Below are 57,671 nucleotides of genomic sequence, written 5' to 3'. Positions count from 1 at the left end.
GCACTTGCATGCCATGCTGCCGGGAAGGCAGGCTGGGCCATTGGAAGGGTACGTTCCGCTTCTTCACCGAGAAGCCTAACCCGTATAGAAAGGCCGCTCCCTGAGCCACGATGGTGGCGTAGGCGGCACCTGCCATGCCCAGATCGAATCCGGCAATGAACAAAGGATCGAGTACGGCATTGAGCAGGACCGCCATGACGACAAAACGAACGGGGGTCTTGCTGTCTCCCATTGCTCGCAGCACCGTGCTGACGTAGTTATAGCCCATCAAAAATAAAATACCTGCAAAATGAATCTGCAAATAAATGCGTGCATCGGCGATGAGATCGGGAGGAGTTCCGAGCCAGTCCAGCAAGGTAGGAGTCAGGATGAATCCCGCAAGTCCAAGGAAGATCGCCAGCAGACTAAGGATAAACGAAAAGGCATTTAGCGCTTTCTGCATCCCGGCTTCATCTTTTCTTCCCTTATACTGGGACAGCACGGTCAGCGTGGCACCGTTGATCCCAATCATGAAGGAGAGGACCGAGAAAATGATAGGCGCCGAGATGGCGACCGCCCCGATGGCGTTTTTCCCTAGCAAATTCCCTATCCACAAACTGTCGATAAATTGATAGGAGGCTTGAAGAAGATTCGCAATGAAGGTAGGCCATGCGAACCACAGCATCTTCTGAAGTAACGGTCCTTGTGTAAAATCCATGCGCTCATCCTGGGTCATGGGACGAAAAACCTCCTGTTGATTCGTATACTGTATTCTACCATAAACAAGATTCAGCATCGGCAGCAGTCACAGGGCAAGCCCCTGCGTGTTGTGACCTGTATTTGTTTTGTAAGGAAGAGCCAGCGGGATCAATCTCGAGAAAATCAATGAGAAAAATGATTGGAAGCCTTTACATGCCTGCTATTTGAAGAAAATAGCACACAAGGGCGCTTATTTGTACTTCGCATGTTGCAACTTTTTGCTTTACAATTCGTTAATATATAGTGACAGTTGTAAAAAATAGGTTCTCTCAGGAAAACTAGGAGGAATTTCACATATGAAATGGATAAAAAAATGGGCGATCAGCAATGGGTCCAGATTGTGGCTGTTTTATGCGGCAATCGGGATGATCTGGTTTAAAACCTATATGGTTCAGCGGTTTCAGCTTGATCTGCCAGTTGAATCGATGTTCCAGGAGTTTATTCTACTCATAACCCCGATCAGTTCATCGCTGCTGCTGCTTGGTTTTGCTCTGTTGTTTATGAGGAAACGAAGCAACCTGGCCGTCATTTTGGTCTCTGTCTTTACGTCGGTTATTTTGATTGCAGACTTGATCTACTATCGTTTCTACACGGATTTTATTACGTTGCCAGTCCTGTTCCAGACGAAGAACATGAGCGACCTCGGAGGAAGCATCTGGGAGCTGTTTCATTTTACAGACCTGTGGATTTTCCTAGACACCATCGTGTTGCTGGTATTGGCGTATGGGAAGAAGGTTCCACAGATTCGCATTCATCGTCCGGAGCTGGTGTCCGTATTCGCCATGGCTATTCTGGTCTTCTTCGTGAACTGGACGATGGCGGAAATGGTTCGTCCACAGTTGCTCACCCGTACATTCGACCGCAATATTGTCGTAAAGAGTATTGGCAGTTACAACTATCATCTCTATGATGTCGTCTTGAATTCGAGAATGAAATCGAAAAAGGTATTTGCAGACAGCGAGGATCTGGTTGATGCGGAGAGTTATTTGAAATCAAGCCCGCAAAACTTGCCTTCGGAACTGCAAGGCATTGCGAAAGGGAAAAATGTATTCCTGATTTCCCTGGAGTCTCTGCAATCCTTTGTCATAGATCGAAAGATGTTTAATCAGGAAATCACCCCGTTCTTAAATGATTTAATAGAAGACAGTTTCTATTTTGAGAACTTCTATCATCAGACGGGTCAAGGAAAAACGTCTGATGCCGAATTCATCATCGACAATTCCCTGTATGGTCTGCCGAGCGGAGCGGTTTACTTCACGCATGCGCAGAATTCGTACACCGGTACGCCTGAGATGCTCAAGGAAGAGGGCTATACCTCAGCGGTCTTCCATGCCAATGACGCTTCCTTCTGGAATCGCGAGCTTATGTATGACAGTATGGGTTATGATGAATACTTTGCGAAGCCGTATTATACGATCAATGAAGAGAATTCGGTCGGCTGGGGGCTGAAGGATATTGAGTTCTTCGAACAGTCCATGCCGCTAGTCAAGTCATTGGAGAAGCCTTTCTACGCGAAGTTTTTGACGCTGACCAATCACCATCCATATGTGATTGAACCAGAGGATGCCATGATTCCGAACTTCACATCAGGGGACGGTTCCTTTGACCGCTATTTTGCGACTGTCCGTTATCTGGATGAGTCCATGAAGCGATTTTTTGAGGAAGTCAAGGCAAACGGCCTGTATGAGGACTCGATCTTCGTGTTGTATGGTGACCATTATGGCATTTCAGAGAATCATAACCGGGCGATGGGAGAATTCTTGAACAAGGAAATTACGCCTTATGATTCCGTGCAATTGCAGCGTGTTCCGCTGATCATTCATATTCCCGGCACAGATGGGGAGCGAATCGATACCGTTAGCGGACAGATTGACATTAAGCCGACGATTCTGAATCTGTTGGGTGTAGAAACACCGCACGGGATGATGTTCGGGCACGATCTGTTTTCCGCCAATCATCCGAATGCAGCGGTATTGCGTAATGGAAGTTTTATCGCTGAAGATGTACTGTATGCACAGAATACGTGTTATGACCGGGAGACAGGCGTAGAAGTGGAAGATGAAGCCTGTGATCCATATCGGGAAAAAGCGGAAAATGATCTTCGCTATTCAGATGAGATTATTTACGGCGACTTGTTGCGCTTCATGCTGCCGGATTCGGACATGACAGAATCAGAGGCTGATGTAGAGGTTACGCCTACTCCATAGTTCATATTCAGAGACAGGCTGCTAAGGCGGCCTGTCTTTTTGCTTGTGTCAAAAAAAGGGGATAACGAGCGTCTGTCGAATTATCTGATACGGTGCCAACTTGCCTGAGGCATGATATACTGGCACTGGAGAACCTGATGAATGGGATCCATAGGGGGAATTCGCAGTGAAAAAATGTCATCAATGTGGAGAATCTATCGAAAATGAGCATCGGTTTTGTGCAGCATGTGGCGCAGATTTGAATCTGCCAAACATAGATCAAGAGACAGACACCACCTATCCTCGCTTTGTCAGCCATACGGAGGAAACAGCGAAGGTTGGCGGAAGCCGCTTCATATTTAAACGTCGTTTCAAACCTATGATCTGGATACCTCTTGCCGTCTTATTCTTATTGGCCATCGTGGCCGTTAGCGGCTGGTTTGTCGGCAGCCACTATACATCTGCCTCATATGCCATTGATCAATTGGAGCAATCGATTGAACAGAAGGATGCCGAGGGCGTTTTGAAATGGCTGGACAATGAAAACAGCGACTTCAAAATTGACGAATCCCAGGTAGATAGTTTTATAGCGGTTATGAATGAACATCGTTCGTTCATGAGCAAGGTATTTGACCAGCTTCGCGCGCAGGAAGCAGCCGACAGCAATACGGACTCCGATCAGAAGCTGAATGTATTCGGCTCCGAAGCGGAAGCGATAAGCGGTGATCAGGCATTCTCGTTTCTGTCCTTGAGACAGGAAGGGAAGAAATGGTTTTTCTTCGACCGCTATGTATTTGACGTACAGCCCTTTTATCTCGAAGTTCAGACGAACTTCAAGGGAACCAAGCTGTATATTAACGATGAGAAGGTAGCAACGGCTGATCGGGTGGATTATCAGCGCCGCTTTGGACCGTATTTGCCGGGAGAATATAAAGTCAAGGCCGTATATGAGGGTGAATACGGCAAGCTTCAAGAGGAATCTGAGGTTGATCTGTTTGAACAAGAGCAAGCGAGCATGGATCTTAGCCTCAATGGGGCGTATGTGATGGTCTTCGCCAGTGATCCAGATGCACAGCTTGTAAGCAACGGCACCGCAGGGGAGACCATTCCAGCCAGTGGGCTGCAGATCGGCCCTGTACCACTGGACGGCTCCATTCAGTTGAAGGCCGTAAAAACGTACCCGTGGGGAGAGGTGGAGAGTCCTGCCTGGTCCATCGAGGATGATCAGGATATCTATCTGGACCTGAATCCGGTTACAGCCCAGTTGCAGGATGAAGTCCAGCAAACAGTGAACGAATTCGCCGTGTCGTGGATTGAGGCGTATACGCAGCTTGATCCTCAGCTTCTGCTGCATGTCGATGAAGAGCGAAGAGCCTTTCACCAGGATGATATGGATGATCTGCTGAAGCAAGGTTTACTCATTACCGGAACACCGAAATCAGCCGAATATGATGTAGAGAGTTTGACGTTCAATCAGTATGAAGACAACATTGAAACTACGATTGATGTTCGGGTTCTCTATGATATGAGTGTGTACTATCAGAATGAAGAACCGGAACTGACGGAGTATGAATATATGTGGAGAGTTTATCTGGATTATGAGGCGGACAGTGGCAAGTGGGTCATCTCGGGTATTGAGAATATGTATGTATTCAATCCAAGCCAGAGCAAGCTTGTCGATCTCTCGAGTACGATTTAATGGGTGGCCAGTACAGGCAGGCATCTATTATGCCAGCATAGATAAAGGCTAAGAAAAAAACGTCTGGCACCATGGGGTCCAGACGTTTTTTTGAGGTTTAAGTCAAAATGCCGAAATAGAGGACGAACAGGACGACAAAGGCACCCAGCGAGACGTAGAGAGGATCATATTTCTCATTTTTCTCGTTGTGAAACGAAAAGATGCATAGCGCGAGTGCCAGCGCCAGACTGAGCAGGGCGAGAAGCAGGACATAGAAACTTAATTCTACACTGACCAGGCTGGCCAGCGCGAGCAGTGTAAACATGGCTGCAGGAACGACCAGATAGGATGCATAACGAACGGTTACTTCCCAAATATCCAGGTTCGTTTTCATCAGTCTGCTAGCCATGTAGGCAAGTCCTGCTCCAGCTGCAATCATAATGGCCATCCCGATGAGCGGCTTGAGGAAGAATTCCACAAACTCATTCCGGTTTTCCGTAAATGAAAAACCGCTATTGACACTAAACAAAGCCTCAAGAAACGGATTCTGCGTAGACATGAGGTAGTAGGCCAGCGAGAAAAGGAACACAAATACGCCCAAATGGATCAGGCCGTTGGTCTTGTCCGTGGCGGCCGTCACCCTTCTGCTGCGCTTGGTGGGTTGCTTGAGATGGGTCAGCAGAAACTGCCCATAGTCCTTTAATGCTGCCACAACGGGATTGGGCGCATCCGGGGCTTTGACGATGGCCGTTTCACTGACCTCGGTGGAAGGCAGGGAAGCAGCGTGTGCCGTTGCCGCTGTTCCCATCGTCGCTGTTTCAGCAGGTGCTGTTCCTGCAGTCGTGCTGAAATGTTGGGCGGTCTCCACGGTTATTTCAGGCTTGTCTTCGACAGGCTCAGGCGTCTTAAAAGCAGGAAATGCTTCCCGGCTCATGGCTGACACAGGTTCGGTTGCAGCACCTGCTTCATACGTCGAGGCCTCAGCTTCATGGAATGATTGAGAAGCGTCCAACTGCTCTTTCATTTCTGCTTGCTCTGTGGTAATCTTTTGTCCGCAAGATGTGCAAAATCTAGCATTCTCAGCTAACGGCTGTCCGCATGCTGTACAAAACATGGATACATCCTCTCCTTTATGTGACGATGGAATATAACTAACAAAGCACTATTCGACAAGAGGTAAAAAAATCCTGCTCGTATTTTGCGGATATCACCATATTTAACCACTTATTATTCGAATGGCAGGGTTGGATATCATATAAACCGTTGTGAAAGAGGTGAAGCATCAACATGAAGAAAAATTTTCCTTCGCACTGGATGATGATTGAACATGATTTCCATGTCGAAGATGATTTGCTCATTCCGTTCGCCCTGGAAGAAGTTATCACGCGGGAGGTTGGGCAAACCGGCATACCTGCCGTACATATGTGGACCCATCCACGCGGATTCGTGATGGGTCTTCGGGATCGCAGACTGCCGGGAGCTGTGCAGGCGATGAGCGGGCTAGAGCAAGAGGGACGCAAAGTCATTGTGCGTCATTCGGGTGGTGCCGCGGTGCCGCTGCATGATGGGGTACTGAATGTGTCGTTTATACATCCCAAGCCGACGGGCTCGATTGATTTCCATCATGACTTTAAGGTCATGGTGGAGTTTTTGGCGGAAGCTTGTCAGAGGCTCGGGGTTCGATTTGAGGTAGGAGAGATTCAAGGCTCGTATTGCCCGGGTGATTATGATCTTGCGATTGGCGGGAGGAAATTTTGCGGGATAGCCCAGCGCCGCCAGACGAAAGCCTATCTGGTTCATGCCTTTATCGTCGTTTCAGGCAGCGGTGCGGAGCTGGCAGAGCGGGTGCGGCAGTTTTACGCGGAGGCATCAGAAGGAGATGATTCGCTGTCATATCCACGCATTGTACCTGCTCAAACAGCCAGCCTGAATGAACTGACGGAAGGCCGGATCGATACGGTCGATACGTTGAAGGAGGCGATTCGTCAGACGGTTTCTGCCCATGCAGACAGACTGACGATGCATGCAAGCTACGCCTCCATCGAACAACCGATCCTGGAGCAAACGGAACAGATGATGGAACAGCTGCGGCAGCGTTACGAAAAACGATAGAGGCTACAGTGCCGTGTCATCCCGATAGAAGAAGGCCAGAGCCTCCGGAATTTCATTTTGCCAGAAGCCCCACAGATGCCGGCCGGGCTTCTCTGTGTAATGGAGACGGGCATTTCGTTCCTCCAGCAGTGTTTGGCACGTTCGATTGAGCGCCAGGAAATCAAAAGTGCCACGGTCCGTTTGAACGGCCTCTTCCTCTGTGCCAATCAGCATGTACATGTGCAAATGAGACAAATCAGACTCCAATTGGAGTCTTTTTTGTGTGGATGGGAGGAAAGCACCGGACAAGCTTATGACCTTTGTGAATAATTCAGGATGATCTAAGACAAGATGAAGAGAGACCGTTCCTCCCAGGGAATCTCCTGCCAGTATGCGTTCTGCCGCCGTGTTTCGAACAGCGTAGTTTTCTTCTACATAGGGAAGCATTTCATGGGCAAAAAAGTGCCGATAAGCTTCATAACGTTGACCGTCTGGCGCATATTCCTCGGTACGCTGGGGCAGGTTGACATCAACGCCCACGATGACAAACGGTTCCATTCCTTCGTCGAGAATCATTTTGGTTGCATGTGTCGCGATCCGGCCAAAGTTGAAGAATTCTTCTCCGTCCTGACAGTAAATGACGGGATAGGAGTTTAGCTCTTCGTATCCGGGGGGTAAGAAAATGCGTAGGGATCTTTCCTGATCCAGTGTGTGGGAGTAGATTTGTTCTTTGACAATGGTGCGTTTGTAATATTTGGCGTCGTCCATGTTCGTCTTCCTTTCCATACTGGTTTAAAAAAAACTTAAAAAATCAAAGAAAGAAGATAGAAATTTAGTGATCTGTATTATATAATTGTTTTAACTGTTATATATGATTTAATATTAAATCCTTAGAATTTACAAGAAAGCCGTCTTAACCTGTTCTAACACAGGAGTCCGAAAATGGTATAACAGAGTAACACACAGTCCAATATTTTGAACGAGGTGAATGGTTACATGAGCAAAATTTCGCATGAGGTTTTCACGGAAGAAGTGAAGCCTTTATCCATTCTTTCACCATCTGGTGAAGTTGTAAACCCGGATTTCATGCCAGAGCTTACCGATGATCAGTTGAAAGAGCTACTCAGAAGAATGGTCTATACCCGCGTATGGGACCAAAGAGCGGTCAGCTTGCAGCGTCAAGGTCGTCTGGGCTTCTACGCACCGGTATCCGGACAGGAAGCATCGATGGTGGGCAGTGAATTCGCTTTGGAAAAAGAAGATTTCGTATGTCCGGGCTATCGCGACATGCCGCAGATTGTATGGCACGGCTTGCCCATGTATCAGGCGTTCCTCTATTCCAGAGGTCATCAGCATGGCGGAGAGATCCCGGCTGACGTCAACGTATTGATGCCGCAAATTATTATCGGCGCCCAGATCGTTCAGAGCGCTGGTGTGGCGATGGGTCTGAAAAAACAAGGCAAGAAAAACGTCGTCATTACGTATACCGGTGACGGAGGAACCTCCCAGGGAGATTTCTATGAAGGCATGAACTTTGCAGGTGCTTTTGAATTGCCGGCCATCTTCATGGTTCAAAATAATGGTTATGCCATTTCCACGCCATTCGCCAAGCAGACTGCTGCGAAGTCCATCGCTCACAAAGCGGCTGCAGCAGGTATTCGCGGTGTACAGGTAGACGGAATGGACGCCCTCGCGGTCGTGAAGGCTGTACAGGATGCAAGAAAGCATGCGCTTGAAGGAACACCAACCCTGATTGAGGCCATTACGTATCGTTTCGGCCCTCACTCCATGTCCGGGGACGATCCTACGAAATACCGGACAAAAGAGGAAGAGCAGGAATGGTCCGAGAAAGATCCACTCGTTCGGATTCGCAAATATGCGGAGAGCAAGGGGCTATGGTCTGAGGAAGAGGAGAATCAGGTTATAGAGACCGCGAAGAAAGACGTAGCAGAGCAGATCAAAAAGGCAGAGACGGTAGACAAGATGACGATCCCTGGCTTAATTGACAGCATGTTCGAAACGACGCCTGCTCATTTGGAAGAGCAGAAAGCTCAATATTCTGCTAAGGGGGATAAGTAAGTCATGGCACAAATGACAATGATTCAAGCGATAAATGACGCAATGCGTGTAGAGTTGGAGCGCGATGAAAAAGTGCTTCTCTTCGGTGAGGACGTTGGAAATGTCGGCGGTGTATTCCGTGCAACGGAAGGATTGCAGAAGCAATTCGGTGAAGATCGCGTATTCGACACCCCGTTGGCCGAGTCGGGAATCGGTGGTTTGGCGATCGGTCTTGGCGTGACCGGATTCCGTCCGATCGCGGAAATTCAGTTCATCGGATTCATTTTTGAAGCCATGGACTCGATCTGTGCGCAAGCTTCCCGTATGCGTTACCGTTCCGGCGGACGTTATAACAGCCCGATTGTATTCCGGACCCCATTTGGCGGCGGTGTGCATGCACCAGAGCTGCATTCAGACAGTCTGGAAGGACTAATGATGCAAACACCGGGAATCAAAGTGGTAATCCCGTCCAATCCATATGATGCGAAAGGCCTTCTGATTTCGGCCATTCGCGATAATGATCCTGTCTTCTTCATGGAGCACCTGAAGCTGTATCGTTCCTTCCGTGGCGAAGTGCCTGAAGGGGAATATACCGTTCCAATCGGCAAAGCCAATGTTGTGAAGGAAGGTTCTGATGTGACCGTGATTGCGTACGGTGCGATGGTACACACGGCACAGAAGGCAGCAGAGGAAATCGAACAATCCCAAGGCGTAAAGGTAGAAGTTATCGACCTTAGAAGCCTTGTTCCACTTGATATTGAAACCATTGTAGCGTCCATTAAGAAAACCAACCGCGCGATTGTCGTTCAGGAAGCACAGAAGTCAGCGGGTGCGGCGGCGGAAATCATCGCCCAAATCAATGAGAAAGCCATTCTTCATCTGGAAGCGCCAGTTCTTCGCGTCACGCCGCCGGATACGGTGATCGGATTTGGAGAGGTTGAGAAACAGTGGTTGCCAGATCCTGCAAGAGTAATCAAGGGCATTCAGGAAGTCTTGGACTTTTAATTCGGGATAAGAGCGCAAAGGAGGACAAACAAGGTGGGAATTTTCCAATACAAGTTTCCAGAGCTGGGTGAAGGGTTGACGGAAGGCGAAATCGTCAAATGGAACATCAAGGCTGGAGACAAGATCGAAGAAGATGACATCATTATGGAGGTGCAAAACGACAAGGCTGTCGTGGAAGTGCCTGCTCCGGTTACAGGAACGGTAAAAGAAGTGAAGGTGGAAGAGGGAACGGTCTGCACGGTGGGAGATATCGTGGCACTGTTTGAAGTAGAAGGCGAAGTAGAAGGCGGCGGCGAAGCAGCTGCAGAACCTGAAGCAGCCTCTGCGGCCCCTGAGAAAGCCAAAGAAGAAGAGAAGAAAGAAGAGCCAGCCGCTGCTCCTGCAGCTGCGGGAAATGCAGCGGATATTGATCCGCGTGAAGTACTGGCAACACCGAGTGTCAGAAAGCTCGCTCGCGACAAAGGCGTGGATATCCGTCAAGTTCAGGGTACAGGCAAAAGCGGAAAAATCACCAGGGAAGACGTGCTCTCCTTCGCAAATGGTGATGCTCCTGCAGCAACAGAAGAGAAACAGGAAGCAGCCTCGGGCAAAGCGCCGTCTGCTCCGGCTGTTCCACAAGGAGATCGTCCGGAAGAACGCGTAGCGCTGAAAGGCATTCGCAAGGCGATTGCAGGCGCGATGACCAAATCCGTCTACACAGCTCCGCATGTTACCATCATGGACGAAGTAGACGTGACCAAACTGGTAGAGCTTCGCAAGAAAGCAAAGCCGGTTGCAGAGCAAAAGGGTGTCAAAATTACGTATCTGCCTTTCATCGTGAAGGCGCTAGTAGCGGCTGTGCGTGAATACCCGGCGCTCAATGCTTCCATCGATGATGAGAAGAGCGAGATCGTATACAAGAAATATTACAATATCGGAATTGCTACAGATACAGACAATGGTTTGATTGTGCCAGTTATTGAGCATGCAGACCGCAGAAATATCTGGAACATCGCAGATTCCATCCGTGATCTGGCGACGCGTGGCCGTGAAGGCAAGCTGGCTCCTAATGAAATGAGAGGCAGCACGATCAGCATTACCAATATTGGTTCTGCAGGCGGCATGTTCTTCACTCCGGTTATCAATCATCCGGAAGTTGCAATCCTGGGTACAGGCCGTATTTCGGAGAAACCAGTTGTCAAAGATGGCGAGATCGTTATCGGTCAAGTGATGAACCTGTCCTTGAGCTTTGACCATCGTCTGATTGATGGTGCGACCGCTCAATATGCCATGAACTATATCAAGAAGTTGCTTGAAGACCCAGAAATGCTTGTCATGGAGGTGTAAGGAATCATGGTAGTAGGAGATTTTTCAACAGAAGTAGATGTTGTCGTTGTTGGAGCCGGTCCAGGCGGATATGTCGCTGCGATTCGTGCAGCCCAGCTCGGTAAATCAGTCGTAATTATTGACAAGGGAACAGTAGGCGGCGTATGTCTGAACGTAGGCTGTATTCCTTCCAAGGCATTGATCTCTGCTGCACATCGTTACGAGAACATTGTCCATTCCGAAGAGATGGGCATGACTGTGGAAGGTGTGAAAGTTGATTTCGCCAAGGTTCAGGAATGGAAGCAGGGTGTCGTCAACAAGTTGACTGGCGGTGTCAGTTCCTTGCTGAAAGGGAACAAGGTTCAGGTCGTGCAAGGCGAAGCCTATTTTATAGATGAGAATACCGTTAGCGTCAGCAATGAGGATGACAGCCAGCGGTTCAAGTTCAATCACTGCATTATTGCGACCGGTTCACGCCCGATTGAGCTGAAAGCCTTCCCGTATGGTGAGAAGATCATTTCCTCAACAGGCGCGCTTGTGTTGCAGGAAATTCCAAAGAGCATGGTTGTCATCGGCGGCGGATATATCGGCATTGAGCTGGGTCAAACCTATGCCAAGTTTGGAACGAAGGTGACGATTTTGGAAGGTTCCGATGCGGTTCTCCCAGGCTTTGAGAAGGATATGACGCGTTATGTGTCCAAAAACCTGAAGAAGCTGGAAGTGGACGTGCATACCGAGGCGATGGCCCAGGGGTATACGGAAACAGACGAAGGTATGGAAGTCTCCTTCACGGTAAAAGGGGAAGAGAAGAAAGTGACGGCTGAATACGTACTCGTTACGGTAGGTCGTCGTCCAAATACAGACGAAATCGGGCTGGAAGGCATCGGCTTGAAGATGACCGATCGCGGATTGATCGAGATCGACAAGCAGTGCCGCACCAGTGTCAAGAACATCTATGCGATCGGGGACATCGTAGAGGGCTTTGCGCTTGCGCATAAAGCTTCTTATGAAGGCAAGATCGCGGCAGAAGTATTGGCCGGTCAAAATAGTGTGATCGATTACAAGGCGATTCCTGCTGTTGTATTCTCCGATCCGGAAATGTCCAGTGTCGGCATTACCCAATCTGAAGCCAAGGCTCAGGGAATTGAAGTCGAGATCGGCAAGTTCAATTTTGCTGCCAATGGTCGCGCATTAGCGATGAACTCGGCTGAAGGGTTTGTGAAGATCATTGCGGACAAGAAAACAGGCGTGGTCCTGGGTGGACAGGTCGTTGGACCGGAAGCGTCCAACCTGATTGCGGAGCTGGGTCTTGCCGTAGAAACCGCGATGACACTTGAGGATGTTTCCTTGACGATCCATGCGCATCCAACGCTCGGTGAGATCGTCATGGAATCTGCGGAAGGCGCGCTCGGACACGGCGTCCATCAAATGTAATCGAATGCTCATACCGAAAGCAGATCAAAAGCGGACCCTGTTTATGGTTCGCTTTTTCTGCTGAATGCTGCCCTGCAGAGGCATAATATGCACGGGGGCAGCGTACATATCCCGGGTAAGGGCAAGCGTTAACGTCCCCTCTCCGGGGCTTCTCCCAAACAGTTGAAACCAGATGGAGAATACAACGTATAAGTAAGGTAGTTTAATGACAGAAAGGGGATCAAACATGGATCAGGATCAATTCGGTTCCCAAAACCGAAATCAAAATTTTGAAATGCCGAAGCTGCCGAAAGGGCTGATCAAGAAAGTGATCATCGGCTTGATTATCGTGGTGCTGTTAGCGTTTGGAACGACCATGTTCTATACCGTAGAGGAGCATGAGAAAGCAGCCATCCTGACATTCGGACAATTTTCCGGCACCTCTGACGCCGGATTGCACTTCAAGCTTCCCTATCCGATTCAAGATGTTGTAATTGTACCGGCGAATCGGACACAGAAAACGTATATCGGATACCGTGACTACAATGGACAGATTGAAGTGGTGGAAGAGGAAGCGCTCATGATTACAGGGGATGAGAACATCGTTTCCGCGGATGCCGTCGTCGAGTGGAAAGTAAACAATCTGGAGCATTACCTGTACAATATTGAAGACCCGGAGCAGTTTCTTCGCAATTCCGCCAGCGCCTCCATCCGTTCCGTTATTGGGTCGTCCAAGCTCGATTTTGCGATCACAGATGGAAAGACCGTCATTCAGACGGAGGTAAAACAGAAGCTGGAAGATCTGCAAACCCGTTATGAAACCGGCATTCAGATTATCGACCTGAAATTCCAGGATATCGAGCCGCCAGAAGGTGAAGTTCAGCAGGCATTTAAGGAAGTAACCAATGCCCGTGAAGAGAAGAACACGAAGATAAACAATGCCCAAAATTACAAGAATGACAAGCTGCCAAAAGCACGCGGGGAAGCACAGGCACTCATCGAGAATGCGGAGGCAGAGAAAAAATCCCGTGTACTGAATGCACAAGGGGACGTAGCGAAGTTTAACGCCATTTATACCGAATATGCCAATAATCCTGGGGTTACGCAGCGTCGTCTCATTCTGGAGACGCTGGAGAAGATCATGCCGAATGCCCAGATTATTGTAACGGATCAGAGCGACAGCACGGTTAACTATTTGCCGCTCAACGATTTCCTGAAAGCACCGAAGAAAGGAAGTGACGCACAATGAAGAAAAGCTGGATTGGGGTCCTCATCGGAGCCGTTATCGTCTTGATCCTGTTCTTTTCCTCGGTCTTCATTGTGAAAGAAGGCGAGATCAAGGTCGTCTTGCAGTTCGGTGAAGTTCAGGATATTCGGGATACACCAGGCATTCAGTTTAAAATTCCGTTTATTCAGTCCGTCAGTGCTCTGCCGAAATATCAAAAAATATACGACAGCGAGCCGACTAGCATTTTGACCAAGGACAAGAAGCCGATTATCGTAGACAACTATACGATCTGGCGTATTCGCGACCCACAGAAATTTCTGCAAACGCTGCAGACGGTTGAAAGTGCGGAAGGCCGAATCGGAGATGCGGTGTATAATACCGTTCGCAGAAAGCTGTCGGAGATTGAATACGGCAACATCATCAGTGAAGATACGGCACGCGGAAATCTCAACGTTGAAGTGACAAAAGAAGTCGCCACCATTCTGGAGCGTGACGGATACGGTATCGAGATTACAGATGTTCGAATCAAACGTACCGATCTGCCAGAAACGAACAAACAGAGTGTATACAACCGGATGATCTCTGACCGGAAAGCGATTGCGGCTCGTTATCTCTCTGAAGGGGATGAGGAATCCCGTAAAATCACCTCCAATGCCGACCGTCAAGCCAAGGAAATTATTGCACAGGCCCAGGCCGATTCCAAGCAAATTATTTCCGAAGGTGAGCAGGAAGCGGCCAAAATCTACAACCAGTCCTATGGCAAGGACCCTGAGTTCTACAGTCTGTACCGGACACTGGAGAGCTATGGCACGACCCTCAACGGCGATCCAATTATCATGCTGCCGATCAACTCTCCATATGCGAGAATTTTGATGGGTGAGGAATAGCTTGGGATAACAAAAGAAGGTGGCAGGAGCCTAATCGCTCTGTCACCTTCTTTTCGTATTTATCCTAGATGCCATTTCATATTCTGATGATTGATCTTCTATTTCTCCGCATGCATGCTTGTATCAATCGAATAAGGGGCGTTCTTTCAATTGCTTACGATTCCGATTTAGCGTGTACGTTCTTCTCCTCCATCATAGCGGCAAATGCCGGATCATCGATCAACTTGAACAGCGCCTGTGTGCCGCTGTCTGCATCTCCTGATTCTGCCAATAGCTCATACAATGACTCGGCCAGGGCCAAGCCAGGGGTCTTAATCTTCAGCGCTTGGGCGGATTCCAGTGCAATCTTCATATCCTTGATAAAATGCTTCACATAAAAGCCAGGTGAGAAATCGCCTTGGATCATCCGAGGGCCTAATTGACTGAGTGACCAGCTGCCGGCAGCGCCGGATTCGATGCTCTTCAGAACGTTCATCGGATCAAGTCCCGCCCGCTTCGCATACGCCAAGGCTTCACAGACGCCCATCATATTGGAGGCGATGGCAATCTGGTTACTCATCTTCGTATGCTGACCGGCTCCAGCACCTCCTTGGTGCACGATGTTCGTGCCCATAGCTTGCAAGAGTGGTCGTACCGCATGGAAGGCATCCTCGTCCCCACCCACCATGATGGACAGCCGGGCTTCCCTCGCGCCAATATCTCCGCCGGATACCGGCGCATCCAGCGCGTGAATTCCCTTCTTCCTGGCTTCGGCATAGATTCTTTCCGCCAAAATCGGACTGGAGGTGGTCATATCCATGACGTAAGTTCCCTTCCGGGCATGCTGAAGAATTCCCTGCTCGCCCAGATACACTTCTTCTACATCCTTGGGATAGCCAATGATGGTAATGAGGACATCCACCTGCTTGGCAAGCTCAGCCGGGGAATGGCTCCACTCGGCTCCCATGTCCAGCAATTCCTGGGCCTTTGCACTCGTTCGGGTATACACCGTTAGCTTGTACCCGGCCTTGATCAGATTGGCTGCCATCCCCCGTCCCATCACGCCGGTTCCGATAAAACCAATTCGAACATCCGTATCGATTGTCATAGCGAACTCTCCTTCAAGGTAATGGTTAAGGTTCTTCTGCTGCCGTTCAGCTACGTGCTAGGGTCACCGTGGCGGTTCCGATAAGCGCTTATCCAAGCTTACCAACTGAACGCAGATACACAGGACTTCAATGGCTTTCTCCAACTCTTCCAGGGAAGGGTAGGTGGGCGCAATTCGGATATTGCGGTCCCGGGGATCTTGTCCGTACGGGAATGTAGCCCCTGCGTGCGTCAGTGTTACACCGGCTTGCTTAGCCATAGCCACTACTTCTCGGGCACAGCCGTCTAAGGTGTTGAGGCTGATGAAATACCCGCCGTTCGGCTTGCTCCACGTAGCAATGTTCATGTCGCCTAATGCTGCTTCCAATTTTTGCAGCACGACATCGAACTTGGGTTTAATAATAGCCGCATGCTTCTCCATATGCTGTTTCATTTGAGCTGCATTTTTCAAAAAACGGACATGCCGCAACTGATTCACCTTATCGGGGCCTATAGTTTGTATGGAAAGCTTTTTGCGAATGAATGTCAAATTGTCTTCGCTGGCCGCCATCACCCCGATCCCAGATCCGGGAAAAGTCACCTTAGAGGTAGAGGTATACATAAACACACGATCCGGATGTCCGGCTTCCTTACAAGTAGCCAAGATATTCTTGAGCTCATCCGGCTGATCCGTTAAATGATGAACCGTGTAGGCGTCATCCCAGAAAATTCGGAAGTCCTTGGCTTTCGTACGCATGGTCGCAAGCCGGTCTACCGTACGGTCGGAATAGGTGATACCTTCCGGGTTGCTGTATTTTGGGACGCACCAGATCCCTTTGATCTGATCATCTTCAGCTATCAAACGTTCCACTTGATCCATATCTGGTCCTTCCGGTGTGAGATCTACGATGATCATTTCAATCCCGAGCAGTTCACAAATGGCGAAATGCCTGTCGTATCCGGGACTAGGGCACAAAAACTTGACTTTGGGGAGTCGTCCCCACGGTAGCTCGCTGCCCGGCAGACCGAACAGCATCGCGTTCGTAATCGTATCGTGCATCATGTTCAGGCTCGCATTTCCGCCGATGATAACTTCCTGCGGACTCACGCTCAGCACTTCAGCGAATAATTCTTTCGCTTCAGGAAGGCCGTCAAGACCTCCATAATTGAGACAATCCGTGCCGTCTCTGGCTTGAATCGGTTCCTTGGCGTCCAGGATGGTCAGCAGTTCCTTGGAAAGCTCCAGCTGTTCAGGACACGGCTTCCCTCTGGACATGTCTAGCTTTAACTCTTGGTTCTGGTATTCCTGATAGCGGAACCGCAAGTTCGTATAGAGACCCTTTAATTCCTCTTCACTTCGTTGTAGATCGTCTATCCTATTATCCATATTTGCCTCCTTGGTTAACTGTCGTTATCATCCTTTGTATTCCACAATACCATTTTATAAGCGGTTACGGCCAGTTGAGAACGGAATGATCGCGGTCACTCTTTATTTTTTCTTCATGATATCCCAGATGTTTGATCAGGGAGTAAATTCAGAGCGAAGAAGAATCTTCGATGGTTGATCATCCCGACACAGAATATAAGAAGACCCCAGGTATGTGTCAGAGATCATAAATAGATAAGTCAATCCATTCGAACTCTTCTGAATGGCATGAGGGGTAATGTCGCTTGTACCCTCTACGCATGTATATCCAGTACATATCACTCATCTATCTGCACCGCGAGCTTTTTGAGTTTCATATCGTAGGCTTCCAGCAAGCGCGATCAGCAATAAAATGCATCAAATAAAAAAGTGAGTCGATAGATTTTCGACTCACTCTGTTTGGACTTGCTGCGATTTAATTGACTGTCGATACTTCAATCTTCTCATCCGTGAAGTTTCTCAAGATGGAGACTTCTACGCGGCGGTTTTGTTGTCTGCCCGCGTTGGTTGAGTTGTCCGCGATGGGATGATACTCTCCATAGCCGATCGGACTAAAGTTCTTCGGATCGAGACTGGTATTCCCGAGAATAATCTTCATAAAGTTCAGGGCTCGCTTGGAGCTTAGATCCCAGTTGGACGGAAATTCCTCGGTACTGATCGGCACGTTGTCCGTATGGCCTGCTACCAGCACTTTGTATTCCGGGTAGCCCTCCAGCATCTGGCCGATCGCCTTGGCGACCTTTTCTGCTTCTGATTTGACGGATGCGCTGCCGGACGGGAACACGGCATTGTCACGAATCGTAATCATCAGGGAGGACTGGTTGAGCTTTGTGCCAAGCTGGCTCGTGAGGCCGTTTTGGGCAATGTATTGATCCAATTGTTTTTTCAGCGTTTCCAGTTCCTGCTGCTCTTTCTCCATGAGCGCCTTGCGGGCTTCTTCTTCCTTTATACGTTCCTGCTCGGCTGAATCCGGTGCCTGAGCCGTATCCGGATTATTGTTGTTGTTTTGTCCGGCCTGGCCAGGCGGTTCTTCGTATTCGGCTTCTGAATCGCCGGGGTCGCTATCTACCCCTAGATCGCTGATCTGAACGGCACTGGTAGAATCGAAGAAGCTGGCGCCTCCATTGAATGCTGAATTCATGGATCGCTTAAGTTCATCGAATTTTTTCTGATCAATCTGACTGGAGGCAAATAATACAATAAAAAGGGCAAGTAGCAGGGTCAGCAAATCGGCATAGGGAATCAGCCACGTCTCATCGATATGCTCTTCATGATGCTCCTTGCGCTTCTTCATTTAGTCCCTCCCCTTTCGGGTCCTCATCTGCCTGTTTGCGTTCTTCAGGTGTCAGGAACACAGACAGTTTCTGGCTGATTGCAATGGTGGAAACACCGGACTGGATCGACAGCAAGCCTTCTACCATCATGAGCTTGATATCAACCTCCTGCTTCGACAGGCGCTTCAGCTTGTTCGACATCGGATGCCACAAGACATACCCGGAGAAAATACCGAACAGGGTCGCAACGAAGGCCGCAGCAATCGAATGACCGAGCTTGTCAATATCGGACAAGTTCCCCAGCGCTGCGATCAGACCGACAACGGCCCCTAGCACCCCGAGTGTAGGGGCGTATGTACCTGCTTGCTGAAAAATGGAAGACCCGATGCGATGCCGATCTTCCATGGCTGAAATATCTTCCATCAATACGTCACGAACAAAGTCGTGATCATTTCCATCAATAATCATCCGCATCCCGCTGCGGAGAAAATCATCATCAATTTCCTCGATTTTCCCTTCCAGCGCCAATAATCCTTCTCTTCTCGTAATGGATGCCCATTCGACAAAAATCTGAATCAGTTCTTTTTTGGAGAGCAGCTTTCGCTCTACAAAGATTAGCTTGAACAACTGGGGCATTTTCTTCATATCTGACATCGGAAAGGCGACAAACAACGAGGCGGCAGTCCCTCCGAAAATTATCAGCAGAGCGGCATAGTTTAAGAGAACGCCGACACCGGCTCCTTTCAACACCATCCCCAAACCAATTGATATGACGGCAAGACCAATACCGATAATGGACGACTTTTCCATACATACACTCCTTCAGTCTGCATAATCCGCATAGGTAGTGATTCGACAAGAGGGGTCAAAATCCTTCCTGCTGCGCTCCTTCTGTCGAACCAAATTGGGTAAATACAAAAGACCTATTTTCATTCATTTACAAATGCTTAAACTGTGGCTAACAATCTCTTAATACGCATGACGTAGGCTGGGATAGAGTATGAGAGTGATAGAATGGAGGAATAGGAGCAAATGATGAAAAAAATCCTTACGGGTATCATCGGTAGTCTGTTGCTGGCACAATCTGTACTTGTAGGTACGGCAGGTGCAGCGGAGCAGGGACTTGCACAGGCATCAGGATCACCAGGTCTGTCCATTCAGTACATTGCACAGTACAGCAGTGGTGCAGAGGTGGATGAGGGCGGAACGGAGATTGTGGCGTATGACGCGAAGACCGCTCAACTATTTTCCATTAACGGAGCAGAGAAGGCGTTGGAAATCCTGGATTTGTCCCAGCTTGAAGGTGGAGATGCCTTTACAAGCCTTTCGCTCACCAAACAAATCAAACTCGCAGATCTTGATGAACAGCTTGCACAAGTCAGTGATATGACCAGCGTAGCCGTCAGCCCGCAAGGCGATTATGTCGCCGTTTCTGTGCCCGCTGAACCGAAAACAGACGCAGGTTATGTCGTCTTCTTTCATATGGACGGCAAGTATGCTGGTCATGTGGAGGTCGGATCGCTGCCGGATATGGTGACGATTACTTCGGATGGCAAGCAGGTGGTCGTAGCCAATGAAGGTGAGCCCAGCGATGATTTGACGCTCAATCCGAAAGGGTCAGTCTCGATCATTTCCATAGATAACGGATTGGATACAGTTACACAGGAAGATGTGACCACCCTATATTTCCAAGGAAATATCAAGGGATTGGATCAGGTTCGAAAAGTGAATCCGGATGCCACGCTCGCGGAGGATGTGGAGCCGGAATATGTACGCATTGACGGCAACGATCAGAAAGCGTATGTCGGGTTGCAGGAAAATAATGCGATTGCGATCGTAAACCTGGAGACCTTGAAGATCGAGTCTGTACATAACCTCGGTTACAAGGACATGTCCATGGAAGCAAACGGCATGGATGCTTCAGACAAGGATGATCGCATCCACATTACACCTTATCCGGTACTAAGCATGTATCAGCCCGATACCCTGGCCCTGCTTGAGCAAGATGGGGAGACCTATTTGCTGACAGCCAACGAAGGGGATGCCATGGATTATCACGGTTTTTCAGAGGAAGCGCGCGTGGCAGATATCGCCGATCAGGTGATGCTGAATGAAGCGCGATTCGCTGGCTTTTCGCAGGAGGAACTGGATGCCTGGGTGGAAGCAGGCGGTTTGACGGACCCGGCACAGCTTGGACGCTTGAAGGTGACGACTTCCGCGCCGGTTAACGCAGAGGGAAAATATGAAGCCATTTATGGTTATGGAGCTAGATCTTTCTCGATCTGGAACACGAAGGACATGTCCCAGGTGTATGATAGCGGCAACGACTTTGAAAAACGGACCGCTGCGATCATCCCAGACTACTTCAATTCAGATAACGATGAGAATGAAGCAGACAAGCGCAGTGATGACAAAGGACCGGAGCCGGAGGCCATTGCAGTTGGAGAGCTGGATGGTTCATCGTATGCGTTTGTCGGACTGGAACGCACGGGCGGCATCATGGTGTATGATGTGACCGATGTGACGCAGCCAGCCTTCGAACAATATGTGACGACTCGACGTTACGAAGGGGAAGACATTGCGGGGGATGTAGCCCCTGAAGGGATGATCTTTGTTTCTTCTGAGCACAGTCCGACCGGGGAAGCCTTGCTGATCGCTGCGCATGAAGTGAGCGGAACGATTGCGATCTATGAAGTAAAGACGAAGCCGATGCATGCTTCCATTACCATTTTGCATACGAACGATTCGCACGCCAGAGTATTCGAAGGGAAATATGACGGCATGGGATTTGCAAAACTGGCTACACTCGTTGAGCAATACCGGGATATGAATGAGCATACGCTGCTTCTGGATGCCGGAGACACCCTGCACGGAACGAATTTTGCTACACTCGTTCGCGGTTCCAGCATTGTAGAGGTACTGAATGAAATCGGCTATGACGGTATGGCGCCAGGCAATCATGATTTTAATTATGGATATGAGCGGTTGAAGGAACTGGAGAAAGAAATGAACTTTCCGCTGTATAGTGCCAATGTTCGAGACAAGGCAACGGGTGAACGTGTATTTAATCCGTATGTCATTGAAGAGATAGATGGATTGAGACTGGGTATCTTCGGTCTCAGCACACCGGAAACCCATTACAAAACCCATCCGAAAAATGTAGAGCATCTCCTGTTTACGGACCCGGTCGTTGAGGCACAGGGAATGGTGCAAATCCTGGAACGTCAAAATGTGGATGCCATTATTGCGGTTACACACTTGGGGATTGACGAGTCCAGTACCGATACCAGCATCAAAGTGGCAGAAGGCGCACCGGGCATTGATCTGATCGTCGACGGTCACAGTCACACGACGCTGGTTGAAGGTCTGGAAGGGGCGAACGATACCCTGATCGTGAGCAGTGGAGAATATACGAAGAACCTCGGAGTGGTAGAACTGACCTTCGAAGCAGGTGAGTTGACAGATGCTGCATCCAGGCTCATCTCCAAGGAAGAAGCAACCGACGTAGCGGAACATCCGGAAGTGGTAGAGGTTCTGCAGCGGATTGAGAAGGAACAGGAAAAAGTTTTGTCGCAGGTAGTTGGAAGCACGAAGGTCATCCTGGATGGGGAGCGCGAGCAGGTGAGAACCGGAGAGACCAATCTGGGTAATCTGATTACCGATGCGATGCTGCATATGACCCGTGCCGATGTGGCCCTGACAAACGGAGGCGGTATCCGTGCTTCGATTGAAGCCGGTGAGATAACCAAGGGAGATGTGATCACCGTATTGCCTTTCGGAAACTATATCGTGACCAAGGAAGTGACCGGGGAGCAGATTATAGCAGCACTGGAGAACGGTGTTTCGGCCTATCCGGAGGCGAAGGGTGCCTTCCCGCATGTTGCCGGCATGACCTATCAGATTGATGCCAGCAAACCGGCAGGTGAGCGGGTGCATCACGTGAAGATCAAGGGGCAGCCGATCGACTTGAAGGCTAGCTATGTGCTGGCAACGAACGATTTCTTGGCCGCAGGTGGAGATGAGTACGAGATGTTTACCGCTTCGCCCATTCTAAATGAGTATCCGGCTTTGGATGAAGCCCTGATCACGTATATTCAGGAGCGCGGCGAAGTAAAGAGCAAGGTCGAAGGTCGGATTACAGCTGCAAAGGCCTCACAGGCAGACAGCAAGCCGGAGCTAGCCCTTCCGCAGCATCCAGATGACAAGCCGGCTCAACAGCCGAAGGTCTATGTAGTACGGGCCGGTGACACGCTATATCGCATTGCGATCCGACATGGTGTAACCTGGCAGGAAATTCAGGCACTCAATAAACTCAGCAACCCGCACCTGATTTATCCGGGGCAGAACATTCAAATTCCTGCTTCCTGATTATGATTTGACTGATCGACGGGAGTCACGAGCCAAACGAATCACAAACGACGATGAGCGAAGCATGGGACCATGGATGAGGATGGCCTATCACAAAGCGTATAATCAGACCTCAGACGAGAGCGTGCAGGCGAAAGTTCCTGCATGCTTTTTGTCATGACAATGGCCAGGAGATCGGTTTTATTGGGGCAATCAGAGCTGGATTGGCTTGCTCCGCCGCTTGCAGTGTGGTAAAAGTAAAGCATAGATCTGCAGCATGAAGGAGTGAACTTGAATTGGGCGTTAAATTTGGCAGGGAATATTCAGATATTCATCAGGAACTGGCTGATGCCATTCGTCAGGTGGAAGGATTTTATGCATTTTTTGAAATGGAGCGCACAGACTGGGAAGCACAGACCGAGCAAGAGCAGGCTGAACTGGCCGGCACACTGGCTGATGACTTGTTTTATGCGCTGGGAGAGGACCCCGTCATTGAAATTGGGGAAGGAAAACTGGTGTATGACCGCTCGAAGCACGTCATTTGTGTCGAGCAGCAGGATACGGTTCAGATCGTCAGACTCGTTTAAATCGGTGTTTCGCATGACCTCATAACAGGAAATGAACCTCGCTCCTGACAAGGGCGGGGTTTTGTTATGCATAAACGAATTTCGACTGGGAAAAAATTCAAAAGCAACTTTCAACCCGCAGACCGCGTATCCATATATAGTAGAAAGGCCACGGAAAGAGAAGGACTGGAAGGAGAGAGAGCATGAAGGTGAAAAAATGGCTAGTCCCGTTGGGGCTGTGCTTGATCCTGAGCCTGCTGCTGGCAGGATGCGGGAACGAAAATGAGGGCAATGAATCGGCCAATCTTCCTGGTGAGGATTCCACATTGAATGTGATTGGTGGAGATTCGAATACGAATGAAGAGGTGCCTGCTGATGATGCAGGGGAAGAACAACTGAGTACAGAGGAGCAAGTCATGCAGGCTGCGGGCGAAGTGTTACCTATTCTGGCGGATCAGCAGATCGATCAACTGGTAGAATGGGTTCATCCTGAAAAGGGCATACGCTTCAGTCCCTATGCTTATGTCAATGTAGAGGATCATCAACAGTTCAGTCCGGAAGAGCTCATGCAGGCGTGGGAAAGCAAGGAGAAGCGGGTGTGGGGCTCTTTTGACGGAAGCGGGGAGCCGATCGAACTGACGGTGGAAGCGTATATGAAAACCTTTGTCTACGACGCTCCGTTTCTGGAGGCCGATGATGTCGGCTACAATCACCGGATCGGTCAGGGAAATACCGTTAATAATGCCTTCGAAGCTTATCCGAATGCCAATCTTGTGGAATACCATATCGCAGGAATGGATGCGTCACTGGAAGGAATGGACTGGCGCAGTCTCAGACTGGCTTTTGAAAAACACGAGGGAAGCTGGTATCTCGTAGGGATTATTCATGACCAGTGGACCATTTAGCAGCATGCAAGTACGTATACACGTGTGCATATATCTGTGAACATACCGCTAAGGAGAAGAGCTGGGCAGCCTCTCCTTAGCGGTTTTCTTGTTCAGGATTCGATTTTGCTTTGCTGAGGATGCCCTTATATACTTCAATGGCTCGGGCGCGGGAGTTTTTCAAGTCCACGATCGCACGTGGCTGGGGCAGATGAATATCTCGGTCCGGTAGCGCAGCCAGATGAGGCAGCCATTTGCGGAGATATCGACCGTCGGGATCGAATTTCTGTGACTGGCTGACCGGATTCATCACTCGAAAATAGGGGGAGGCATCATAGCCGAGTGAAGAAGACCACAGCCATCCACCGCGGTTGAGGGTGTTGTCATAGTCCGCCAGCTTGTAACGGAAGTAGGTTTCCCCCAGTGGAAAGGGACAGAGCAGATTTTTGGTGAAAAACATGGCGGTGATCATGCGCAGTCGGTTGGGCATTTCTCCGGTTTCATTCAGTTGGGTCATGGCCGCATCTATAATCGGAATGCCGGTCTGTGCAGTGGCCCATGCCTGAAAATGATGATCGCTCAGCTGCTCCAAGTCATAGTGCTTCTCGTACTCGAAGTAAAAGGGGTCCAGCATGGCCTGGTACAGGTAAAAGTCCCGCCATGCCAGTTGTCTGCGCCAAACACTGTGCGCTGGATATTCCATCATTTGCTGATACACCTCGCGGATGGAAAGGGCCCCCACATTGAGGTGACGGCTGATTCCGCTTGTAGCCTCTTCATGCCCATACCGATCTCGTCTCTGTTCATAATGGAGCAGTGCTTCATCGAGAAAAGTGGTGAGTCGTTCTTCGGGTTGCAGCCGCACGGCTTCCGGTTCCATTTGCTTGAGCGTTTGTTCGAGGGCTTCAGGCATCTCATAGGCGTGGAGCCGAGCATCGTGCACATGGAATGAGGCGGGATGGAGGTGCCGGATATGGGTCGTGTAGGGAGCGGGTGTGTACGTATGCATGTACGCGCTCCATTTATTGAAAAAAGGCGTAAAGACCTTATAAGGTTCGGTGCGATGGGCATAAGACTGGAAATCAGCAGGGTCCATGAGCAGATGATCGAGGAGGAGCGTCCATCTGGCTCCCTTGCCCTCTACCACTTTCTTTAATTCACGATCGCGTTGCTTACCGTATGGGGTGACATCACGATGGGCGACGACCTCGCCTGCTGAAGTATGGTCCAGAACCTCTGCGATGATGTCTGCTGGTGAGCCGTACAGGATATAGAATGGATGCTTCCATTTCTCATAGGCCTGCTTGAGGGCTGTCAAATGCAGCAAAAAGTTGCGACCGCTGTGCTCATTTGCACGGTTTTTGCGAAGTAGAAAGGGGTCAAGAATAAACAGATGAATGCTCGGCTGGTTGGTACGAACGATATACTCGAAGGCAGCCAGATCCTGGACTCGCAAATCACGTCGATGAATAAAAATAATCAACTGGGCATCCCCCTGTTCGTTTCAGTGTCCTACGCTAAGGGTAATGGAAGAAGAGAGGAAATACAAATAAAAAAGCACAGTTCGGGAACTGTGCTTTTCGGCCTATGCCATACATGCATATAGGTCAGATATAAAGGGTGCTGGGTCAGCCAGCTTGTTTTGCGTCTTTTTCCTCTACATCTATGGCGATGCGCTCATAGTAATAGAGCCCGAGAATACGGCGGGATTTTACATATCGCTTGGCATAGTAATCTTCATTCATACTGCTGATCATCACACCGCTGTTGGAAGCATGTGCAAACTGATCATTTCCAAGGTAGATGCCCACATGGGAGATACCCTGTCCGCTCGTATTGAAGAATACCAGGTCTCCGGCCCGCATATTTTCCTTGGCTACCGGATTGCCTTTGTAGGACTGCCCTTTGGACCAGTGCGGCAGTTCAATGCCAAACTGGGCAAATACATATTTCGTAAAGCCGGAACAATCGAAGCCATCCGGGTCTTCGCCGCCCCATTTGTAATCAATGCCAATCAACTTGTTGATTTCTTCTTCCAGTGGAGAGGCTGCACTTGCCTGAACAGAAAAAGCAAACATAAATACAAATAAAAGCAGGATGATGCGACGAGACATTTTCAACACAAATACCCCTTCCATTGCCTGCGAGGTTAGCTGATGGGTTCGGTTGAAGGTTCCCTATGACGATACATGCTGCGTCGTCAATTCACCCGGAGTGGTTCCCCCGCTTCCCAATTAAGGGAATTCGGCATGCTTCAATTTTAGTGTGACATAAGGGTATTCGCTTTGAAAGCCTTTTCTCCTGCTTTCAACGACAATTTTTTTATTTTTTGCTTCGTTTTCATGCCTTGCGCTTCATTATTTTTCTATTTTTTGTATCCATAGGGAATAGTGGCTGCCAATTTCCCAGAACCGAAACAGTACACGCACGAGATGGAAGCATTGATAGAGGATCAGCGCCATGAATCCTGCCATTACCCAGGAAATGAAATGCGAGGCGCCCCAGATGAAGATCATGGCCGTAAGCAAGATTAGGCTGAGCGGGAGCAGACGATGAAGCAGTTGAATGAGCATGACACCGCCCTGCAGTAGACGGATACCGCTTAACAGCCGAAGCTGATTATACATGAAGAGGACGGACAAGCTGAGTACATAGAGGATGTAGAGCGATAGCGAAAGCCCGATCTCCTGGAAATAGCTGCTCCAGTCCGCCTGTCCCTCCAGCTTCTGCATCCAGTGTGGATACAGGAAATAGAGGGGAGCGATGGATAGAATGATGCGCAGCAGGTAGTACATACTGAAAATCTTGCCGTATCGATTCACCCCGGTCAGAAATACCCGCTTCTCTCTCGCCTGCACGTGGGCGCGCGAATGCATAACCTGCCCGGTCTGATAAAACGTGTAATAAACGCCAGCATGGATGAGAGGGGTTACTAGCATACGCAGCAGGAGCACGATACAGAAAGTCCATACATAGGGCATAATCAGATCTGTCTTGGTCAGCTGGAAATGGAACTCCAGCCAAAACAGGCGTGTATCCACATGAGAGAGCGATTCGCCCGGATATCGGACCAGCAGGGAAGCCACGATGGCATGCCAGTATTTATAGAGAAAAAACCCCCAAACAAATGAGTAAAGATAACCTAACAGGACAAGCCCAGGATGCTTGCATGCCAGACTCCAGCCTGTCTTCAGAATTCCTTTCAATGGTCTGCACCTCCAGTTCAATATCGCTTTACCAGGCAAGCAGTCCTAGCAGTGTTTCATACAGTTGTGAGGCTGATGTGGTCCATTTTGTTTTTGACGCGTTGTCGATTTCCGCATGCATGAAGTTGTTCACACGCTTGTTCTCAAGTGGCAACTGATAGAGTGGATCAATCGCGACCCATTTCAGCGGTGATTCTGAGGTGAGAGAAAACAGGCCTTCTTTCTCCTGTCCGTCCCAAATCTTCACCACGTCCTGTCCGTCCTCAAAATGAAACAGGATGGATACTCGTTTGACCGTTCCGCCTTTCCGTTCAATCTTCACCATGGATTCGTAGGCGGAAGTGTCCTCTGGATGAGGATGGGTCTGAATGCTGGCTACACGGAAGTCAGACATGTGAGAACCGTAGACATATTGCTCGAAAAACGGGTTCCAGTCCTGATCTGTGACGCGTTCGAGGATACGCTGAAAACTCTGGGTAGACGGGTGCTTGAATTTCCATTGTTGAAAATAGGTGCGAAGCACCTTCTTCATCTGTTCCGCCCCGATGTCTTTCTCGATTGCCAGTAAAATCAATTTGCCACGGGTATATACATTCTCTGCATAATGGCGGTGACTGTCATAGGCCCAGCTCTCCTGCTGCATAGGGGCCGGCTGCGTCATGTATAGGGCTTCAACCGGGGTTGGCGGTACCATATCGAAGTCTTGTTCCATGACCTTGTCCTCGGCATAGGAGGTAAAGGCTTCATCCAGCCAGGCTTCTTCGAATTCATTGCTGGCGACCATGCCATACCAATACTGATGGCCAATCTCATGTACGATGACCCGCTCCAGTTCATATCCGGGGTTGTCAGATTCTGCTCCCCACGCTGTAATGAGGGTGGGATACTCCATGCCTCCTGCTCCTTTTCCTTCTTCTGGCGGAACGACAATGGAGAGCGTCGAATACGGGTAGGTGCCATACCAGTTGCTGTATTGAGAGAGCGCACGTTTGGCCGCAAACAGGTAGCGATCCTTCAGGTGTTCGTGTGCAGGGTCCAGGTAGAGCTTGATTTTCACACCGGGGATGGCCTTTGCGGAGAATGGTTCTTCCACATAAACGAAGTCCGGGGATGCCGCCCACGCAAAATCATGCACGTCATCCGCATAGAAATGATACACTTTCCGTTTCGCTGTCAACTGGGTGCGGGAAGCGGGAAAACCTGTTGCTGCCACGATGTATTGGGAAGGTACATCAATTTTTACATTGTAAATACCAAAATCCGCATAAAACTCCGAGTTGCCATGATATTGATGCAGATTCCATCCTTCTGTTTCTCGTCCACGGGTGCCTTTTGTCTCATATGCGGCGATTTTGGGAAACCATTGTCCAGCCATGATGAAATCATCCGCGTAACCCATTCTTGCATATACCGCTGGAAGCTGTACGTGAAAGGACATCTTGAGCCGCAATTCTTCGCCAGGCTTTAACGGATCGGACAGTCGAACCTTGAGCAGGGTATGATCGTGCGGGTTGCCATCATCCGGCTGCACGTATTGAACGCGGTGGATAATCTCATCGCCGTTTTCCTTCAATGAAGTCAGCTGGATGCCACCGAATGAAGCGTCAGTGACCTCCTCATTGCGAAGTTTTCCGCCGGATTCCCGGTAGAAGGTCGTCTGCTCGGATTCGAAGGCATTGGCATACATATGCAGATAGACTTCTTTAACCGGTTCGACACCCGGATGTTTCCATGAAAGAGTCTGTTGTCCCTGCAACGCTTTCTCTTCTTCATCCAGCTTCACTTCAATATGATATTCAGAGACTCGCTTGCTCAGCGAGACAGGCTTCGGCTTCTCGGGCTTCACCTGGGCATCGGGAGTCAGTTGAGACTGAGCGGGTGATTTGCCTGCGTCGGGAGCCAGGACGCTCAGAGCTGGGCCTCCTTGCGAGGAAGGGGGCTGGAATAAATACGTGAGAAAGGCAAAGGTGAGAATGAGCGAAGCAGCAGGAACCATGAAGGCATACAGCCAGGAATTACGTGTTTTCATTGATTTCACCTCATTGACAAGCATCTGCCCTATATATATGCAGCTTGTCAATCGAATAGTCATGTCCGCCCGGAATTGAGCCCATCTCGCTCTGGAGATGGGATTCGGCATTTGGCCCGGGATTATGGTAAGATAAGTACGAATACAAGGATGGCGTCCCTGTATGCAGGGAAGTATCGCCGAAACACGGGATATCATGGAAGGGGCATTATACATGGACAAACAGGACAAACAGCCTGCAAAAAAGAAGCTGTCGCTGAATATTGTTTCAAATAAAAAAGAGCATAAAGGCTTTGGTGCGGGAAGCGTGGACCTAAGCCAGGTTTCCAGTATCATTATCGATGGTCCCGATGCGTATGTAGACCTTGGTGCCATGCATGCAAAAAGCAAAGTGGAGCGCGGAATCAAATTTTCAACAGACTTGTCCGAGGTACCGAACGGGAGAACATGCTGGATCGTATGGGTCGCAGTGGACCGGACTGAGGAAGGAACGTATTACGCCGGATTAACAGCGAGTGAGATGAAGATCGACACCGAGGCCAGAAGAGGATGGAAGGTTCTTGCCAATCATGTCAACTTGATGGATAAGGCCATGAAGAGAAAGTATGTGCTGAACGGCTTGAGTGAAGAGGAGAGAGCGGCGCTCAAGGCGGCGTTGATCAAGAACAATCAGGAAATGTGGGAGCGTTCGCCGGAGGAACTGAAGAGTCAGCTGGAAACGGAGACGCAGTAAGCCTTTATTTTCTATGGCGATTATGTGTCAGCCGTTGTATGATCCGGGAATATCTTATACAATACGGGTAGATGTTGCACATCTACACACTAGGACACAGAAAAGAGGCAGACGCGCTTGCGACTGCCTCTTTTCTAATTGTGGGCTCACGCCATACAGGCTATGGAAACCTTCGCTGTCAAGGAGTTAATCCAAAGAAGTCAAAGTCCAAAATTTCTCCCCGTGGGTTTCCAGAAAGCGCTCAAACCACTGCTCGAAATTCATGTGCAGCGGTCTGGCCTCAGCAAAATCGTCCAGCATGCCTTTGACAAGGATATAATGGGGTTCCCCTTGTGCATGCGCTTCTAGATCAATGACAAGATCGTCTTGGCAAAAGTAACCGATCTTCAGATATTGGTCCTCATTTTCATCTTCCTCATAAGTGTACAAGACGATCTGATCGATAGAGTGCAAATAATTTTCTCCCCCATATGACGGGTGATCGAAGAGACGACAGCCGTTGCAATACAAAAGGAAGCTACGGTAATCTTCCGGAAGTGAATATGCCAGATCGCGCTCAAATCGAAGCAACTTCTCATTGGATAGTGGCTCATGGAATCGGAAGGTAGCAGGATGCAAACTGCCGTCATCATATGGAACCGTCAACACACCATCATTTTCAGAGAGCCTGATTTGGAGATTGTTTAAAATCGTGTTCATTTTACTGTTTTTCATTTCCCCTCACCTCATTAAGCATTCCTCACCATCCTATTAAAGAGAAATTGAGCTGATGCCATCATTTAACAATGAAGCACAGATGGTTTAATAGAAAATCTGTTCATTATAGTAAATAATACCATCAAATTCATAGATAATGCTATCATGATCGCGATTTTGGACGATGCTTAATCATTCCACCACCGTTTCACATCTTCCCACCAGGAGCTGTGTGTCTCTTCTTCCACAGGCGGCGGAGCGTCTTCCTGTTCAGTTGCCTCCTGGACGTGGGCCAGGCAATATTCGGAAGGCTCAGTGCCCCGCACGAAGGCTTCCAGTCGGGTGTGAGGACAATCGGGTGTGGCGAGTAGTCCGGTTTCGGCATCGACATATACATGAACGACTTGCTTCGGTACCGGAAACAGTTTGGGTGGAATCGCCTCCAGCACTTTTTCCGTGAACTCCGCGAAGATGGGTGCAGCGAGCGTGGATTCGACGCTGCTGATGTTCCGGCCTTGATCATATCCGACCCAGACGGCTGTGGACAGTTCGGGCGTATAGCCTACCATCCAGGCATCACTGTCCGTCGTTCCGGTCTTGGCTGCGACTGGACGCTTCAGAAGATGGGCGACTCGACTGCCTGTCCCCCCGCTGTCAAATATCCCTTCCATTAAGTAAGTCAGGACATAAGTATAAGCGGCCTCCACCACTCGGACCGGTTCTGGCTGTGCTTCATACAACACCTGCCCGTTCGCATCTTCGATGCGCCATATCGCGAGGGGTTCAGCGCGCACGCCCTGATTGGCCATGACACCGAATGCAGAAGCCATTTCCAGCGGGCTCACAGGAGAGGTTCCGAGTGCGAGCGACGGAAGCGGCTGAAGGGGGCTGTGAATCCCCAGGTTGCGTGCTGTTTCGATGACTTGATTAGGGCCGGTTTCCATGATGGTATGAACGGCGTATATATTGTCAGAATGAGCAAGGGCATAGCGCAAATCGACCGCTGTGTTTGGGTATTTGTCAGCAAAGTTGCGAGGCCGATAAATTTGTCTTCCTTCATCATACGGAAAGGCGGTAGGCTCGCTCTTGAAGGTTGTGGCAGGGGAGAAGCCAGGCTGTTGCAGGGCCGTCAGGTAAACAAAGGGCTTGAAGGAAGAACCGGGTTGTCTGTTCTGACTAAGCACCCGATTGAACTGGTTCTCTTCATAGTTCTTGCCTCCCACCATCGCACGAATATGGCCGTTTCGAGGGTCGATGGCAACGAGTGCGCCCTGCAGATCTTCTCTCTCTCCCAAATAACGCTGGACAATCTCTTCGGCCGCATGCTGTGCCTGCAAATCGAGGGTGGTGTAGATAACCATGCCGCCTTCTTCGTATCTTTTCTCAGGAATGCCGATTTCCTGAATAGCGACCCTTTTCACATAATCACGAAAATAAGGAGCTTCCGACGGCTGGGAGGATGAAGCAAGTGGTTGAAAGGTCAGCGTGTCTTGCAAGGCAGACTGACGTTCTTCATCGGTGATGTAGCCATGCTGCACCATTTTGGACAGAATGGTGGCCTGACGCTGCAACGCATTTTCTTCATCCATATAAGGGGAATAATACTTGGGTCCTTTGGGCACACCGGCCAACAGGGCGCTCTCGGCCAGAGACAGCTCCTGGGCAGATTTGTGGAAATACATTTGCGCAGCTGCTTCAATCCCATAAGCGGCATGACCGTAGTACACCTGATTCAGATACATCTCCAGAATTTCTTCCTTACTATACTGCATCTCTAACTGAATGCTGTAGACGGCTTCCTTCATCTTGCGGCTCCATGTCTTCTCATGAGTTAAGAACAGATTGCGAGCCAGCTGCTGAGTAATGGTACTCGCTCCCTGTGTTTTTTCCCTGCTCTGCAAATTCGCAGCAACCGCGCGGGCCACCCCTTTCACATCGAAACCGACATGGTCAAAAAAACGATGATCCTCAATCGCGAGCGTGGCCTGGATCAGGTAGGGAGATATTTCATTCAGCTTCACCATCTTGCGATTTTGTCCCGAATAATATTGATCAATCAGCTTACCATTTACGTCTAAAATCTGGGAGGTCTGAGGGATATAGGCGACGGGGAGTGCCTGTGTTCTTAAATAAAGAAGAAAAACGCCGAATAAGACTACGAGAGCGATGAAAGTATACATAGTGAAAGAGAACCACCATCGGATTCGGTGAAGGGGTCGTTTCGGCGATTTTGATCGGGAAGGGGTGTGCGAATTCATTCTGCATTCACCTGCACTTTCTTGCCTTTGTTTTCCTCTCTGTATCAGTATGGAATAGCCCGGGGACAGCTATACCTGCAAGAATCAATCCATTCAAAAAAGTCAGGCGTGCAAGGGATGAAATGGAATGAAAAAAATAGGGTCTGTACGAGTGAAAATGATTGCTTTTTTGCACAATTGCACTATAATACAAGGGGATGTAAGATCATTGTCAAATCCATCCACTGATCTCTTGTGGACAGGCATGTCGCGATGAAAACAGACAGACTGAATTTAGATGAAAGAAGGAATGAACAAATGGAACTTTGGTTCACGGAGAAGCAAACCGAATCTTTTGGCATCACTGCGAAAATTAAAGAAACGCTCGTCACTGAGAAGACGGACTTTCAGGATTTAGCTATTATTGATACGGAAGAATTCGGGCGCATGCTGGTATTGGACGGAATGGTCATGACCACTGTAAAAGACGAATACGTCTATCACGAAATGGTGGCTCATCCTGCCCTATACACACACCCTGATCCTAAGCAGGTTTTGGTTGTAGGCGGCGGTGACGGAGGGGTCATTCGTGAAGTGCTGAAGCATCCAGGCGTAGAAAAAGCTGTATTGGTTGAGATTGATGGAAAAGTTATTGAATACTCCAAAAAGTATTTGCCTGAAATTGCAGGGGAGCTGGACAATCCACGTGTTGAAGTGATTGTTAACGACGGCTACATGCATATTCATGATCATAAAAATACGTACGATGTGATTATGGTAGACTCCACTGAACCGGTTGGTCCGGCGGTAGAGCTATTCTCCCGTGGTTTTTATCAAGGGATTTATGAATCGTTGAAGGAAGACGGGATCTTCGTTGCGCAGACGGATAATCCTTGGTTCAAGGCGGATCTCATTCGAAATGTAAACAAAGACGTTAAGGAAATATTCCCGATCGTACGGGTGTATGGAGCCAATATTCCAACTTATCCGAGTGGTCTGTGGACCTTTACAATGGGCAGCAAGAAGTATGATCCGCTCGAAGTAGATGAGAACAGCATCCCTGAGATCGAAACAAAATATTATTCTCCTCGTTTGCACAAGGCGGCCTTTGTTCTGCCTAAGTTCGTAGAGGATCTGTGCAAATCATGACAAATAGACAGTTTTCACCTGTCATCATCTCGAAAAAGGGAGCGATCCGATGCGTTTAGATCAAGCTTATTCAGGAAATGTGTTTATCGCCAGCAGCGAAGACTATGCCTCCTCTAAAGCGGTACTCTACGGCATGCCGATGGATTTTACCGTCAGCTTTCGTCCGGGCACGAGATTCGGGCCTGCCCGTATCCGGGAGGTATCGATTGGACTGGAGGAATACAGTCCGTATCTGGATCGCTGTCTAGAGGAAATCGGCTATTTTGATGCGGGTGATTTACTGCTGCCATTCGGAAATGCCGAGCGCAGCCTGGAGATGATCGGGGATTATGTGAAGAAGTTGCTGGAAGAGGGGAAAATGCCTTTCGGACTGGGCGGAGAGCACTTGGTCAGCTGGCCGATTATTCGGGAAATGGCAACCAAGTATCCGGATCTTGCGATTATTCATATCGATGCCCACGCAGATCTGCGTGAGCAATATGAAGGCGAGCCGCTCTCTCACTCCACACCGATTCGCAAAGCAGCTGAATTGATTGGTGGCAGCAACATTTATCAGTTCGGTATTCGCTCGGGTGCGAAGGAGGAGTTTGACTACGGTCGCAAACATGTGAACTTCTATCCGTTCGATGTACTGGAGCCACTACAGCAAGTGCTGCCATCCTTGGCTGGCCGACCTGTGTACGTGACTATCGATATCGATGTGCTGGACCCGTCCTGCGCACCAGGAACCGGAACAGCAGAGGCTGGCGGCATTACCTCCAGAGAGCTGCTGCATGCGATTCATGCCATCGCCAAGTCAGACGTGCGAGTGGTGGGCGCTGATCTGGTTGAGGTGGCTCCTGTCTATGATCCAACGGAGCAGACACAGATTGTGGCAGCCTTGCTAGTTCGGGAAATGCTGCTTGGATTTGTGAAGTAAGAAGATTACGGTTAAAGATTCGGGCGGAAAGAATGAAAGATGTATCTCCATTACAGCGAGATGCATCTTTTTTTTGTTGTGGCTTCGATTTACTTATTTCATCAATCCCTTTCTCCGATAAAATGGATGTAGCGATTATCATAAAATACAATCACTACCCACATAAATCATCTAACCAACACGTATATACAGAGGGATGTGAAATTATGGAGCCGTACATAGCGGACATGCTGCGCAAGGCGAAAAATGGAAGTGCTGACCATCGGCATACGATGATTGAGCATTATCGTCCGTTTATTATTCGGGTAACTTCTCATTTATGCAAGCGGCATATCGCCTGGCAGGACGATGAAGCGAGCATCGGTCTGATCGCATTTAATGAAGCGATTGACCGCTATCAGTTTCAAGGTGGCCGCAGCTTTGAAAGTTACTGTTACTTAACGATACAAAGTCGTTTGATCGATGAATTCCGCAAACAGAAGAAGTACAGGGAGCTTCATTCCCTGACGATGGAAAATGATAATGAATATGAGTTGTCTGAAGCAGAACTTCAGTCTTCCATGGATATATACATGCGAAGTCATACGGCGGAGCAACTGGCCTACGAACTTCAGCGGTATGATGAAGTTCTTCAGCAATACGGCATTGACTTGGAAGAGTTGGAGAGTTGTTCGCCTGATCATAAAGATACGAGAATGAAATTGATTCAAATGGCCAAAGCGTTTATGCAATATCCGGACTTACTGCAAAAGTTAACACTGAAAAAAAGATTACCAATCAAGGAAATGCTGGTCTATTCGGATGTAAGTCGGAAGACACTGGAACGGAATCGCAAATATTTGATCGCACTCATTGTGATGTATAGCTCTGATGAATTCAGTCACATTCGTCATGCAGTTTCGATCGGAGAACGGAAGGAGGGATCGATGTGAACGGAATCGTAATGAAAATAACCGACAAGCATATCGTCTTGCTAAGTGAAGACGGGAAGTTTCGAAATATTCCACACATTAATCCCATGCCTCAATTAGGTGACAGTATTCCTGTTCCAGAGATCGTGAAGCAACCACAAAAGAAAAAACAGCCAGTTAGACGATATCGAACATGGATAGCAGCAGCGGTCTTCATGTTCATTCTCTCTGGTTTAGCTATGTTTGCATGGCAGGATTCAACGGACAAGCCCACTGTCCTCATAGCGATAGATATCAACCCGAGCATGGCATTGTGGCTGGATGCAGATGAGCAAGTCATAGATGTTAATTTCCTTAATGAAGATGCGGCGAGATTGGTAGACAAGCAAGATTTGCTAGGTGAGGAGATCCAGCATGCTTTGGTTCATATCATCGATGAATCAGAGGAAGAGGGGTATTTGCATCCTTTACGGACAGACAGACGCATTTTGTTTTCTGTTGTAGCCATGACAGACGACCTGAAACCACCGGGAATCGAACTGTTTCAATCGGTGGCCATGGAGCACGAGATGGAGGTTTCGTACGTAGATGAAGAAATGTATACAGAAGCAGAACAACTGAGTTTGTCTCTGAATAAATATAGGGTTTATCAGACCGCCGCTGAAATGGGCGTGGAATTGAACGTAAATGATCTGCGAAAACACAGTATTCACGACGTTTTGCTTCAAAGCGGGATAGATCCAGACCAGTTCTTTTCAAAGCATACGGGATGGAACGCAGTTCCTTATCTGAATGAATCGGAAGCCCGAGATTCTGAGAAAGCCACTCCATCTCATATAAGAACCGGTACAGAAAATGATCTTCAGCAGGAAAGAAAGGACAAGCCTAGACCGGATTCCAGCAAGAAACAAGCAGCAAATCCTAACTTGAACAACAGCTATAGCCCTAATCAAAAAAATGAGGCGAATAAAGAAAAGGTTGAGATCGTACCACCGACAAAGCAGAAGCGTGATCCGCATAACCCAACAAAGGAAAACGTATTAAAAGAAAACAAAACCACCAAAGGGAATCGCGAACCTTCACAGGATAATCAGAAGGATGATGATTCATTCATTCATGAAAAAACAGAAGAGAATGCAAGCAAGAAAAAACCAGACAAACAGAATGAAGAACGGAAGCCAATAGAACCTGCAACCGGATCTCAGGATAAACAGGAGAAGGAAGAGAAGTCAACCGAGCAGGTTCCAGAAAAGGGTCAGCAAGAAGGAAAGCGTACCCAGAAGCCAGACAAAGAGAAAGCCAACGAGAAAGACATTCAGGATTCGGGACAAGACCCAGAAGAAGAGCAAGAGACCGAGGAAGAACAGGAGACAGAGAAAGAACAAGAGATAGAGGAAGAACAAGAGACAGAGGAAGAACAAGAGACAGAAGAAGAGCAAGATACGGAGGAAGAACAAGACATAGAAGAAGAACAAGACATAGAAGAAGAACAGGAAATAGAAGAAGAACAAGAAACAGAGAAAGTACAAGAGGCAAAAGAAGAACAACAGTCAGAGGAAGAACAAGACACAGAAGAAGAGCAAGATACAGAAGAAGAGCAAGAGATAGAGGAAGAACAAGAGATAGAGGAAGCTCATGAGAGTGAAGACAATCAAGAGATCGAAGAAGAGCAAGAAGGGGAAGACGACGAGAACGAAGACGATGATGATGAGGAAGACGAAGAAGACGATGACGATTGATGTGGATGGCGAAGCCAATAAAGTGAGGTAAGAGAAATACCCCCAGAAAAACAGGAGGGTGAACGTACAGCCCATTATCAAGAAAAATGTGGAACCAGTAATAAAGGTGGTGCATGAAAGGAGAGAGGTTATGTCACTAGGTAATTGTAAGGCTTGTGGGAAAGTGATCTTGTTGGAGCGGGATCGAAGAGAACGCTGTGCAGACTGTGAAAAAGCGCAACAGATCGAATTCAGGAAAATCAAAGACTATTTGCTGGAACATCCCCAGACTACATTGATGGAATTACAAAGCAATCCGGAAATGTCACTCCACATGATTCAGGCATTTATGAGGGAGCAGGAGCTCGAACACACCAGAACAGAAAGTAGATGAAATTATGGCCACCCATCCAACCATCCAAACTTACGTGCAAGACTTTTTGCAATTGCTGAACAAGGTCTCTGATGACAAATACGGCGTACAACCCGTCATGGATTTTTTAATTGAGTGCCGACATGACAAGCAGGTCTTGCCAATGGCAGAGTTTATCACCATATTGAAATACAAAAAACCGTTTCTATTCTATACGATTAAATCCGTCATCTCCTCGCAAAGTCCGCTGCATCTCATTATGCAGTTTGATATGGACTATGATGTGGCGATGAATCGACTCGGAATTGCAGAACTTCAATTGTATCAGCCTTCAAATTGAGGATGAGGAGAAAGGAGTTGCTCTTTAGATGAAAAGAGGTAAAAAAATCGGGCTATTATTCGTCATGACCCTTATGTTGTTCAGTATCGTGCTACCCCTAAATGCAGAAGAGCATGCAGCATCGCAAAGAACGGAAGAGGCACGAAACATGGTAGAGGATTTTACTTTTGATGATATGGAGGAGGCTGAATGGGCCTCGGAGTATATGATCAATATGAAAGCCAACGAAATTCTGTCTGGTTACCCCGACGGGAGCTTTCGACCGAATCAACCTGTCAAGCGTGTAGAGGCCATTGTGACGGCAGTCAGGCTCATGGGACTAGAAGAGGAAGCAAAAGAAAGAGCTTCAGCTTCAACCTCTCTTTTCTTTAAGGACGCCAAACTCATTGATCAAAAGTATGCATGGGCCAAAGGGTATATGCTAGTTGCGCTTGAACAAGGGCTGTTCCATGAATCCGAAGAAAAAATGGAGCCTGGCAAACCGGCAAGTCGACTCTGGGCGGCCAGTCTGCTTGTCAAAGCCTTGGGGCTGCAATCTGAAGCATTAAGTCAGATGACGACATCTCCGGAATTTACCGATGTTAATGCGGTTCCTGCAGGTGCGCTGGGTTACATCAATGTTGCAGTGGAATATGAGATTGTGAGTGGATATCCGGATGGCACCTTTAAACCTCATAAAAATGTGACCCGGGCTGAAATGGCCGTGTTGTTGTCTCGTGCGAGAGAAGGGTTTCTTGAACAGTCAGGGGCGAACACGATTCAAGGAGAGATTATGAAAGTGGAGTGGGTACAATCCTCCACTGTCACTGAAGAAGTATACCATTCATCACCAGAAGGAATGCACCTTGCTCTAACCGTACAGATTGATCAGGGTCCTTTATCTACCTATACGGTTCCTTCAGATCTTCTGGTGCAATTTAGAGGCCGGTACATGAATGCGGATCAATTGTTGGCAGGGGATCGGGTGGTTCTCGTTGTAGAAGGAGAGAGCATCATTGAAGCGGTTGTTTTAAACGAATCCGATGCTGGCGGTGAACATCAAGTTGACAGTCCACTTTCAAACGGGATTCTGTCCTTTAAATTAGAACTTGAATACGGTGCTGGGCAAGAGATCGAACTGGCTTACAAGGATAAGAAGGGAAAACTTTCGGCAAAGATTGAAATGGGTGAAAATAGAGAGCAGAAAGATGACGAAGCGTTGCAGCAGATGTTGGATTATTTGGCTGAAATGCAACTGTCTGCTGATATGAACCGAGATGATCTCCTGGAAGCGGTTCTTCGTTCTCTTGATATCGAATTGGAAGAAATCAGCGAATTGGAGTTGACGGTTCAATTTACAAATGGCAAGAAACTGAATATTGAACTCGAAGCGGAAGAAGATGAAGAAGACGAAGATGAGCATGATGAGGAAGACGAAGAAGAGGAAGAACATAGATCGATGAAAAGAAGCAAGAAAATATAGTTCAAAACGGGCAGGAAGGCTCCATAGTCTTCTCTTGGACTTTCCTTTTACCCTCAGATCGGATTAGCCACTTCTGTGAAATGGAGTGGCTATTTGTCATTTCCCGTGAACCTCACCCCGGACATATGTAGAAAAGGGACAGAAGCTGTGCTAAAATATGAGAATCTTGAAGTCAGGAGCGGATATTGTGAAAGCAGAGCCAGCGTCGATCCAATTGCATATTGAGAGCAGACAGGGTGAGGAGAGCGTGCGCCAGCAGCTTCAAGGTACCCGCTTCCAAAAAGCCAGCGCATTATATCTCCGTTATGAAGAGTCCGACCCTGCGATGGGGCAGACGATGACCACGATAAAGATCAATGAGACCCAGATCAAAGTGATTCGACATGGCGATATTGAATCGGAGCAAGTGTTCGAGGAGCAACAGAGTCACAGCGGGTATTATCAATTTGCACACGGGAAACTGCTGCTGAGAACGGAGAACGTGCAGATTCGAAACGAATTGAATGAGGGCAAGGGCTCTGTGGCCTGGTCCTATGATCTGTATTCGGAGGAACAGCATGTCGGACATGTAGACATACAAATACACATTCAGGAGGATTCACAAACATGAGTATACTCGGACAAGTCAAGCAAACCCTCATCCAGCAGATTCATCAGGCGGTGGATGCAGCAGCGATCGTCGATTCCACCGAGATTCCGGACATTCAGCTTGAGGTGCCAAAGGAAAAGGAACATGGAGACTTCTCAACGAATATCGCAATGCAGCTTACCCGCATGGCCAAGCGAAATCCCCGTCAGATTGCAGAAGCCATTGTGGCCAAATTCCAGACGGGTGAAGCGGGCGTCTCCAAGATAGAGATTGCAGGTCCCGGATTCATTAACTTTTACATGGATCGCTCGTATTTGCACCAGGTGCTGCCTGAGGTGCTGTCTCAGGGCGAACAGTTCGGACGGAGCCAATTTGGAGAAGGCATGAAGGTGCAGGTTGAATTCGTCAGTGCAAATCCAACGGGCAGTCTTCACCTTGGTCATGCGCGTGGCGCAGCCGTCGGTGACACGCTATGCAACATACTGGATTTTGCCGGATATAAAGTGAGTCGTGAATATTATATTAACGACGCAGGCAACCAGGTATTGAATCTGGCTGCCTCGATTGAAGCCCGGTACCTGCAGGCGCTTGGCCATGAGGCTGAAATGCCGGAGGACGGTTACCACGGTGAAGATATCAAGCAATTTGCGGAAGAGTTGAAAGCAGAAAAGGGTGAGGAGCTTTTGTCTCTACCAGCTGAGGAGCGCACCGCCTTTTTCCGTCGTTATGGATTGGAGAAAGAACTGGCGAAAATCAAGCGGGACCTGGAGCGCTTCCGTGTTCCATTTGATGAGTGGTACAGTGAAACTTCCTTGTATGAAAGCGGCAAGACAGACGCCATTCTTCAAGAACTCGATGAAAAAGGTCAAACCTACGAACAGGATGGAGCCAAATGGCTGCGCACGACGGATTATGGGGATGACAAGGATCGTGTTCTTATCAAAAATGACGGAAGCTTTACGTATCTGACCCCGGACATTGCTTATCACAAGGATAAATTCAACCGTGGCTTTGAACGATTGATCAATATATGGGGAGCGGACCATCATGGCTACATTCCAAGAATGAAAGCAGCGATGGAAGCGCTTGGCTATGCGCCAGAGCAATTGGTTGTGATTGTGTCGCAGATGGTGAGCTTGTATCAAAACGGGGAAAAGGTGAAGATGTCCAAGCGTACCGGTAAAGCGGTAACGATGGAGGATCTGATGGATGAGGTAGGTGTGGATGCCACCCGCTATTTCTTTGCTATGAGAAGTACGGACTCCCATCTTGATTTTGACATGGATCTTGCGGTTTCCCAGTCCAATGAAAATCCGGTCTTTTATGTTCAGTATGCCCATGCGCGTATCTGCAGCATATTCAGACTTGCGCAAGAACAAGGGATCGTCTTGCAGTCAGATTTGGAACCCGCTGTTCTGGCCCGACTCGACAAGGAACCGGAATATGCCTTGCTAGACAAGCTGGCACAGCTGAAGGAAGAGATCGAAGCGGCTGCGGAGCAGTTGGCTCCGCATCGCATGGTTCGATATGTGTATGAACTGGCCACCCAGTTTCACAGCTATTACAAGGCAGAGAAAGTCATCACGGAAGATGCACAGCTCACACAGGCCAGATTGGCATTGGTTAAATCGGTTCAGATCGGCTTGACCACGGTACTAAAGCTGATTGGTGTTTCCGCACCGGAGAAGATGTAACGAGTCTCATTTATTTGCGTTTCTGTTTTCGCTTTCTGCCATATCTCACCGCTCTCAGGGCTTGAATTTCGCCGGAGAGCGGTTTTTTGGTTTTCATATTCAGGGGAAGAGACGTACGCTTTAGCCGAACGCGCACCTGCCTCATAGTGAGAGAGGGCTTGATCGAGAGCAAAAGAGCAATGACACCGCTCACATGCGCGGTCGCCATCGACGTGCCGCTAAGTTGAAAATAGCCTTCGCGCAGCCAGGTTGATTGAATCTTGTCACCGGGCGCATAGATGTTGACTGCTTTGCTGCGGTTGCTGAATTTGGCGATTCGGCGATCCTTGTTGGTGGCGGATACCGAGATGGTTTCCGGAAACTTGGCGGGATAGTCGATGTCATTTTTGTTGCCGTCATTCCCGGAAGAAGCCACGATAATACAACCCGCATCGGCTGCTTTGCGAATCGCGTATTGCAGCGATTCACTGTGTTCCTTCATGCCAAAACTCATGTTGATAATGTCCATCTTCTGCGAGATGCACCATTCCAGTCCCATGATAATGTCCGAGATGTAAGCGGAGCCATGATAATCGAATGCTTTTACGGGATAGATGTGAGCATGGGGAGCGACGCCCGTCATGCCGTCCGAAGCGGAAGAGGCGGCGATGGTTCCGGCAATATGTGTACCGTGTCCGTTGTCATCGACAGGCAGCTGATAGCGGTGAAGGACATTGAAGCCTTTCTGCACCGCTTGTTTCAGGTCAGGATGATAATAGTTGATGCCGGTATCGATCACGGCGATTTTGACCCCTTCGCCTTTTGCTGTCTTCCATGCTGCCGGTGCTTTTATATGCTGGATGCCCCAGGGAATGTTTCGTTTTGACGGTCTGTTTTTGTCGGATCGGGGCAGATCATGTACCATGGCTTTCCTGTCTGATTCAGCCTTGATTTTCACGGGTAACTGATCGATAGGGATAGACGGATGCAGGGGAAACAGGAAGGAGTGGATGAGTCCCAGTGGGTGGATTTGCTCTAGGGTCTGATAAGAAGGCTGCATGCGCTGGAGCGTGTGTTGGAATCGCTGGAACTCAGATGGATTGGTGAAGCGAATGATTTGTCTCCTGGACTGCCCTTTCTTTTTTTTGAGAAGGGAATGAGTATGCTGTAGTAGACGCGTGTAGTCCATGATGTTCCCTCCCGAGCATAGAATCTGCAATATTGTATGAGCGGCGAGAGGGAAGAGATTGAGTCACAAGCCTCTTTTTGGAGAAATGGGCCTGTAACTGTATCATAACGTCCCGTGATTTCGTACTATGGAAGGGAAGATTAACGGGCTTTGTTCATATACGGTTGCGGCCGTTGTCAGCCCGGGGATACAGTCCTGCGGAGTCGATCGACTCCGCTCTTTTTGTCAGAATGGGGTACGGGCCTGGTATAGAAAAACGTCGAATGGTGCAGGTTGGATCATAGAGTTGCAATTTTGGATAAAATAAGGTTTACTTAAGGATGAATATTTACATACTTCCATGATGAGACGTCAAAATTTATGGAATCGAAAGGACGTGTAGAGCTTGAGCAGCAAATACACATTGAAGGTTACACCGGAACAAGCCCAAGAAATGCCGATGGTTGATCTGGCTTTCCTTATATTAAAAAGCGCCAATACGCCATTTTACTACAGAGATTTAATGGATGAGGTTTCGAAGATTAAAGGCATTTCTGAAGATCAGGTGATGGATGTCATCGCCCAGCTTTATACCGAGATTAACATTGATGGACGGTTTGCCTGTGTAGGCAATAACCTGTGGGGACTCAAAAGATGGTATCCGATTGACAAGGCCGAAGACGCGGTCAACACCAATCGCCCTCGTATCATCAACGATGAGGATGACGATGAGGAAGATACAGATGAAGAGCTGTACACAGAAGAAGACAATGACAAAGAATATGACCGCTCCAATAATGATGACGATGACGAAGAAGAGTCCTATGATATGGATGATGAAGAAGTGGACGATGATCTGGACGAAGAAGAGATCGAAGAACTGGATGAAGACATGATGGATGAAGAAGATGACGATGATGATGATGAAGAAGATGAAGAGGATTTGGGTGAAGAAGAGGATTTTGACGACAAGGACTAGACGCTTCATTCTCGTCCTTGACACCGATATCAACAGAGAGTAAACTATTGCATGGGCTAAACAAGATGAAAATCGTGAATAATCAAGCATAGATGCGAATTTTCTTTTTTGATTTGGATTAAAGTGCCTCGTTATGTTTAACGGGAGTGCTTTATTTTTTTTAGAGCTGGACTCATCCCCGAAATAGGTGGACAGAACAAGCGTTTACTAGGAGGTATTTAGAAGTGACAAAGTACATTTTTGTTACAGGCGGAGTCGTGTCTTCTCTAGGAAAGGGGATTACGGCAGCGTCTCTGGGCAGACTGCTCAAAAACAGAGGCTTTAAAGTAACCATTCAGAAGTTCGATCCTTACATCAATGTCGACCCGGGAACAATGAGTCCGTATCAGCATGGCGAGGTATTCGTAACCGACGACGGAGCAGAAACCGATCTTGATCTGGGCCACTACGAACGTTTCATTGACATTAACTTGTCAAAGGCAAACAATGTGACAACCGGTAAAGTGTACTCTTCTGTCATTACAAAGGAACGAAGAGGAGAATACCTCGGTGGAACGGTTCAGGTTATTCCGCACATTACGAACGAAATCAAGGATCGGGTTTATCGTGCAGGCCGTGAATCAGGCTCTGAGGTGGTCATTACAGAAATTGGGGGCACCGTAGGAGATATCGAGAGTTTGCCTTTCCTGGAGGCAATTCGGCAAATCAAGAGTGAGGTAGGCCGTGAGAATGTGATGTACATCCACGTTACCCTCATTCCGTATCTGAAAGCAGCGGGAGAAGTGAAAACGAAGCCTACCCAGCATAGTGTCAAAGAACTGCGCAGTATCGGTATTCAGCCACAAGTTATTGTATGCAGAACCGAGCATTCGCTCACCGATGAAATGAAGCGCAAGCTGGCACTCTTTTGCGATATTGATGCCAATGCGGTCGTGGAAGCACGGGACGCGGAAACGTTGTATGAGATTCCGTTGATGATGCGTGATCAGGGTCTGGATCAGATTGTGATGAACCACCTGAAAATGCCGAATCGCGAGCTGGATATGACCGAGTGGGAACAACTGGTCAACAAAGTAAAATCCCTGAAGAAATCGGTCGAAATTGCGATTGTCGGCAAATATGTGGCCTTGCATGATGCTTATCTCAGTATTGTAGAATCGCTGAGCCATGCCGGGTTCGACAGCAATGCGGAAGTGAAGATCCGCTGGGTGAATGCCGAAGAGGTGTTTGAAGATAATGTGCACGAACTGTTGGGCGGTATTGACGGTATTTTGGTGCCAGGCGGATTCGGAGACCGGGGGATTGAGGGTAAAGTAGCCGCGATCCGTTATGCGCGTGAGCAGCGTATTCCGTTCTTTGGCATCTGTCTGGGTATGCAGGTAGCGGTCATTGAGTATGCGCGTTCATTGGGTCTGCTGGAAGGCGCAAACAGCTCAGAGATCAATCCGTCCACCACCTACCCTGTCATTGATTTACTTCCGGAACAGAAGGATATTGAAGACCTGGGCGGTACGATGCGTTTGGGACTGTATCCATGCAAAATCGGGGAAGATTCCTTGGCTATGAAGTGTTATGAAGATGAACTGGTGTATGAGAGACACCGCCATCGTTATGAGTTCAATAATGAATATCGTGAATTGCTGGAAGAGAAAGGTCTTCGCTTCTCCGGTACTTCACCGGATGGCAGACTAGTGGAAATTGTGGAACTGGAAGACCATCCTTGGTTCCTGGCTGTACAGTTCCATCCAGAGTTTACGTCCAGACCGAACCGTCCGCAGCCTTTGTTCAAGCACTTTGTGGCCACTGCGCTGTCCTTGAAGGAAAGTAAGTGATCCTAAAGGTGAGTCAATCTGACATCTTTGAATGTAAGTGAAACTGACATCCCTAACAGAATATTTGTGCAGATCAGCAGGAACTTCCAATTTTATGGCGAAAACTAACAATACTGAATGATGTCAGGTGGAGTCATAGATAAGCAATTCCAAGGAATGCTAGGGGGAAGATGATGGGAAGCATGAAGGAGAAGAAGCTACTGATAGTGGATGATCAGAACGGGATTCGAATCTTGCTGTGTGAAGTGTTCAATAGTGAAGGGTACCAGACCTTTCAGGCATCGAACGGGAAGCTGGCACTTGAAATCGTGCATGAAGAAAAGCCCGACTTAATTTTGCTGGACATGAAAATCCCGGGTATGGATGGTTTGGAAATATTGAAGCATATTAAAGACATCGATCCGGAGACGAAAGTGATCATGATGACGGCCTACGGAGAACTGGATATGATCAAAGAGGCAACCGATCTGGGCGCCCTTCAGCATTTTACGAAGCCCTTTGATATCGATGAGCTTCGTGTGGCGGTTCGTGAGCAGCTCTGCAACGGACTCTCTGTGTGAAGCTCCAACAACTGCATGCATGGAATGGAAAGGCGTCTTCAGGGCGCTTTTTCCTTTATCCTGCCGCTTCTATCCGCGTTCCATCCGTGTTTCATTCGTATTCGTCATTTTGTGACAAGCTTCATACAAATCTCAAATGGATTGTGTTATAATAGCCGAGTATGACTTACGGAAAAATAAGGAGGAAGAAACCATGCCATTGGTGTCTATGAATGAGTTTTTACCTAAGGCGAAAGAAAAAAAATTCGCAGTAGGGCAGTTTAACATGAATAATCTGGAGTTTGCACAAGCGATTATGCAAGCTGCAATCGAGGAAAATTCTCCATTTATTTACGGTGTTTCTGAAGGCGCCCTTAAATATATGGGTATCGACTTTACGGTTGCAATGGCAAAAGCGGCAGCAGACAAATCTGGTCTTCCGATTGCCCTTCATCTTGACCACGGCAGCAGCTTCGAAGTTGCGATGGAATGTATCCGTGCCGGATTCTCTTCCGTTATGTTCGACGGTTCTCACCATTCGTTCGAAGATAACATCCGATTGACGAAAGAAGTTGTGAAAGCGGCTCATGCGATGGGCGTTTCCGTAGAAGGAGAGCTTGGCACAATCGGCGGAGTGGAGGACGACATCAGTGTGGACGAGGCAGATGCAGCACTGGCGAAGCCTTCCGAAGCAATCCAGTACTATGAGGAAACAGGCGTAGATTGCCTGGCTATCGCAGTGGGTACGGCGCACGGCATGTATGCAGGTGAGCCTAACATTCATTTCGATATTATCGAAGAAGTGACACGCGCTATTCCGGTTCCAGTTGTTCTGCATGGCGGTTCCGGCGTACCGGATGAGATGATCAAGCGATCCATTGCTGCGGGTGTAGGTAAAATCAACGTAAATACAGAGAATCAGGTTGCTTGTACACAAGCCATTCGTGATGCACTGGCTGCTAACAGCAAAGTATATGATCCTCGCAAATACTTAGGACCGGCTCGCAACGCAATGGTTGAAGTCGTTCGTTCCAAAATCCGCTTGTTTGGCAGCAACAACCAAGCTTAATTTCAACAGGTAGAACAAAGGGGAAATCATCTGGAAGCATCCGTGGTGAATTTCCCCTTTCTTTTTATTGCATTCCATTTTACAATTGCACTGGGGAGTAATCCACACACCCAGGGGAGGACATCAATTGATGCAAGAGAAATTAATGGTAGCTGGCGGAAGACCATTGGAAGGCTCTATCCGGATCAGCGGCGCAAAAAACAGCGCCATCGCGTTGATTCCTGCTGCAATGCTGGCAGAATCAGCGGTTATTTTAGACAATATGCCAGAGCTTAGTGACGTCTTGATCTATAAAGAATTGCTGGAGCAGCTTGGATGTACCGTATCCATGAAAGAGGATCAAATGTGGATTGATCCCTCACAGGCCTTATCGGTTCCACTGCCAAATGGCAAAGTAAAGAAATTACGTGCATCCTATTATTTGATGGGGGCTCTTCTGGGTCGTTTTGGCGAAGCCATCATCGGCTTGCCGGGAGGGTGCAATTTCGAACCCCGTCCAATTGATCAGCATATTAAAGGATTTGAAGCACTGGGTGCTGAAGTGAAGAATGAACAGGGCGCCATTCATATCCAGGCGAAAAAGCTTCGTGGGGCAAAAATATATCTGGATGTCGTCAGCGTTGGAGCTACGATTAACATCATGCTGGCTGCGTCACGCGCAGAAGGCACGACCACCATCGAAAATGCGGCCAAAGAGCCTGAAATTATAGATGTCGCGACATTATTGAATGCCATGGGCGCCAAGATTAAGGGTGCAGGCACGGAAACGATTCGAATCGAAGGCATGTCTTCTCTGAAAGGATGCCGGCATTCGATTATACCAGACCGTATCCAGGCAGGTACGTACATGATCGCTGCGGCAGCCACCAGAGGGCGAGTCATCATTGATCAGATTATTCCGAAGCATATGGAAGCGGTCACGGCCAAGCTGATTGAAATGGGCGTAGAGGTTCAAGAGATGGAAGAGTCCATCCGAATTATCGGAAAGCCGCTCTATCAGGGCATCGACGTCAAGGCATTGGTGTACCCTGGATTTGCAACGGATCTCCAGTCTCCGATGACCAGTTTGCTGCTGCAGGCAGAGGGAATCAGCGTACTGACCGATCACGTATACAGCAGCCGATTCAAGCATATTCCTGAACTTGCCCGTATGGGGGCCGATATTAAGCTGGAAGGGCGTTCTGCCATTATCAAGCGATCTTATTTGCATGCCGCAAAAGTCCAGGCTACGGATCTGAGGGCTGGTGCTGCGCTTGTGATTGCGGGGCTGACTGCTCAGGAAGGAATTACAGAAGTATTTGGACTGGAATACATTGATCGTGGATATGACCGACTTGTTGAGAATCTGACTTCGCTCGGTGCGGAAGTATGGCGAGAGGAAGTTATTGAATAAGGTATAACTTTCAGGGCTAAGATAAATACTAAACAAATTTAGCAATAATAAAGAGTGGTGGATGGTTGAATATGGAAACAGGACAAGTGTCCCTGGCGGATTTGGAAGCGCTAAAGCTGACCGAGCTGTATGCGCTGGCGAAAAAATATCAGATCCCTTATTACGGACAACTAAAGAAAAAAGAGCTTATCTTTGCGATTCTGCGCGCACAGGCCGAACAGAGCGGGCTGATGTTCATGCAGGGTGTACTGGAGATCCTGCCGGAAGGGTTTGGTTTTCTAAGGCCGATCAACTACTTGCCTAGCACGGAGGATATCTACATTTCGGCCTCGCAGATCCGCAAGTTCGATCTTCGAACCGGTGATCTGGTATCCGGCAAGTGTCGGCCTCCCAAAGAAAATGAACGTTATTTTGGATTGCTGCATGTAGAAGCAGTCAACGGTGAAAATCCGAACAAAGCCTCTGAACGACTCCATTTTCCTGCTCTGACCCCATTATACCCACAGGAACAAATCGTACTCGAGACTTCTCCTGAACATACGGCAACCCGTATTATTGATCTGCTGGCACCAGTCGGAAAGGGTCAGCGGGGATTGATTGTTGCTCCTCCAAAGGCGGGGAAAACACTTCTGTTGAAACAAATTGCCAACAGCATTTCTCATAACTATCCGGAAGTTGAGCTGTTCGTCCTTCTCATTGATGAACGACCAGAGGAAGTGACAGACATGCAGCGTTCTGTCAAAGGAGAAGTGATTGCTTCGACGTTTGATGAACTGCCGGAAAATCATATCAAGGTAGCAGAATTGGTGCTGGAACGGGCTCTTCGATTGGTCGAACATAAGAAAGACGTCGTTATCCTCATGGACAGCATCACTCGTCTGGCCAGAGCGTACAATCTGGTGATCCCGCCATCCGGACGCACTTTGTCAGGAGGGATTGATCCGGCATCCTTTCATCGTCCCAAGCGTTTCTTCGGCTCTGCTCGGAATGTGGAAGAAGGAGGCAGCTTGACGATACTGGCTACCGCACTGGTGGATACGGGCTCCAGAATGGATGATGTCATCTATGAGGAATTCAAGGGAACGGGCAATATGGAGCTTCATCTTGACCGCAAGCTGGCTGAACGCAGAGTATTCCCGGCTATGGACATTCGCAGATCCGGAACCCGCAGGGAAGAACTGCTCATGAACAAGGAGCAGCTGGACAAGATCTGGTCGCTGCGCAAAACCATGAATGATTCCCATGATTTCCTGGAAGCTTTCCTGAAGAGATTGACCGACTCCAAAACGAATGAAGAGTTCTTGACCAAGCTGGAAGCTGCTTCACAGCAAAGTGGAAAACGGGGCAGAACCTCTGCATCCTGAGCAAATGAGGTGAACAGGGACCTCCGGAGAAAGAGTATTGCACTCGAAATATGATCATGCTATAATGCATTCATGTGTCTATATAACTCTGGATCGACATCACAGATTCAGGGCAGAAAGAGGTGAACAACGATGAAAGAAGCTATTCATCCGAAATATCATGTTACCACTGTGAGCTGTGCTTGTGGCAACAGCTTTGAATCCGGTTCTGTGAAAGAAAATGTACGTGTTGAGATTTGCTCCGCATGTCATCCATTCTACACCGGTAAGCAGAAGTTCCTTGATGCTGGTGGTCGTGTTGATAAATTCAAGAAGAAATACGGAATGTAATAATGAGGAATCCCTCCGCCGTGAGGGCTCCGCATATCCGAGCCTCCCTTTGTTCATGCTATTGAGCAAAGGGAGGTTTTTTCATGACAGGACTTCGAAACATCATCCAGGTCAAGTACCTCGTTGTTGCACTTGTATTACTACTCCTTATGACAGCTTGCGCGCCAAGGGATAACAGCAAAATAAAGGGATATGGAAATGACGGATATCTGGGTACGACAAACAGTCACCCTGGATTGCCTACAAATCCGGATACGTATCATACGTACCGGTACGATGAAAACCTGATTGCGCAAACGCTGGATGGTATCCAGGAAATAGAGCGTTACCGATACCGTATTAATGGTGGAAACCTGCATGTGAAGATTCAATTGGCCGATACGTTCAAAGGCTGGGAGATTGAAACGATCGAATCCAATGTATATGATCAGCTTGCGTACATGCTGCCCAGATATAAAGTTCATGTCTCAGGCCATCTCCGTCATCATCAGAAATGACAATCATGACAGGTGAGATCGCACCGTGAAAAGGGCAAGGAGACTTTTGCATTTCAGGCAAGTATTTCTGAAGGTTGCTATTTTGTTCGGGATTCGTTATACTAACTATTGCCGTGCTAGACGGGGAGGTAGCGGTGCCCTGTACCCGCAATCCGCTATAGCGGGGTTGAATTCCTATTCGAGGTATTGTGGATGTGAACACGGTCTTTACACGTAGTGTTGAGGGCTGGGTCCCTCGCAATGGAAACCTGTGAACCCGGTCAGGTTCGGAAGAAAGCAGCCGTAAGCAGGAATTTCCATGTGCCGAGGGGTCGCCCAGCCTGAGCTGGCGATAAAGGCACGCTCATGTTGCAATATCAACAATAGGTGCACGGTATACATAACCGTATGCATCCAAGAGCACTCTCCATTTCTTCATATTAGAAATGGAGAGTTTTTTTATACATGTTTGAGTATGGGGATTGACCTCGGGTCGAATCTTTGTAATTCTGTAAGTTATTCCTAACCGTAAACAGGAAATTGGAAAAGTAAGGAGAATAGTAATGTAATTGATGCTACTGAAAATGAGGTGAGCCGGATGATGTTTCCGCTCCAATTACAGATTCCATTTACGATGGACGAGATTGCCGAGTATATCAATCATTATTGCTACCAGTCTGTCATGATTGTATCCAGAGATGGTACAATTCTATGCAGCAATGACACGCTGTTGCAAATATTGGGATATGAATTCAATGAGATCATTTCTTATACTGTACAGGATATGTTGGTTGATTCAGTGGACATTGCTGAATTGGCTGAATGGATTCGGGATGCCGACAGCCTCGAACAGATCCCTGTTATTGAAGTGAGCGGAAAAAACGGGGAACGACATGTCACAAGCGTGTCTGTGTTCGAAGTGCAGCAGCAAAAAATGCCACACTCCTATTTCATTGTCTTCCACGACCTGTACTTGCCGCCTTCCTTTACCCTGCTGGAGAAATTTTCATCGGCCCTGTTAAGAGATGTGAATTTGGGGGTGCTGCTCCTGGATCGTAATTTCAATCTCGTGGATATTAGTGAAACGGCCTGTCAGATTCTAGGGGTAGTAAGGCCGGATGTGCTGAATCAGTCCATGGATCACATCTTCGACCCCGTACCCAAGGAATACCAGTTTATTCAACGCTCCATTCTGGATGGGGCCGTGGTACGCAACCATGCCTTTATCTGGACCAATCAAAACAAGCGCTATGAGTTGTTGCTGGATGCCAATGTCATCAAGGATGCCACTGAACGAGTGGTGGGAGCCTACATTATATTCAAGGACGTTTCCAATCTGAGATCGCTGGAGGAACAGGTGCAGCGCAGTGATCGACTGGCCATGATCGGGCAGATCGCAGCTGGTACAGCGCATGAAATCCGCAACCCTTTAACTTCTATAAAGGGTTTTCTGCAGGTTTTCAAGAAAACCATGCTGGAGCACGGGTTGGAAAAAGAGTTTGAATATACGGAGTTAATGCTGACTGAAATCAATCGCATTAACGACCTGGTCAGCGAGTTTCTGATGCTGAGCAAACCGAAAGAACTGCATCTGAAGCCCGTTCATGTCTCAACCGTCATCAGAGAAATTCTGCCCATTATTAACAATGAAGCGATCCTGCACAACATCACTGTCAAGTATGAGTCAGAAGTGGAACTGCCGGAGGTTATCGCGGACAAGGAACTGCTCAAACAAGTATGCATCAATATTAGTAAAAACGGGATTGAAGCCATGGATCACGAGGGTGTCCTTAACATTCGGGAAAGTATTGATCACGAGCAGTGCAAGATTATGATCGAAATTCATGATACGGGGCCAGGCATCCCCAGCTTTATGATCGACAAAATATTTGATCCTTTCTTTACGACAAAGGAAAGTGGAACCGGATTGGGTCTGTCAGTTTGCCAACGCATTATTCATGATTTAGGGGGGAATATTCGTGTATCTTCCAAAGGGTTCGGAACCACATTTACAATCAGTCTGCCCTATAAACAGTCCAGCAGAGCAACCTGATTGCGATTGCTTCATGCACAGGGTGACCCTTCCCTGCAAGGAATTCAAAACACGGTTACATTCCGAGAATAAGTTATAGTATAATGAACGAGATATCAATCAGGTATTAGGAGTTTTAAGCGATGAGCCATATAGCCCTTTACCGTGCATGGAGACCCCAATCTTTCAGAGATGTTGTCGGCCAGAAGCACATTATTCAAACCTTGCAAAATGCTCTGAGAGAACAGCGTGTTTCCCATGCTTATTTATTTAGTGGTCCCCGAGGGACGGGCAAGACCAGTGCGGCTAAAATTATGGCCAAAGCTCTGAACTGTGCGAAGGGACCAGCAGCTGAACCCTGCAATGAATGTGAAGCCTGTCGCCGTATCACAGAAGGGGCCGTCATGGATGTACAGGAAATCGATGCGGCATCCAATCGCGGTGTGGAAGAAATTCGTGATATTCGGGATCGTGTCAAATATGCGCCTACGGAAGTTCGATATAAGGTGTACATCATTGATGAAGTGCATATGTTAACAACAGAAGCATTCAATGCCCTTCTGAAGACACTCGAAGAACCTCCGCCCCATGTGATCTTCATCTTGGCTACCACGGAGCCCAACCGTATTCCAGCTACTATCATTTCGCGTTGTCAGCGTTTTGATTTCCGCAGAGTGAGTCTGGAGGATCAGACCTCGCGAATTTTGCATATTTGCAACGAGGAACAGATTGAAGTGGAAGAACAGGCTGCAGCATATATCGCCAGGCTATCCGATGGCGGGATGCGGGATGCACTGAGTATTTTGGATCAGATGCGTGCATTTGCAGATGGGCAGATTACGTACGATCTCGTGATTCGTGCAACAGGCGGAATTGCCGCTGATCAATTTAAACAACTGGCAGAGGATATTCGGGAAGGTCAGACTGCAAATGTGCTGGACCGCATCTCCGTATGGATGCAGGAAGGTAAAAGTGCGGAACAGACACTTGAGCATTTGATTCAGTACTACCGGGATCTGCTGCTTATTCAAGTACTTCCTGCTGGCAGTGAGGTCGTGACAGATCGCATCCAAGACCCGGCCCTGTTTGAAGATACCGCACGACATTACGATCGGGACCAGATCTTTCGTATGCTGGATACGCTGCATCATTATCAGACTGAAATGAAATATGCCCCCAATCCCCAAATCATACTTGAGCTGGCTGCATTGAAGCTTACCACGCTGTGGTCAGATCAGGGAATGAAGCCTTCGTCCTCGGATGCTCAGGCTAGTGGAGACATGATCCATAAGCTGGAGAATCGGTTGAATGCGCTGGAAATGCAGTTGAAGAAGGTATTGGCAGGAGAGGGAGCAGCTGTCGCTTCGGCGTCATCCTCAACTAGTGCTTCGTCTGGTTCGCGATCAGGCAGCACTAAATCTGGCAGTCCTTCGCAGACTGTCAGGAAAAGAATGAACCTTGAGCCGTATTTGGCCCATCAGGAGGAAGTAAAAGCGGTGCTTCCCAAATGGAATCAGGTTCTTGGGCAGGTAAAACAGCGCAAGATCACGGTTCATGCTTGGCTGGTAGATGGAGAACCGGTATCTGTGGCAAATGGGCATCTCTTGCTTGCTTTTAAAAATACGATCCATAGAGAAACCACAGAGAAGCCCATGAACAAGCAACTCATTGAAGAAGTTCTCAATGAGGTACTGGGTCAGCCGTTTCAAATTGAGACCACGATGTCCAAGGAATGGGAAGAAGCCACGCAACAACAACCTGTTGACCAAGTGGCCGAGCCACTGGAATGGACGGCGGAAGAGACAGATGCAGATGGTGCATACAAGGAAAAATGGATCAACGAGGCCATTCAGTTATTTGGAGAAGATCTCGTAACGATAAAAGACGATATTAAAGGAGATGAGTGAATATGAAAGGCAATATGAATCAAATGATGAAGCAAGTGAAAAAAATGCAGGAACAAATGATGAAGGCACAAGAAGAGCTGGGAGAGAAAAAGATTGAAGGTACGGCAGGCGGTGGCGTGGTCACTGCTACCGTTAACGGTCACCGCAAATTGCTGGATATTCAAATTAAGCCGGAAGCGGTTGATCCTGAAGACGTCGAAATGCTGCAGGACCTCATCATTGCTGCGGTCAATGATGCGATGAGCCAGGCAGAGGAACTTGCCAATAAAGATTTAGGGAAGTTTACCGGAGGCATGAATATCCCGGGATTATTCTAATGGCATTTGCCGACGATAAAGGAGTTCTTTCATTTGTATTATCCAGAACCGATTGCGAAATTGATTGATGCTTTCTCAAAGCTGCCCGGCATTGGCAATAAGACCGCAGCTCGACTGGCGTTTCATGCGCTTCGAATGAAGGAAGAGGAAGTGGTGGACTTTGCGAAAGCACTCGTGAATGTCAAACGCAATCTCACTTACTGCTCCGTGTGCTGCAACATTACAGATGTAGACCCCTGCAGGCTCTGTCAGGATAAACATCGTGACCAGTCGGTGATTTGTGTGGTTCAGGAACCGAAGGATGTCATTGCCATGGAGAGAACCAAAGAATTTCAAGGTTTGTACCATGTACTCAATGGAGCGATTTCCCCCATGGAAGGAATTGGGCCTGACGAAATTCGCATTGCTGAACTGCTTCGCCGATTGACCGATGAAAAAGTGAAGGAACTGATCCTAGCCACCAATCCGAATATTGAAGGAGAAGCAACGGCCATGTACTTGTCTAAACTGGTAAAACCGTTTGGGTTGAAAGTAACTCGTATTGCACACGGCTTACCGGTGGGCGGAGACCTGGAATATGCGGATGAGGTGACGCTGTCCAAAGCGTTGGAAGGACGCAGAGAACTTCTGTAATCGGGACACCACCTTCAAAATATGAATAGAAACAAACGGATAAGGAGCTGGTCTCTAGGTTAGGTATCTAACCGGAGACGGCTCCTTTTTACTGTGATGATGATTGAAAATGAGAAAAACAGTTCTAAATCCCCGACTTCTGCCCTATGTATATATCGTACAAGCATAGGGGGGAGATAAATGAATTGGAAAAGCTGGCTGCAATATATATGGAGAAAAGATAAGGGAATGAGTGAGGAAACGTGTTTGATTGACGAGATTGAGAGGGCTCGTAAGGAATGGAGCGTAGCGTACAAGCGATTGGACACGGCGGTTGGCGCTGAACAGGTCGATTACGCCATCTATACGCTCGAAGCCGCTGAAAAGAGATACGAGATGCTGTTAAAACAGGCAAAAGAACAAAAGGTTATCCATAAGCCCGAGCTGGGGATGTCCAGTTCAGGAAAGGGGCGTAAATGAGCATGAACCTCTGGCTCCTTACTCTCTTGCTATCTATACTTGCCTTAATCATCGTGATCATTCGGAAACACCTGTCTCCGAAGATCATCACCTATACAATTAGTAACATCTCGCTGGCTGCGATCATATTGTATGTTATCAATCACATGGGCCTTCTGGGAGATATGCAGATTGCGATTAACTTTTATACCATTGGCACAATCGTATTGCTGGGCATACCCGGATTATGCCTGCTATTAGGCATTCAGTCGTTTATTCTGTAGCTCGATGAGGGTAGAGATTAGGCTATGAAATAGTGGGAAAGATTTCAAGGAATAAAGGATTGACTTCAAAAGTACCGCCATGATATATTATTCAAGTCGCCATTGAGACGACATTCGCAACAAGCTTGTTAATGACTTCTTATCTTCACGATTGATCGGTTGATTGGAAAAAAAGAGGCTTGTCAAAAAAAAACCGATGTGTTATGATACTTCTCGCTGCTAACCACGCAGCTACAGAGAAACGCATCACACAAACGAAACACATTGTCCTTTGAAAACTGAACAGCGAGCGAAATTGTCCAAATTTCAAAATAAGGTTTCATTGTCCTTTCCTTTATGGATCGGACGGGAACCCCCGGAATGAAAATTCCAACCAGCAACAAAATGAGCAAGCCAAACTTTTTACCTTTATTGGAGAGTTTGATCCTGGCTCAGGACGAACGCTGGCGGCGTGCCTAATACATGCAAGTCGAGCGGAGTATAAGAAGTGCTTGCACTTCTTATACTTAGCGGCGAACGGGTGAGTAACACGTAGGCAACCTGCCTGCAAGATCGGGATAACTAGCGGAAACGTTAGCTAATACCGGATGGTCCAGAGAATCGCATGATTTTCTGGGGAAAGAGGGTTTCGGCTCTCACTTGCAGATGGGCCTGCGGCGCATTAGCTAGTTGGTAAGGTAACGGCTTACCAAGGCGACGATGCGTAGCCGACCTGAGAGGGTGA

The 57,671-nt window shown here is 48.2% G+C and carries 50 protein-coding genes, 1 rRNA gene, 1 other RNA gene and 1 riboswitch (1 of these 53 running past the window's edge); of the genes, 38 read left to right on the top strand and 14 right to left on the bottom strand.

The genetic code is table 11. The features are described from left to right. A protein-coding gene (locus tag ACFSUC_RS18050) for an MATE family efflux transporter (protein ID WP_379931042.1) crosses the window boundary here: on the bottom strand, positions 1-715 show its 5' portion. 644 nt of this gene lie to the left of the window's left edge; the window shows 715 of its 1,359 coding nt (coding positions 1-715); its start codon is at positions 713-715; the stop codon falls past the left edge of the window. Between the two features lie 319 nt (positions 716-1,034). Between ACFSUC_RS18050 and ACFSUC_RS18045 the strand changes: the two genes are divergently transcribed. Together ACFSUC_RS18045 and ACFSUC_RS18040 are read left to right on the top strand one after the other, a co-directional pair. Then, positions 1,035-2,945, top strand: coding sequence for an LTA synthase family protein (locus tag ACFSUC_RS18045; protein ID WP_379931041.1), 1,911 nt, complete (start codon positions 1,035-1,037; stop codon positions 2,943-2,945). A gap of 166 nt (positions 2,946-3,111) precedes the next feature. Further along, the gene (locus tag ACFSUC_RS18040; RefSeq protein ID WP_379931040.1) at positions 3,112-4,623 is read left to right on the top strand and encodes a zinc ribbon domain-containing protein; all 1,512 of its coding nucleotides are present in this window, start codon (positions 3,112-3,114) and stop codon (positions 4,621-4,623) included. A 97-nt stretch (positions 4,624-4,720) separates the two neighbouring features. On the opposite strand, the gene ACFSUC_RS18035 is transcribed toward ACFSUC_RS18040, so the two are convergent. Continuing rightward, positions 4,721-5,716, bottom strand: coding sequence for a zinc-ribbon domain-containing protein (locus tag ACFSUC_RS18035; protein ID WP_379931039.1), 996 nt, complete (start codon positions 5,714-5,716; stop codon positions 4,721-4,723). 173 nt (positions 5,717-5,889) lie between these two features. Between ACFSUC_RS18035 and ACFSUC_RS18030 the strand changes: the two genes are divergently transcribed. Continuing rightward, positions 5,890-6,714 carry a lipoate--protein ligase family protein gene (locus ACFSUC_RS18030; RefSeq protein WP_379931038.1) on the top strand — a complete coding sequence of 275 codons (825 nt, stop codon included), beginning with the start codon at positions 5,890-5,892 and terminating at the stop codon, positions 6,712-6,714. A gap of 3 nt (positions 6,715-6,717) precedes the next feature. On the opposite strand, the gene ACFSUC_RS18025 is transcribed toward ACFSUC_RS18030, so the two are convergent. Next, the gene (locus ACFSUC_RS18025; RefSeq protein ID WP_379931037.1) at positions 6,718-7,461 is read right to left on the bottom strand and encodes an alpha/beta hydrolase; all 744 of its coding nucleotides are present in this window, start codon (positions 7,459-7,461) and stop codon (positions 6,718-6,720) included. Between the two features lie 228 nt (positions 7,462-7,689). On the opposite strand from ACFSUC_RS18025, the gene pdhA reads away from it, so the two are divergent. The 6 genes from pdhA to hflC all read left to right on the top strand — a co-directional run bounded on the left by pdhA (position 7,690) and on the right by hflC (position 14,589). Further along, positions 7,690-8,772 (top strand): pyruvate dehydrogenase (acetyl-transferring) E1 component subunit alpha, encoded by a 1,083-nt coding sequence (gene pdhA / locus ACFSUC_RS18020; RefSeq protein ID WP_379931036.1) that lies wholly within the window; start codon positions 7,690-7,692, stop codon positions 8,770-8,772. A gap of 3 nt (positions 8,773-8,775) precedes the next feature. Next, positions 8,776-9,756, top strand: coding sequence for an alpha-ketoacid dehydrogenase subunit beta (locus ACFSUC_RS18015; RefSeq protein ID WP_379931035.1), 981 nt, complete (start codon positions 8,776-8,778; stop codon positions 9,754-9,756). A 33-nt stretch (positions 9,757-9,789) separates the two neighbouring features. Beyond that, positions 9,790-11,082: a dihydrolipoamide acetyltransferase family protein gene (locus ACFSUC_RS18010; protein WP_379931034.1), complete on the top strand. Its 1,293-nt coding sequence runs from the start codon at positions 9,790-9,792 to the stop codon at positions 11,080-11,082. Positions 11,083-11,088: 6 nt separating this feature from the next. Next, positions 11,089-12,495, top strand: a complete 1,407-nt coding sequence (lpdA, locus tag ACFSUC_RS18005) for a dihydrolipoyl dehydrogenase (protein WP_379931033.1) — start codon at positions 11,089-11,091, stop codon at positions 12,493-12,495. Between the two features lie 226 nt (positions 12,496-12,721). Next, on the top strand, positions 12,722-13,723 hold the full coding sequence (hflK, locus tag ACFSUC_RS18000) for an FtsH protease activity modulator HflK (protein ID WP_379931032.1): 1,002 nt from the start codon (positions 12,722-12,724) through the stop codon (positions 13,721-13,723). Further along, entirely contained in the window at positions 13,720-14,589 is an 870-nt protein-coding gene (gene hflC / locus ACFSUC_RS17995) for a protease modulator HflC (RefSeq protein WP_379931031.1), read from the top strand. Before hflK ends, hflC begins: the two co-directional genes overlap by 4 nt. Before the next feature lie 154 nt (positions 14,590-14,743). Here the strand turns inward: hflC and ACFSUC_RS17990 are convergent, their stop codons facing one another. From ACFSUC_RS17990 to motA, 4 genes are all read right to left on the bottom strand, one after another. Next, positions 14,744-15,676, bottom strand: coding sequence for an NAD(P)-dependent oxidoreductase (locus ACFSUC_RS17990; RefSeq protein ID WP_379931030.1), 933 nt, complete (start codon positions 15,674-15,676; stop codon positions 14,744-14,746). 63 nt (positions 15,677-15,739) lie between these two features. After that, positions 15,740-17,041 (bottom strand): aminotransferase class I/II-fold pyridoxal phosphate-dependent enzyme, encoded by a 1,302-nt coding sequence (locus tag ACFSUC_RS17985; RefSeq protein ID WP_379931029.1) that lies wholly within the window; start codon positions 17,039-17,041, stop codon positions 15,740-15,742. 454 nt (positions 17,042-17,495) lie between these two features. Further along, positions 17,496-18,374 carry a flagellar motor protein MotB gene (locus ACFSUC_RS17980; protein WP_379931028.1) on the bottom strand — a complete coding sequence of 293 codons (879 nt, stop codon included), beginning with the start codon at positions 18,372-18,374 and terminating at the stop codon, positions 17,496-17,498. Next, on the bottom strand, positions 18,349-19,164 hold the full coding sequence (gene motA / locus ACFSUC_RS17975; RefSeq protein ID WP_379931027.1) for a flagellar motor stator protein MotA: 816 nt from the start codon (positions 19,162-19,164) through the stop codon (positions 18,349-18,351). The genes ACFSUC_RS17980 and motA overlap by 26 nt, the downstream gene beginning before the upstream one ends. Before the next feature lie 222 nt (positions 19,165-19,386). Between motA and ACFSUC_RS17970 the strand changes: the two genes are divergently transcribed. The 3 genes from ACFSUC_RS17970 (at position 19,387) to ACFSUC_RS17960 (ending at position 24,172) form a co-directional block, all read left to right on the top strand. Further along, the gene (locus tag ACFSUC_RS17970; protein ID WP_379931026.1) at positions 19,387-22,722 is read left to right on the top strand and encodes a choice-of-anchor I family protein; all 3,336 of its coding nucleotides are present in this window, start codon (positions 19,387-19,389) and stop codon (positions 22,720-22,722) included. Positions 22,723-22,997: 275 nt separating this feature from the next. Further along, positions 22,998-23,288: a hypothetical protein gene (locus ACFSUC_RS17965; RefSeq protein WP_379931025.1), complete on the top strand. Its 291-nt coding sequence runs from the start codon at positions 22,998-23,000 to the stop codon at positions 23,286-23,288. 182 nt (positions 23,289-23,470) lie between these two features. Continuing rightward, positions 23,471-24,172, top strand: a complete 702-nt coding sequence (locus tag ACFSUC_RS17960; protein ID WP_379931024.1) for a hypothetical protein — start codon at positions 23,471-23,473, stop codon at positions 24,170-24,172. A gap of 76 nt (positions 24,173-24,248) precedes the next feature. Here the strand turns inward: ACFSUC_RS17960 and ACFSUC_RS17955 are convergent, their stop codons facing one another. The 4 genes from ACFSUC_RS17955 to ACFSUC_RS17940 form a co-directional block, all read right to left on the bottom strand. Then, a complete protein-coding gene (locus tag ACFSUC_RS17955; RefSeq protein ID WP_379931023.1) occupies positions 24,249-25,634 on the bottom strand; it encodes a cryptochrome/photolyase family protein in 1,386 nt (461 codons plus the stop codon). 145 nt (positions 25,635-25,779) lie between these two features. Further along, the gene (locus ACFSUC_RS17950; protein WP_379931115.1) at positions 25,780-26,265 is read right to left on the bottom strand and encodes a C40 family peptidase; all 486 of its coding nucleotides are present in this window, start codon (positions 26,263-26,265) and stop codon (positions 25,780-25,782) included. 9 nt (positions 26,266-26,274) lie between these two features. After that, positions 26,275-26,411: riboswitch (cyclic di-AMP (ydaO/yuaA leader) on the bottom strand. A 97-nt stretch (positions 26,412-26,508) separates the two neighbouring features. Then, positions 26,509-27,357 (bottom strand): hypothetical protein, encoded by an 849-nt coding sequence (locus ACFSUC_RS17945; protein ID WP_379931022.1) that lies wholly within the window; start codon positions 27,355-27,357, stop codon positions 26,509-26,511. 28 nt (positions 27,358-27,385) lie between these two features. After that, the gene (locus tag ACFSUC_RS17940; protein WP_379931021.1) at positions 27,386-29,386 is read right to left on the bottom strand and encodes a M1 family metallopeptidase; all 2,001 of its coding nucleotides are present in this window, start codon (positions 29,384-29,386) and stop codon (positions 27,386-27,388) included. A 214-nt stretch (positions 29,387-29,600) separates the two neighbouring features. On the opposite strand from ACFSUC_RS17940, the gene ACFSUC_RS17935 reads away from it, so the two are divergent. Continuing rightward, positions 29,601-30,119 (top strand): YwhD family protein, encoded by a 519-nt coding sequence (locus ACFSUC_RS17935; RefSeq protein WP_379931114.1) that lies wholly within the window; start codon positions 29,601-29,603, stop codon positions 30,117-30,119. Between the two features lie 186 nt (positions 30,120-30,305). Here the strand turns inward: ACFSUC_RS17935 and ACFSUC_RS17930 are convergent, their stop codons facing one another. Together ACFSUC_RS17930 and ACFSUC_RS17925 are read right to left on the bottom strand one after the other, a co-directional pair. Then, complete coding sequence (locus ACFSUC_RS17930; protein WP_379931020.1) at positions 30,306-30,833, bottom strand: SMI1/KNR4 family protein; 528 nt, start codon at positions 30,831-30,833, stop codon at positions 30,306-30,308. 170 nt (positions 30,834-31,003) lie between these two features. Next, positions 31,004-32,995 (bottom strand): transglycosylase domain-containing protein, encoded by a 1,992-nt coding sequence (locus ACFSUC_RS17925; RefSeq protein WP_449288693.1) that lies wholly within the window; start codon positions 32,993-32,995, stop codon positions 31,004-31,006. Between the two features lie 375 nt (positions 32,996-33,370). On the opposite strand from ACFSUC_RS17925, the gene speE reads away from it, so the two are divergent. The 9 genes from speE to argS all read left to right on the top strand — a co-directional run bounded on the left by speE (position 33,371) and on the right by argS (position 42,207). Next, the gene (gene speE, locus ACFSUC_RS17920; protein ID WP_379931018.1) at positions 33,371-34,201 is read left to right on the top strand and encodes a polyamine aminopropyltransferase; all 831 of its coding nucleotides are present in this window, start codon (positions 33,371-33,373) and stop codon (positions 34,199-34,201) included. 49 nt (positions 34,202-34,250) lie between these two features. After that, positions 34,251-35,120: an agmatinase gene (gene speB / locus ACFSUC_RS17915; protein WP_379931017.1), complete on the top strand. Its 870-nt coding sequence runs from the start codon at positions 34,251-34,253 to the stop codon at positions 35,118-35,120. A gap of 206 nt (positions 35,121-35,326) precedes the next feature. After that, entirely contained in the window at positions 35,327-36,052 is a 726-nt protein-coding gene (sigI, locus tag ACFSUC_RS17910) for an RNA polymerase sigma-I factor (protein ID WP_379931016.1), read from the top strand. Next, a complete protein-coding gene (locus tag ACFSUC_RS17905) occupies positions 36,049-37,770 on the top strand; it encodes an anti-sigma-I factor RsgI family protein (protein WP_379931015.1) in 1,722 nt (573 codons plus the stop codon). Before sigI ends, ACFSUC_RS17905 begins: the two co-directional genes overlap by 4 nt. A gap of 58 nt (positions 37,771-37,828) precedes the next feature. After that, a complete protein-coding gene (locus ACFSUC_RS17900; protein ID WP_379931014.1) occupies positions 37,829-38,143 on the top strand; it encodes a hypothetical protein in 315 nt (104 codons plus the stop codon). 4 nt (positions 38,144-38,147) lie between these two features. Continuing rightward, complete coding sequence (locus ACFSUC_RS17895; protein WP_379931013.1) at positions 38,148-38,462, top strand: hypothetical protein; 315 nt, start codon at positions 38,148-38,150, stop codon at positions 38,460-38,462. 28 nt (positions 38,463-38,490) lie between these two features. Continuing rightward, positions 38,491-39,924 (top strand): S-layer homology domain-containing protein, encoded by a 1,434-nt coding sequence (locus tag ACFSUC_RS17890; RefSeq protein WP_379931012.1) that lies wholly within the window; start codon positions 38,491-38,493, stop codon positions 39,922-39,924. A gap of 187 nt (positions 39,925-40,111) precedes the next feature. After that, positions 40,112-40,534: a DUF1934 domain-containing protein gene (locus ACFSUC_RS17885; RefSeq protein WP_379931011.1), complete on the top strand. Its 423-nt coding sequence runs from the start codon at positions 40,112-40,114 to the stop codon at positions 40,532-40,534. Continuing rightward, positions 40,531-42,207 carry an arginine--tRNA ligase gene (gene argS / locus ACFSUC_RS17880; protein ID WP_379931010.1) on the top strand — a complete coding sequence of 559 codons (1,677 nt, stop codon included), beginning with the start codon at positions 40,531-40,533 and terminating at the stop codon, positions 42,205-42,207. Before ACFSUC_RS17885 ends, argS begins: the two co-directional genes overlap by 4 nt. A 10-nt stretch (positions 42,208-42,217) precedes the next feature. Here argS and ACFSUC_RS17875 read toward each other — a convergent pair whose 3' ends face one another. Continuing rightward, positions 42,218-43,375, bottom strand: coding sequence for a S8 family peptidase (locus tag ACFSUC_RS17875; RefSeq protein ID WP_379931009.1), 1,158 nt, complete (start codon positions 43,373-43,375; stop codon positions 42,218-42,220). A gap of 385 nt (positions 43,376-43,760) precedes the next feature. On the opposite strand from ACFSUC_RS17875, the gene rpoE reads away from it, so the two are divergent. The 16 genes from rpoE to ACFSUC_RS17795 all read left to right on the top strand — a co-directional run. Then, positions 43,761-44,333: a DNA-directed RNA polymerase subunit delta gene (rpoE, locus tag ACFSUC_RS17870; protein WP_379931008.1), complete on the top strand. Its 573-nt coding sequence runs from the start codon at positions 43,761-43,763 to the stop codon at positions 44,331-44,333. A 224-nt stretch (positions 44,334-44,557) separates the two neighbouring features. Next, on the top strand, positions 44,558-46,165 hold the full coding sequence (locus tag ACFSUC_RS17865) for a CTP synthase (RefSeq protein ID WP_379931007.1): 1,608 nt from the start codon (positions 44,558-44,560) through the stop codon (positions 46,163-46,165). A gap of 182 nt (positions 46,166-46,347) precedes the next feature. After that, positions 46,348-46,725 carry a response regulator gene (locus ACFSUC_RS17860; protein ID WP_379931113.1) on the top strand — a complete coding sequence of 126 codons (378 nt, stop codon included), beginning with the start codon at positions 46,348-46,350 and terminating at the stop codon, positions 46,723-46,725. A 193-nt stretch (positions 46,726-46,918) separates the two neighbouring features. Further along, entirely contained in the window at positions 46,919-47,773 is an 855-nt protein-coding gene (gene fba, locus ACFSUC_RS17855) for a class II fructose-1,6-bisphosphate aldolase (protein ID WP_379931006.1), read from the top strand. A 130-nt stretch (positions 47,774-47,903) separates the two neighbouring features. Next, positions 47,904-49,166 (top strand): UDP-N-acetylglucosamine 1-carboxyvinyltransferase, encoded by a 1,263-nt coding sequence (locus ACFSUC_RS17850; protein ID WP_379931005.1) that lies wholly within the window; start codon positions 47,904-47,906, stop codon positions 49,164-49,166. Between the two features lie 71 nt (positions 49,167-49,237). After that, positions 49,238-50,530 carry a transcription termination factor Rho gene (gene rho / locus ACFSUC_RS17845; protein WP_379931004.1) on the top strand — a complete coding sequence of 431 codons (1,293 nt, stop codon included), beginning with the start codon at positions 49,238-49,240 and terminating at the stop codon, positions 50,528-50,530. A 132-nt stretch (positions 50,531-50,662) separates the two neighbouring features. Continuing rightward, complete coding sequence (gene rpmE, locus ACFSUC_RS17840; protein WP_379931003.1) at positions 50,663-50,860, top strand: 50S ribosomal protein L31; 198 nt, start codon at positions 50,663-50,665, stop codon at positions 50,858-50,860. Positions 50,861-50,943: 83 nt separating this feature from the next. After that, complete coding sequence (locus ACFSUC_RS17835; protein WP_379931002.1) at positions 50,944-51,357, top strand: hypothetical protein; 414 nt, start codon at positions 50,944-50,946, stop codon at positions 51,355-51,357. 111 nt (positions 51,358-51,468) lie between these two features. After that, positions 51,469-51,731, top strand: an RNA gene (gene ffs, locus ACFSUC_RS17830) — signal recognition particle sRNA large type. Positions 51,732-51,934: 203 nt separating this feature from the next. Beyond that, positions 51,935-53,389 (top strand): ATP-binding protein, encoded by a 1,455-nt coding sequence (locus ACFSUC_RS17825; protein ID WP_379931001.1) that lies wholly within the window; start codon positions 51,935-51,937, stop codon positions 53,387-53,389. Positions 53,390-53,511: 122 nt separating this feature from the next. Beyond that, positions 53,512-55,275 (top strand): DNA polymerase III subunit gamma/tau, encoded by a 1,764-nt coding sequence (gene dnaX / locus ACFSUC_RS17820; protein ID WP_379931000.1) that lies wholly within the window; start codon positions 53,512-53,514, stop codon positions 55,273-55,275. Positions 55,276-55,277: 2 nt separating this feature from the next. Next, positions 55,278-55,592: a YbaB/EbfC family nucleoid-associated protein gene (locus tag ACFSUC_RS17815; RefSeq protein ID WP_379930999.1), complete on the top strand. Its 315-nt coding sequence runs from the start codon at positions 55,278-55,280 to the stop codon at positions 55,590-55,592. A gap of 33 nt (positions 55,593-55,625) precedes the next feature. After that, the gene (gene recR / locus ACFSUC_RS17810) at positions 55,626-56,225 is read left to right on the top strand and encodes a recombination mediator RecR (RefSeq protein WP_379930998.1); all 600 of its coding nucleotides are present in this window, start codon (positions 55,626-55,628) and stop codon (positions 56,223-56,225) included. 180 nt (positions 56,226-56,405) lie between these two features. After that, complete coding sequence (locus ACFSUC_RS17805) at positions 56,406-56,684, top strand: YaaL family protein (protein WP_379930997.1); 279 nt, start codon at positions 56,406-56,408, stop codon at positions 56,682-56,684. Next, positions 56,681-56,947, top strand: a complete 267-nt coding sequence (locus ACFSUC_RS17800) for a pro-sigmaK processing inhibitor BofA family protein (RefSeq protein ID WP_379930996.1) — start codon at positions 56,681-56,683, stop codon at positions 56,945-56,947. Before ACFSUC_RS17805 ends, ACFSUC_RS17800 begins: the two co-directional genes overlap by 4 nt. 408 nt (positions 56,948-57,355) lie before the next feature. Then, positions 57,356-57,671: ribosomal RNA gene (locus ACFSUC_RS17795) — 16S ribosomal RNA — on the top strand; the annotation flags it as partial.

Origin of the sequence: Marinicrinis sediminis (assembly GCF_042685085.1) — a bacterium.
GTDB lineage: Bacteria > Bacillota > Bacilli > Paenibacillales > KCTC-33676 > Marinicrinis > Marinicrinis sediminis.
Note: the sequence above shows the minus strand (reverse complement) of the source record. Positions and strands in the feature narration are given on the sequence as shown.

Coding starts and splice junctions, on each gene's coding strand:
- pdhA (WP_379931036.1), top strand. CDS start 7,690: ATGAGCAAAATTTCGCATGAGGTTTTCACGGAAGAAGTGAAGCCTTTA.
- ACFSUC_RS17940 (WP_379931021.1), bottom strand. CDS start 29,386: ATGAAAACACGTAATTCCTGGCTGTATGCCTTCATGGTTCCTGCTGCT.
- ACFSUC_RS18045 (WP_379931041.1), top strand. CDS start 1,035: ATGAAATGGATAAAAAAATGGGCGATCAGCAATGGGTCCAGATTGTGG.
- argS (WP_379931010.1), top strand. CDS start 40,531: ATGAGTATACTCGGACAAGTCAAGCAAACCCTCATCCAGCAGATTCAT.
- ACFSUC_RS17895 (WP_379931013.1), top strand. CDS start 38,148: ATGGCCACCCATCCAACCATCCAAACTTACGTGCAAGACTTTTTGCAA.
- hflK (WP_379931032.1), top strand. CDS start 12,722: ATGGATCAGGATCAATTCGGTTCCCAAAACCGAAATCAAAATTTTGAA.
- ACFSUC_RS17980 (WP_379931028.1), bottom strand. CDS start 18,374: ATGAAGAAGCGCAAGGAGCATCATGAAGAGCATATCGATGAGACGTGG.
- ACFSUC_RS17800 (WP_379930996.1), top strand. CDS start 56,681: ATGAGCATGAACCTCTGGCTCCTTACTCTCTTGCTATCTATACTTGCC.
- ACFSUC_RS18035 (WP_379931039.1), bottom strand. CDS start 5,716: ATGTTTTGTACAGCATGCGGACAGCCGTTAGCTGAGAATGCTAGATTT.
- ACFSUC_RS18015 (WP_379931035.1), top strand. CDS start 8,776: ATGGCACAAATGACAATGATTCAAGCGATAAATGACGCAATGCGTGTA.
- ACFSUC_RS17875 (WP_379931009.1), bottom strand. CDS start 43,375: ATGGACTACACGCGTCTACTACAGCATACTCATTCCCTTCTCAAAAAA.
- speE (WP_379931018.1), top strand. CDS start 33,371: ATGGAACTTTGGTTCACGGAGAAGCAAACCGAATCTTTTGGCATCACT.
- rho (WP_379931004.1), top strand. CDS start 49,238: ATGGAAACAGGACAAGTGTCCCTGGCGGATTTGGAAGCGCTAAAGCTG.
- hflC (WP_379931031.1), top strand. CDS start 13,720: ATGAAGAAAAGCTGGATTGGGGTCCTCATCGGAGCCGTTATCGTCTTG.
- ACFSUC_RS17825 (WP_379931001.1), top strand. CDS start 51,935: ATGATGTTTCCGCTCCAATTACAGATTCCATTTACGATGGACGAGATT.
- ACFSUC_RS18030 (WP_379931038.1), top strand. CDS start 5,890: ATGAAGAAAAATTTTCCTTCGCACTGGATGATGATTGAACATGATTTC.
- ACFSUC_RS17890 (WP_379931012.1), top strand. CDS start 38,491: ATGAAAAGAGGTAAAAAAATCGGGCTATTATTCGTCATGACCCTTATG.
- ACFSUC_RS17985 (WP_379931029.1), bottom strand. CDS start 17,041: ATGGATAATAGGATAGACGATCTACAACGAAGTGAAGAGGAATTAAAG.
- rpmE (WP_379931003.1), top strand. CDS start 50,663: ATGAAAGAAGCTATTCATCCGAAATATCATGTTACCACTGTGAGCTGT.
- ACFSUC_RS17815 (WP_379930999.1), top strand. CDS start 55,278: ATGAAAGGCAATATGAATCAAATGATGAAGCAAGTGAAAAAAATGCAG.
- ACFSUC_RS18025 (WP_379931037.1), bottom strand. CDS start 7,461: ATGGACGACGCCAAATATTACAAACGCACCATTGTCAAAGAACAAATC.
- motA (WP_379931027.1), bottom strand. CDS start 19,164: ATGGAAAAGTCGTCCATTATCGGTATTGGTCTTGCCGTCATATCAATT.
- ACFSUC_RS17805 (WP_379930997.1), top strand. CDS start 56,406: ATGAATTGGAAAAGCTGGCTGCAATATATATGGAGAAAAGATAAGGGA.
- fba (WP_379931006.1), top strand. CDS start 46,919: ATGCCATTGGTGTCTATGAATGAGTTTTTACCTAAGGCGAAAGAAAAA.
- ACFSUC_RS17930 (WP_379931020.1), bottom strand. CDS start 30,833: ATGAAAAACAGTAAAATGAACACGATTTTAAACAATCTCCAAATCAGG.
- ACFSUC_RS17850 (WP_379931005.1), top strand. CDS start 47,904: ATGCAAGAGAAATTAATGGTAGCTGGCGGAAGACCATTGGAAGGCTCT.
- ACFSUC_RS17990 (WP_379931030.1), bottom strand. CDS start 15,676: ATGACAATCGATACGGATGTTCGAATTGGTTTTATCGGAACCGGCGTG.
- speB (WP_379931017.1), top strand. CDS start 34,251: ATGCGTTTAGATCAAGCTTATTCAGGAAATGTGTTTATCGCCAGCAGC.
- ACFSUC_RS17835 (WP_379931002.1), top strand. CDS start 50,944: ATGACAGGACTTCGAAACATCATCCAGGTCAAGTACCTCGTTGTTGCA.
- ACFSUC_RS17860 (WP_379931113.1), top strand. CDS start 46,348: ATGAAGGAGAAGAAGCTACTGATAGTGGATGATCAGAACGGGATTCGA.
- ACFSUC_RS17925 (WP_449288693.1), bottom strand. CDS start 32,995: ATGTATACTTTCATCGCTCTCGTAGTCTTATTCGGCGTTTTTCTTCTT.
- ACFSUC_RS17935 (WP_379931114.1), top strand. CDS start 29,601: ATGGACAAACAGGACAAACAGCCTGCAAAAAAGAAGCTGTCGCTGAAT.
- dnaX (WP_379931000.1), top strand. CDS start 53,512: ATGAGCCATATAGCCCTTTACCGTGCATGGAGACCCCAATCTTTCAGA.
- ACFSUC_RS17950 (WP_379931115.1), bottom strand. CDS start 26,265: ATGTCTCGTCGCATCATCCTGCTTTTATTTGTATTTATGTTTGCTTTT.
- lpdA (WP_379931033.1), top strand. CDS start 11,089: ATGGTAGTAGGAGATTTTTCAACAGAAGTAGATGTTGTCGTTGTTGGA.
- ACFSUC_RS17970 (WP_379931026.1), top strand. CDS start 19,387: ATGATGAAAAAAATCCTTACGGGTATCATCGGTAGTCTGTTGCTGGCA.
- sigI (WP_379931016.1), top strand. CDS start 35,327: ATGGAGCCGTACATAGCGGACATGCTGCGCAAGGCGAAAAATGGAAGT.
- ACFSUC_RS17960 (WP_379931024.1), top strand. CDS start 23,471: ATGAAGGTGAAAAAATGGCTAGTCCCGTTGGGGCTGTGCTTGATCCTG.